Origin of the sequence: Streptomyces griseofuscus (genome assembly GCF_014673495.1) — a bacterium.
Classification (GTDB): Bacteria; Actinomycetota; Actinomycetes; order Streptomycetales; family Streptomycetaceae; genus Streptomyces; species Streptomyces murinus.
In genome coordinates, this window is the sequence record NZ_CP051006.1 from 2,342,793 (window position 1) to 2,399,547 (window position 56,755).

Annotated in this window: 50 protein-coding genes (2 of these 50 only partly in view); 24 read left to right on the top strand and 26 right to left on the bottom strand. The window is 72.0% G+C overall.

Translation table 11 applies throughout. The features are described from left to right. The 4 genes in view from HEP81_RS10280 to HEP81_RS10295 are tightly spaced (at most 34 nt apart) and all read right to left on the bottom strand, a layout consistent with a single transcriptional unit that may run on beyond the window. Positions 1-884 carry the 5' portion of an LLM class flavin-dependent oxidoreductase gene (locus tag HEP81_RS10280; protein WP_387904787.1) on the bottom strand. It extends 157 nt beyond the left edge of the window, so the window shows 884 of its 1,041 coding nt (coding positions 1-884); the start codon lies at positions 882-884; its stop codon lies off the left edge, out of view. After that, positions 881-2,482 (bottom strand): fatty acid--CoA ligase, encoded by a 1,602-nt coding sequence (locus HEP81_RS10285; RefSeq protein ID WP_037654330.1) that lies wholly within the window; start codon positions 2,480-2,482, stop codon positions 881-883. The genes HEP81_RS10280 and HEP81_RS10285 overlap by 4 nt, the downstream gene beginning before the upstream one ends. Positions 2,483-2,516: 34 nt before the next feature. Beyond that, the gene (locus HEP81_RS10290; protein WP_037654328.1) at positions 2,517-8,204 is read right to left on the bottom strand and encodes a type I polyketide synthase; all 5,688 of its coding nucleotides are present in this window, start codon (positions 8,202-8,204) and stop codon (positions 2,517-2,519) included. 11 nt (positions 8,205-8,215) lie between these two features. Next, positions 8,216-8,515 (bottom strand): acyl carrier protein, encoded by a 300-nt coding sequence (locus tag HEP81_RS10295; RefSeq protein ID WP_037654326.1) that lies wholly within the window; start codon positions 8,513-8,515, stop codon positions 8,216-8,218. Between the two features lie 152 nt (positions 8,516-8,667). Between HEP81_RS10295 and HEP81_RS10300 the strand changes: the two genes are divergently transcribed. The 12 genes from HEP81_RS10300 (at position 8,668) to serS (ending at position 20,806) form a co-directional block, all read left to right on the top strand. Beyond that, a complete protein-coding gene (locus HEP81_RS10300; RefSeq protein WP_037654324.1) occupies positions 8,668-10,299 on the top strand; it encodes an aldehyde dehydrogenase family protein in 1,632 nt (543 codons plus the stop codon). 26 nt (positions 10,300-10,325) lie between these two features. Further along, complete coding sequence (locus tag HEP81_RS10305) at positions 10,326-11,468, top strand: acyl-CoA dehydrogenase family protein (RefSeq protein WP_037654320.1); 1,143 nt, start codon at positions 10,326-10,328, stop codon at positions 11,466-11,468. Between the two features lie 133 nt (positions 11,469-11,601). Beyond that, positions 11,602-12,897 carry an aspartate aminotransferase family protein gene (locus tag HEP81_RS10310; RefSeq protein WP_037654318.1) on the top strand — a complete coding sequence of 432 codons (1,296 nt, stop codon included), beginning with the start codon at positions 11,602-11,604 and terminating at the stop codon, positions 12,895-12,897. Between the two features lie 2 nt (positions 12,898-12,899). After that, complete coding sequence (locus HEP81_RS10315; RefSeq protein ID WP_037654316.1) at positions 12,900-13,382, top strand: type II toxin-antitoxin system RatA family toxin; 483 nt, start codon at positions 12,900-12,902, stop codon at positions 13,380-13,382. A 21-nt stretch (positions 13,383-13,403) separates the two neighbouring features. Continuing rightward, positions 13,404-13,937 carry a hypothetical protein gene (locus HEP81_RS10320; protein ID WP_037654315.1) on the top strand — a complete coding sequence of 178 codons (534 nt, stop codon included), beginning with the start codon at positions 13,404-13,406 and terminating at the stop codon, positions 13,935-13,937. Then, positions 13,934-14,482, top strand: a complete 549-nt coding sequence (locus tag HEP81_RS10325; protein WP_037654314.1) for a flavin reductase family protein — start codon at positions 13,934-13,936, stop codon at positions 14,480-14,482. Before HEP81_RS10320 ends, HEP81_RS10325 begins: the two co-directional genes overlap by 4 nt. After that, complete coding sequence (locus tag HEP81_RS10330; RefSeq protein WP_037654313.1) at positions 14,479-15,459, top strand: ferritin family protein; 981 nt, start codon at positions 14,479-14,481, stop codon at positions 15,457-15,459. The genes HEP81_RS10325 and HEP81_RS10330 overlap by 4 nt, the downstream gene beginning before the upstream one ends. After that, complete coding sequence (locus tag HEP81_RS10335; protein WP_037654312.1) at positions 15,456-16,463, top strand: beta-ketoacyl-ACP synthase III; 1,008 nt, start codon at positions 15,456-15,458, stop codon at positions 16,461-16,463. The genes HEP81_RS10330 and HEP81_RS10335 overlap by 4 nt, the downstream gene beginning before the upstream one ends. A gap of 35 nt (positions 16,464-16,498) precedes the next feature. After that, positions 16,499-16,729, top strand: a complete 231-nt coding sequence (locus tag HEP81_RS10340) for a phosphopantetheine-binding protein (RefSeq protein WP_010983730.1) — start codon at positions 16,499-16,501, stop codon at positions 16,727-16,729. Beyond that, on the top strand, positions 16,729-17,949 hold the full coding sequence (locus HEP81_RS10345; protein WP_037654310.1) for a beta-ketoacyl-[acyl-carrier-protein] synthase family protein: 1,221 nt from the start codon (positions 16,729-16,731) through the stop codon (positions 17,947-17,949). The genes HEP81_RS10340 and HEP81_RS10345 overlap by 1 nt, the downstream gene beginning before the upstream one ends. A gap of 111 nt (positions 17,950-18,060) precedes the next feature. Further along, complete coding sequence (locus HEP81_RS10350) at positions 18,061-19,545, top strand: APC family permease (RefSeq protein WP_037654308.1); 1,485 nt, start codon at positions 18,061-18,063, stop codon at positions 19,543-19,545. Beyond that, on the top strand, positions 19,529-20,806 hold the full coding sequence (serS, locus tag HEP81_RS10355; protein WP_037654307.1) for a serine--tRNA ligase: 1,278 nt from the start codon (positions 19,529-19,531) through the stop codon (positions 20,804-20,806). The genes HEP81_RS10350 and serS overlap by 17 nt, the downstream gene beginning before the upstream one ends. A 60-nt stretch (positions 20,807-20,866) precedes the next feature. On the opposite strand, the gene fabI is transcribed toward serS, so the two are convergent. The 6 genes from fabI to HEP81_RS10385 form a co-directional block, all read right to left on the bottom strand. Continuing rightward, complete coding sequence (gene fabI, locus HEP81_RS10360; protein WP_037654306.1) at positions 20,867-21,634, bottom strand: enoyl-ACP reductase FabI; 768 nt, start codon at positions 21,632-21,634, stop codon at positions 20,867-20,869. Then, complete coding sequence (fdxA, locus tag HEP81_RS10365; RefSeq protein ID WP_037654305.1) at positions 21,631-21,957, bottom strand: ferredoxin; 327 nt, start codon at positions 21,955-21,957, stop codon at positions 21,631-21,633. Before fdxA ends, fabI begins: the two co-directional genes overlap by 4 nt. Before the next feature lie 28 nt (positions 21,958-21,985). Then, positions 21,986-23,359, bottom strand: a complete 1,374-nt coding sequence (locus HEP81_RS10370) for an MFS transporter (protein WP_051850082.1) — start codon at positions 23,357-23,359, stop codon at positions 21,986-21,988. A gap of 144 nt (positions 23,360-23,503) precedes the next feature. After that, on the bottom strand, positions 23,504-24,604 hold the full coding sequence (locus HEP81_RS10375; protein WP_051850081.1) for a fatty acid desaturase family protein: 1,101 nt from the start codon (positions 24,602-24,604) through the stop codon (positions 23,504-23,506). A gap of 295 nt (positions 24,605-24,899) precedes the next feature. Continuing rightward, the gene (locus HEP81_RS10380) at positions 24,900-25,049 is read right to left on the bottom strand and encodes a hypothetical protein (RefSeq protein WP_167739849.1); all 150 of its coding nucleotides are present in this window, start codon (positions 25,047-25,049) and stop codon (positions 24,900-24,902) included. 43 nt (positions 25,050-25,092) lie between these two features. Beyond that, positions 25,093-26,100: a DUF2156 domain-containing protein gene (locus HEP81_RS10385; protein ID WP_037654301.1), complete on the bottom strand. Its 1,008-nt coding sequence runs from the start codon at positions 26,098-26,100 to the stop codon at positions 25,093-25,095. A 441-nt stretch (positions 26,101-26,541) separates the two neighbouring features. On the opposite strand from HEP81_RS10385, the gene HEP81_RS10390 reads away from it, so the two are divergent. From HEP81_RS10390 to HEP81_RS10400, 3 genes are all read left to right on the top strand, one after another. Further along, positions 26,542-27,339, top strand: coding sequence for an AfsR/SARP family transcriptional regulator (locus HEP81_RS10390; RefSeq protein WP_037654300.1), 798 nt, complete (start codon positions 26,542-26,544; stop codon positions 27,337-27,339). Between the two features lie 157 nt (positions 27,340-27,496). Continuing rightward, a complete protein-coding gene (locus HEP81_RS10395) occupies positions 27,497-29,041 on the top strand; it encodes an acyl-CoA carboxylase subunit beta (protein WP_051850080.1) in 1,545 nt (514 codons plus the stop codon). Between the two features lie 11 nt (positions 29,042-29,052). Then, positions 29,053-29,253, top strand: coding sequence for an acyl-CoA carboxylase subunit epsilon (locus tag HEP81_RS10400; protein ID WP_037654298.1), 201 nt, complete (start codon positions 29,053-29,055; stop codon positions 29,251-29,253). Between the two features lie 78 nt (positions 29,254-29,331). Here the strand turns inward: HEP81_RS10400 and HEP81_RS10405 are convergent, their stop codons facing one another. From HEP81_RS10405 to HEP81_RS10415, 3 genes are all read right to left on the bottom strand, one after another. Further along, complete coding sequence (locus HEP81_RS10405) at positions 29,332-29,811, bottom strand: DUF6299 family protein (protein ID WP_037654296.1); 480 nt, start codon at positions 29,809-29,811, stop codon at positions 29,332-29,334. 90 nt (positions 29,812-29,901) lie between these two features. Continuing rightward, complete coding sequence (locus HEP81_RS10410; RefSeq protein WP_037654294.1) at positions 29,902-30,300, bottom strand: RidA family protein; 399 nt, start codon at positions 30,298-30,300, stop codon at positions 29,902-29,904. Continuing rightward, positions 30,297-31,430, bottom strand: coding sequence for an acyl-CoA dehydrogenase family protein (locus tag HEP81_RS10415; RefSeq protein ID WP_037654290.1), 1,134 nt, complete (start codon positions 31,428-31,430; stop codon positions 30,297-30,299). Before HEP81_RS10415 ends, HEP81_RS10410 begins: the two co-directional genes overlap by 4 nt. Before the next feature lie 153 nt (positions 31,431-31,583). Between HEP81_RS10415 and HEP81_RS10420 the strand changes: the two genes are divergently transcribed. Together HEP81_RS10420 and HEP81_RS10425 are read left to right on the top strand one after the other, a co-directional pair. Further along, positions 31,584-33,176: an AMP-binding protein gene (locus HEP81_RS10420; protein WP_037654289.1), complete on the top strand. Its 1,593-nt coding sequence runs from the start codon at positions 31,584-31,586 to the stop codon at positions 33,174-33,176. 15 nt (positions 33,177-33,191) lie between these two features. After that, positions 33,192-34,010, top strand: coding sequence for a PaaX family transcriptional regulator (locus HEP81_RS10425; RefSeq protein WP_037654285.1), 819 nt, complete (start codon positions 33,192-33,194; stop codon positions 34,008-34,010). Between the two features lie 22 nt (positions 34,011-34,032). Here HEP81_RS10425 and HEP81_RS10430 read toward each other — a convergent pair whose 3' ends face one another. Together HEP81_RS10430 and HEP81_RS10435 are read right to left on the bottom strand one after the other, a co-directional pair. Further along, positions 34,033-34,443, bottom strand: coding sequence for a hypothetical protein (locus HEP81_RS10430; protein ID WP_037654283.1), 411 nt, complete (start codon positions 34,441-34,443; stop codon positions 34,033-34,035). 952 nt (positions 34,444-35,395) lie between these two features. Beyond that, the gene (locus tag HEP81_RS10435) at positions 35,396-35,617 is read right to left on the bottom strand and encodes a hypothetical protein (RefSeq protein ID WP_037654281.1); all 222 of its coding nucleotides are present in this window, start codon (positions 35,615-35,617) and stop codon (positions 35,396-35,398) included. 178 nt (positions 35,618-35,795) lie between these two features. Here HEP81_RS10435 and HEP81_RS10440 point away from each other — a divergent pair, with 178 nt between their 5' ends. Then, complete coding sequence (locus HEP81_RS10440) at positions 35,796-36,104, top strand: hypothetical protein (protein ID WP_157854415.1); 309 nt, start codon at positions 35,796-35,798, stop codon at positions 36,102-36,104. A gap of 75 nt (positions 36,105-36,179) precedes the next feature. Here HEP81_RS10440 and HEP81_RS10445 read toward each other — a convergent pair whose 3' ends face one another. Together HEP81_RS10445 and HEP81_RS10450 are read right to left on the bottom strand one after the other, a co-directional pair. Next, positions 36,180-38,471: a bifunctional salicylyl-CoA 5-hydroxylase/oxidoreductase gene (locus tag HEP81_RS10445; RefSeq protein WP_037654274.1), complete on the bottom strand. Its 2,292-nt coding sequence runs from the start codon at positions 38,469-38,471 to the stop codon at positions 36,180-36,182. Between the two features lie 6 nt (positions 38,472-38,477). Next, positions 38,478-39,305, bottom strand: a complete 828-nt coding sequence (locus tag HEP81_RS10450) for an enoyl-CoA hydratase family protein (RefSeq protein ID WP_037654273.1) — start codon at positions 39,303-39,305, stop codon at positions 38,478-38,480. A 327-nt stretch (positions 39,306-39,632) separates the two neighbouring features. Here HEP81_RS10450 and HEP81_RS10455 point away from each other — a divergent pair, with 327 nt between their 5' ends. Next, positions 39,633-40,085 (top strand): ATP-binding protein, encoded by a 453-nt coding sequence (locus HEP81_RS10455; protein WP_037654271.1) that lies wholly within the window; start codon positions 39,633-39,635, stop codon positions 40,083-40,085. Here HEP81_RS10455 and HEP81_RS10460 read toward each other — a convergent pair. From HEP81_RS10460 to HEP81_RS10470, 3 genes are all read right to left on the bottom strand, one after another. Further along, the gene (locus tag HEP81_RS10460) at positions 40,045-41,508 is read right to left on the bottom strand and encodes an amino acid permease (RefSeq protein ID WP_037654269.1); all 1,464 of its coding nucleotides are present in this window, start codon (positions 41,506-41,508) and stop codon (positions 40,045-40,047) included. The genes HEP81_RS10455 and HEP81_RS10460 overlap by 41 nt on opposite strands. A gap of 183 nt (positions 41,509-41,691) precedes the next feature. Further along, entirely contained in the window at positions 41,692-42,702 is a 1,011-nt protein-coding gene (gene argF / locus HEP81_RS10465) for an ornithine carbamoyltransferase (protein ID WP_037654267.1), read from the bottom strand. A 94-nt stretch (positions 42,703-42,796) separates the two neighbouring features. Beyond that, a complete protein-coding gene (locus tag HEP81_RS10470) occupies positions 42,797-44,020 on the bottom strand; it encodes an arginine deiminase (protein WP_037654265.1) in 1,224 nt (407 codons plus the stop codon). A 182-nt stretch (positions 44,021-44,202) separates the two neighbouring features. On the opposite strand from HEP81_RS10470, the gene HEP81_RS10475 reads away from it, so the two are divergent. Continuing rightward, positions 44,203-45,249, top strand: coding sequence for an SPFH domain-containing protein (locus HEP81_RS10475; protein WP_037654264.1), 1,047 nt, complete (start codon positions 44,203-44,205; stop codon positions 45,247-45,249). After that, entirely contained in the window at positions 45,246-46,136 is an 891-nt protein-coding gene (locus tag HEP81_RS10480) for an NAD(+)/NADH kinase (protein WP_037654261.1), read from the top strand. The genes HEP81_RS10475 and HEP81_RS10480 overlap by 4 nt, the downstream gene beginning before the upstream one ends. Before the next feature lie 102 nt (positions 46,137-46,238). On the opposite strand, the gene HEP81_RS10485 is transcribed toward HEP81_RS10480, so the two are convergent. Both HEP81_RS10485 and HEP81_RS10490 read right to left on the bottom strand, forming a co-directional pair. Beyond that, positions 46,239-48,779 carry a polynucleotide kinase-phosphatase gene (locus HEP81_RS10485; protein ID WP_037654260.1) on the bottom strand — a complete coding sequence of 847 codons (2,541 nt, stop codon included), beginning with the start codon at positions 48,777-48,779 and terminating at the stop codon, positions 46,239-46,241. Continuing rightward, complete coding sequence (locus tag HEP81_RS10490) at positions 48,776-50,239, bottom strand: 3' terminal RNA ribose 2'-O-methyltransferase Hen1 (protein ID WP_037654258.1); 1,464 nt, start codon at positions 50,237-50,239, stop codon at positions 48,776-48,778. The genes HEP81_RS10485 and HEP81_RS10490 overlap by 4 nt, the downstream gene beginning before the upstream one ends. A gap of 103 nt (positions 50,240-50,342) precedes the next feature. On the opposite strand from HEP81_RS10490, the gene HEP81_RS10495 reads away from it, so the two are divergent. Further along, the gene (locus tag HEP81_RS10495) at positions 50,343-51,266 is read left to right on the top strand and encodes an LLM class F420-dependent oxidoreductase (RefSeq protein ID WP_037654255.1); all 924 of its coding nucleotides are present in this window, start codon (positions 50,343-50,345) and stop codon (positions 51,264-51,266) included. A gap of 97 nt (positions 51,267-51,363) precedes the next feature. On the opposite strand, the gene HEP81_RS10500 is transcribed toward HEP81_RS10495, so the two are convergent. The 4 genes from HEP81_RS10500 to HEP81_RS10515 form a co-directional block, all read right to left on the bottom strand. Further along, positions 51,364-51,864, bottom strand: coding sequence for a DUF6099 family protein (locus HEP81_RS10500; RefSeq protein WP_172624386.1), 501 nt, complete (start codon positions 51,862-51,864; stop codon positions 51,364-51,366). Positions 51,865-52,046: 182 nt separating this feature from the next. Beyond that, a complete protein-coding gene (locus HEP81_RS10505; protein WP_037654253.1) occupies positions 52,047-52,379 on the bottom strand; it encodes a nucleotide pyrophosphohydrolase in 333 nt (110 codons plus the stop codon). Then, complete coding sequence (locus HEP81_RS10510) at positions 52,363-53,565, bottom strand: ATP-binding protein (protein WP_172637085.1); 1,203 nt, start codon at positions 53,563-53,565, stop codon at positions 52,363-52,365. Before HEP81_RS10510 ends, HEP81_RS10505 begins: the two co-directional genes overlap by 17 nt. 151 nt (positions 53,566-53,716) lie before the next feature. Beyond that, complete coding sequence (locus HEP81_RS10515) at positions 53,717-54,124, bottom strand: cell division protein SepF (RefSeq protein ID WP_037654249.1); 408 nt, start codon at positions 54,122-54,124, stop codon at positions 53,717-53,719. Between the two features lie 204 nt (positions 54,125-54,328). Here HEP81_RS10515 and HEP81_RS10520 point away from each other — a divergent pair, with 204 nt between their 5' ends. Together HEP81_RS10520 and HEP81_RS10525 are read left to right on the top strand one after the other, a co-directional pair. Next, positions 54,329-56,092, top strand: coding sequence for a hypothetical protein (locus HEP81_RS10520; RefSeq protein ID WP_421673928.1), 1,764 nt, complete (start codon positions 54,329-54,331; stop codon positions 56,090-56,092). Between the two features lie 165 nt (positions 56,093-56,257). Next, positions 56,258-56,755: the 5' end (the start) of a methylmalonyl-CoA mutase family protein gene (locus tag HEP81_RS10525; RefSeq protein ID WP_037654246.1), read on the top strand. The gene runs 1,302 nt beyond the window's last position; only the first 498 of its 1,800 coding nucleotides appear in the window; the start codon lies at positions 56,258-56,260; the stop codon falls past the right edge of the window.

Below are 56,755 nucleotides of genomic sequence, written 5' to 3' on the forward strand. Positions count from 1 at the left end.
TCGGCGCACTTCTCGGCGCTGCCCCAGGCGTATGCCTGGATGGTGCTCATCTGCTCCAGCGAGCGGCCGTAGTAGTGGCTGATGTAGTGCTCCAACTCGGCCTCGGCGGCGGCCTCGTCGCTGTTCACGGTGACCGTGGCGTACAGCCCGGGGACCACGGTACGGCCCGCCTCGGTGGCGAGTTCGCCGAGCCGGGCGGCGGCGCGGCCGTAGGCGTCGACGTCGGGGAGGAAGGGGAGCCAGCCGTCGTAGCGGGTGGCGGCGCGGGCGAGCACCTTGGGGGTGTCGCTGCCGGCCAGCCACAGCGGCGGGCCGCCGGGCACGGCGGGCGAGGGCAGCCGGTCCAGGTTCTCCGCCTGCCAGAACCTGCCCTCGAACTCGCTGGGTTCGCCGTCCTCGCCGGCCTGCCAGGCGGTGCGCCACAGCGCGGCGATCTCGTCCAGGCGGCCGACGCGGCCCTGGAAGGAGGCGCCGACGGACTCGAACTCCGCCTCGGTCTCGGGCATCGGGAAACCCGAACCCAGGCCCAGGATCAGCCGGTCGGCGGCCACATGGCTGAGGCTCGCGATCATGTTGGCGCCGATGAGGGGGTGGCGCAGGGCGGGGGTGAGGGCGGCGGTGCCGACGGTGATGCGCCGGGTCGCGGCGGCGGCGGCCGACAGCACGACCAGGGGGTCGAGGCGGGGGCGGGCGGTGAGGGAGTCACCGGCCCACAGCGAGTCGAAGCCGAGCGCTTCCGCGTTCCTGGCGAAGTCCAGCAACGGGGCCGCGGCGTAGGTGCCGTTGATGGCCTGCTCGCGGGTGGGCAGGAGGATGCCGATCCGCAGCGGTTCGGTACTCATGGACGTGTCACTCTCCGCGGGGACGTCGGGGAACGTGGTCATACGGCACTCCCGGCGGTGGCCCTGGTCTCCGCCGCCAACTGCTCGCGCACCGCGCGGCGCAGGATCTTGCCCGAGGGGTTGCGGGGCAGGGAGTCGGCGAAGTGGTAGGTGCCGGGGATCTTGTAGTCGGCGATCCGGCCGCGCAGGGACAGCAGGAGTTCGCGGGGGGTCGCCTTGGCGCCGGGGCGCAGGACGACCACCGCGTGCACGCTCTCGCCCCAGCGGTCGTCGTGCAGCCCCACCACGGCCACGTCGGCGACCGCCGGATGCGCGGCGAGGGCCTTCTCGACCTCGGCCGGGTAGATGTTCTGCCCGGCCACGATGATCGTGTCGTTGATGCGGTCGCACAGATGGAGATAGCCGTCCTCGTCGAGGAATCCGGCGTCACCCATGTACAGCCACTCCCCCACCAGGGTGCGGGCGGTGGCGTCGGGGAGGTTCCAGTAGCCGAGCATCCGGGAGGGGGCGCGCACACAGACCTGGCCGATGGCGCCGGGCGGCAGGCTCTCGCCGTCGGGGCCGACCACCTTGATCTCGTTGCCGGGGCAGGGCAGGCCCACCGAGATGAGCCGGGGGCTGCCCGCGTGGTGGTCGCCGGGCGGCAGGCAGACCGCGACGCTGCCGGTCTCGGTGCTGGCGTAGATCTGCGCGAACTCGCAGCGGTAGGTCTCCAGGCACTGCTTGAGCAGCGTCTCGGACATGGGCGCCGCGCCGTAGGCGATCTTGCGCAGGGAGGTGAACGCCTCGGGTCCCGCGCCGCGTTCGGCGGCCATCGCCTGGAGCATCGCGGGTGCGGCGAAGGTGGTGGTGACGCCGTGCTCGCGGATGAGGCGGACCGCTTCCTGCGGGTCGAACTGCGGCATGATCACATTGGTGCCGCCGGCGTTGAAGGTGTGCAGGAACCAGCCGATGCCGGCGACGCCGAAGCCCGGCAGGGAGATCAGGGCGACGTCCTCGGGCAGCCAGTCGATCCAGTCCACGCCCCGCTCACGGCTGGCGTGCGGCAGGGTGAAGAAGCTGCGGTGGGCGAGGATGGCGCCCTTGGGCAGACCGGTGGTGCCGCTGGTGTAGATCTGGATGACGGCGTCGTCGGGTCCGGTGCCGGGCGCCGGGTCTGTCTCGGGCTGGTCCGCGGCCCAGGCGAGCAGCCCGGCGCCGCGGGCGGGTTCGCCGTCGGCGTCGGTGCCGTCGACCCGGATCACCCGGCGCAGTCCGCGCAGTTGGGGCCGTACGGCGGCGACGGTGTCCCAGAACTCGTCGTCCACGAAGATCAGCGTGGCGCCGGAGTCGCGCAGGATGTGGTCGACCTCGTTCGGGGTGAGCCGCCAGTTGACCGGCACCAGGACGGCGCCCGCCTTGGCGCAGGCGATCATCACGAGGTAGTAGTTCGCGGACTCGCGGCCGAGGTAGGCGACCCGGTCGCCGCGCCGTACCCCGCTGGTGTGCAGGGCGTGCGCGGCGCGGTTGCTGTCGCGGTGCAGCTTGTCGTAGGTGGTGACGTGCCCCTCGCAGATGATCGCCGGGTGGTCGGGGCGGGTGCCGGCGTGGGCACGGGCGGAGTGGTGGAGCGTCCAGCGCTCCCTCGGTATGTCGTTCATGGTGATGTGCCGTCTCTGTCGAACTGTCCGACCGTCACGCCGCGGGCGCCGGGGCGAGCTGCCCGTCGACGAACTGGGCGAGCGCGCGGACCGTGGGGTGGTCGTGGGTGAGGGAGGCCGGCAGGGGCAGCCGGAACGACTGCTCCAGTGCGGCCTTGACCTGCTGGGCCATCAGGGAGTCCAGGCCCAGCGACACGAACTCGCTGTTCAGGTCCAGTTCGTCGCCTTCCTCCAGGTGCAGGACGGCGCCGACCTTCTCGCTCACCACCGCGGTGACGGCGGCGAGCCGTTCGGCGGCGGGGAGTGCGGTGAGGGCGGTGAGATCGAGACCGGTGCCCTCCTCGCCGCCCTGGCGGGCGAGCCGGTCGTAGAAGAGGTCGCCGTTGACGCTGCCGGAGACGTAGCGGTCCCAGTCGAACTCGCCGACGATCCGCTGGGTGCGGGGCCGGCCCCAGAGCCGGGCCAGCGTGTCCAGGGCGCGGGTCGGGGAGAAGAAGCGGACGCCGCTGCGTTCGATCTCCTGGCTGAGGTGCTCCTCCAGGCGGGCGGACATGCCGACCCGGGCCCAGGCGCCCCAGTTGACCGACAGGCCCGGCACCCCGCGCCGGCCGCGCCATTCGGCGAGCGCGTCGAGCCCGGCGCTGGCGGCGGCGTAGTGGCCCTGGGTGGCGCCGCCGAGGACGGAGGCGATGGAGGAGTAGGTGACGAAGAACTCCAGCTCGGGGAAGGAGTCCTCGGCTGCCTCGTGCAGCAGCCAGCCGCCGTACGCCTTCGCGGCGAGCTGGGCGTCGATGGACTCCCAGGTCAGCTCTGAGATCAGCTTCTTGTCGTAGGAACCGGCGGCGTGCACGATCCCGCCGAGCGGGCGCGAGCCCGACCGGAGGTGCCGGACCAGCCGCTCGACGTCCCCGGGCCGGGAGATGTCGGCGCGTACGACGTCGATCTCGGTGTCGGCCGCGAGGTCGGCGAGGACCGGTGCGGCCTCCTCGGTGGCCTTGCCGCTGCGGCTGACCAGGGTGAGGTGGCGGGCGCCGAGCGCGGCGAGCTTGCGGGCGGTGACCAGACCGAGGCCGCCGAGTCCGCCGGTGACCAGGTAGGTGCGGTCGGCTCGCAGCCCCGCGGGCACCTCGTCGGCCGGCTCGGGCCGCTCCTGGAGGTCCTCGGGGAGGGTCACCCAGGCGCGTCCGGCCGGGTCGGACAGGGCGGTGCGCAGGGCCTCGCCGGTCTCGTCCAGGCCGAAGCGCAGATCGGAGCCGTCGTCGCCGGTGGCGGGCACGGCGGCGACCGCGGGCACGGTGAGCGTGGCGCGGAAGGTCCCGTCATGGCGTACGAGGACCTCGTCACCCGGCGCGAACCCGGTGCCCTCGGCCGCCGCGAGGACCGATCCCCGCGCCAACTGTCCGAGCAGTGGCGGAAGTTCGACCTCTCCGGACTCCTCGGCACGTTCGGCGCGCCCGGTGTCAAGGGCGGCGCGGGCGTCCTCGGCGGTCAGGCCGACGGCGCTCACCCGGACCTGGATCTCGTCCGGCCCCGGGGCCCGGTCGGCGACCGGCGCGAGCACCAGGTCGGACAGGTCACCGGAGTCGGGGGCGCGCAGCTCGAAGCCGCCGGTCCAGGTGAGGCTGGCGTCACCGGCGAGCAGCCGGCGCACATAGCGGCGCCCTGGACGGTGGGCGACCTGGTACTCACCGGCCGGTTCGGTCCGCCACTCCTCGGCCAGCGGGGCGAGGCCGCTGCCGGGGGCGAGGTCGACCAGGGTGGCACGGTACTGGGCGTACTCGGTGAGCAGCACCCGGCCGAAGCCCCACAGGGTGGCGGCCGCCAGATGGCCGCCGTCACCGGCCGGGTCGCCGGGCAGCCACTGGGCGCCCTCGGTGACCAGCCACAGCCTGGGCGGCCGGTTCGCGGTCTCCAACGCGCCTATGAGGGTGAGGAGTTCGCGGTAGTTGTCCTCGCACTCGGCGCGCAGCCGCTCGGCGGACATCGGTCCGGAGCGCTGGTGCCACAGCCGGCAGATGTCGGTGACGGTGGGGTCCTCGAGGGCGGCCTTGAGATCGGTGAGATCGGGCAGCCAGGTGACCTTGAGGCCGGGCTCGGCGGCCAGGTCGGCGGCGCGGGCGGCCGAGGGGTCGAGAAGGACGACATGCCGGGCGGCGGGGGCGCCGCCACGGGCGGGCAGGGCGCGCCGCACCCACTCGGGGCGGTGCAGGAACTGACGGCGGCCGCCGCGGCCCTCGGGGCGGGCCATGCGTACCCCGAGGAGTTCGGCGACCGGGTCGCCGTTCTCCAGCAGCAGCACATCGGCCAGGCGCCGGTCCTGTTCGCCGCGGACCCGGGCGAGGACGCGGAGCTGCTCGCCGCGCGGCTTGCGGAAGTGCCGTACGGAGGCGATCTCGCGGGGCACGAACACCGGGCCCTCGGGGTCGAGGACGACCAGCGCCTGTACGGCGGCCTCCAGCAGCTCGGCCGGGACGTGCTCGACGGCAGAGGCGTCGCGGCCGGTGAGTTCGCCGGTGACCAGTCCGTCGCCGTGCCGGGCGGCCTTGACCAGCAGACGCATGCGGGGGCCCTGGGGGCGGCCGACGGAGGCGAGGTCGGTGTAGATGTCCTCGTCGTCGATGTGCTGGGCGGCCGGGGCGAGCCCCGCGTCCAGCTCGGCCAACTCCGAGACCGGGACGAGGGGTTCGGGGTCGGCGGCGACCGTGGCGGTGGCGTGCAGGTTCTCCTCGCCGCCGACCAGGGTGTACACCTCGATCTCGGCGCCGCCGCCGGGGCGGGGCCGCCAGCGGGTGGTCAGCGCGGTGACCGTCTCGGCGGACAGCTCAAGGGGGGCGAGCAACTTGAGGTCGCGGACCGCGTGGCGGGCGTGGCCCTGCACCGCGTCCTGCACCGCGAGCAGCAGGTCGACGTAGGCTCCGGCGGGCAGCACCGTGCGGTCGTCGGCGGCCAGGTCGGCGAGCGCGCCCAGCTCCTCGGGCATGAACTCGGCGGTGAACTCCCGTACCCCGCTGGCGAATCGCTCCTCGGTGCCGAGCAGCGGATGGCGGGCGGTGCCGTTCGACGCGGAGCGGCGGGGGGTGACGGAGGGCAGCCAGTAGCGCTTGCGCTGGAAGGCGTACGTCGGCAGGTCCACCCGGGCGGGGGCGGGGTGTCCGGCGTGGTAGCCGTCCCAGGCGACGGTGAGCCCGGCCGCGTAGTAGTCGGCGAGGGCGGTCAGCGTGGTCGCGGTGGTGGTGTCGCGGCGGCGCAGGCTGGCCAGCCAGACATGGTCCTCGACGGTGACCGAGCGGCGGGCGAGCGCGGTGAGCCCGGCCTGCGGGCCGACCTCGATCAGGGCGTGCCGGCCGCGCTTGGCGACGGCGCGGATGCCGTCGAGGAAGCGCACGGGTTCGCCGATGTGCCGCACCCAGTAGCCGGGGTTGCCGATCTCGCGGAAGCGGGCGAGCCGTCCGGTGACGTTGGAGATGAGGCTGATCTTCGGCTCGTGGAACTCGATGCCGTCGAGGGCGGCGCGGAAGTCGTCGTAGACCTCGGCCATCAGCGGGGAGTGGAAGGCGTGCGAGACCTTGAGCCGCTCGACGCGCACGCCCCGCTCGGCGAGGGTGGCGCTCACCTCGTCCAGGGCCGCGGTGGCGCCCGAGATCACCGTCTGGTCGGGGGCGTTGACCCCGGCGACGGCCAGGTCCTCGTGGCCCTCCACGAGCGGGGCGACGTCCTCCAGCGGCGCGGAGACGGCGGCCATGCCGCCCTCGGCGGTGACGGCCTGCATCAGCCGGGCGCGGGCGGCGACCAGCTTGACGGCGTCCGGGAGGCTGAACAGCCCGGCCACGGCGGCGGCGACGACCTCGCCGATGCTGTGCCCGATGAGCACGTTGGGCTTCACGCCCCAGGCCATCCACTGCTGGGCGAGCGCGTACTCCAGCGTGAACAGGGCGGGCTGGGTGTACTCGGTGCGGTCGATGGCCTCGGGGTCGGCGGCGGTGCCGAGCAGCAGCTCGCGCATCGAGCGGCCGAGGTGGGCGGCGAACAGCTCGTCGCAGGCGTCGACCTGGGCGCGGAAGACGGGCAGCGCCTCGTAGAGAGCGGCGCCCATGCCGGCGTACTGGGAGCCCTGGCCGGTGAACATGAACGCGGTCTTGCGGATGCCGGTCGGGCCCTCGTGCTCGTGCGCGGCGGCCTTGTCGAGGAGCTTGACGAGGGCGGCACGGTCGGCGACGGGGGCGGCGACCCGGTACGGGTGGTGGGCGCGGGTGGTGTTGGCGCTGTGGCTGAGCGCGGCGACGGAGATCTCGGGCCGCTCCTCCAGCAACGCCCGGTAGTTCGCGGCGAGTTCGCGCAGGGCGGTCGCGTTCTTCGCGGAGAGGGTGAACAGCGGGCCGGCGCCCGCCTGTTCGGTCTCCTCGACGGGCTGCTCCGGCGCCTCCTCCAGGACCACCGCGCCGATGGTCCCGGCGAAGCCGAAGCTGTTGACGACGGCGCGCTTGACCTCGGCCTTCCAGGGCTCGCACGCGGTCGGCACCCGCAGCGGGTACAGGTCCCAGGGGATGCGCCCGGAGGGGTTGGCGAGGTTGATGTGCGGGTAGATGGTGCCCGCGCGCAGCATGAGCACCGTCTTGATGACGCCGACGATGCCCGAGGCCGGCTCCATGTGCCCCAGGTTCGTCTTCACCGAACCGACCACCACCGGGTGGTCCTTGGTGTGCGAGTCCATGAACACATCGCCGATGGCGCCGAATTCGATGGGGTCGCCGAGCGGGGTGCCGGTGCCGTGCGCCTCGACGTAGCTGATGTCCTCGGGCGCGAGGTGGGCCGCGCTCAGCGCGCTGCGGATGACCTTCTCCTGGGCGGGCCCGTTGGGCACGGTCAGACCGGCGCTGTCGCCGTCCTGGCCGACGGCGGTGCCGCGCACCAGGGCGAGGACGCGGTCACCGTCGCGCTCGGCGTCGGAGAGCCGCTTGAGGACGATGATGCCGCAGCCCTCGGCGCGCGCGTACCCGTCGGCCGACTCGTCGAAGGTCTTGCACTGGCCGTCCGGGGACAGCATCTGGGCGTTGGAGAACATCACCGGGATGCGCGGGTGGTGCAGGGCGTTGACGCCGCCGCACAGCGCGATGTCCGTCTCGCCGCCGCGCAGCGCCTGCACGGCCAGGTGCAGGGCGACCAGCGAGGAGGAGCAGGCGGTGTCCACGCTCATGCTCGGGCCGCGCCAGCCCAGGAAGTAGGAGAGCCGCCCGGACAGCGGGAACATGGTGATGCCGGAGGCGAGATGGCCGTCCAGTTCCTCGTACGGCAGCGAGTCGAGCTCCAGCGCGTAGTCGATGGAGCTGGCGCCGATGTACACACCGCCGTTGCCGCGGCGCAGCGGCGCCGGGTCGATGCCGGCGTGCTCCAGCGCCTGCCAGGCCGTCTCCAGCAGCAGCCGCTGCTGGGGGTCCATGTAACGGGCTTCCTTCGGCGAGATGTTGAAGAAGCCCGCGTCGAACAGGTCGATGCGGTCGAGGAACCCGCCCGCCGAGGCGCGGATCTTGCCCTTGTCGTCGGGCCCCTCGGGGGTGAACGCCTCGACGTCCCAGCGGTCGGTGGGGATGGGGCGGATTCCACTGCGGCCCTCGCGCAGAAAGGCGTCGAACTCGTCTGGCGAGCCGCTGCCGCCGGGGAACCGCAGACCGATTCCGACGATCGCTACCGGCTCGGGCGCCTGCGCTGATTCCGTACGCGGCATGGAACGACTCCTCAAACTTCCTGGACGGCCTGGGTCAGGTGGTCGACGAGGTGGGTGATGGTCGGCTCGTTGAAGAGCACATTGACGTTGATCGACAGATCCAGGAGCTGTTCCAGGCTCTGGCGTATCTCGGTCAGGCGCAGCGAGGTGAGCCCGAGGTCGAAGTAGGAGACGTCGACGGGGAGGTCCTCGGAATCGTCCATGAGAAGAACGACCTTGAATTTCTTGAGGACGATTGTCTCGATTTCCTCGGTCAGTTCACTGCGCGGCAGATCACGTAGCCGCTGGATGGTGCTGTCGACGGGTGACATGCGCCTCATGCAAGCAGCGGCGGCTGACGCCCCACTGACGGCCGGGGTGGGGCGGGTTGGCTGGATCAGTCGGGTGTCAGCGCCGGATCAGATTCCGCTGTCACGCTCGCATTGCTTCAAGAAATCCACACGCCATATCCGAAAGGCTGAAGATGCTTCGCGAAGCCGCGCAGGAGGAGAGTGCTGAGGCACCTTCCGGATTGAAGAGTTACGACCTCTACATCGCGGGCAAGGACGTCGCCGGCGACGGCTGGGTGTACACCGTCAGCGGGCGTTCGCTGCTGGAAGACGTGTTCACCAGCGTGAGCCTTAAGCGCTCCCTCGAACAGGACCCGGAGTCCGAGGCGGCCAAGCACCCCTATGTCGTGGGGCGTTGTGCGATCGCGGACGACGCCTCCATCGACCTCGCCACCCAGGCCGCCGCGGCGGCCGCCGCCGAGTGGCAAGCCGTTCCGCTGGAGCGGCGGATGAAGCTCGGCACCCGGTTCCGCGAGGAACTGATCAAGCACGAGGACGAGTTCCTGCGGATGCTGGTCGCCGAGTCCCACCCCGTCAAGCTCGCTCGCTGGGAGCTGAGCTGCCTGCTCCAGATCTACGCTCCCGGCTCGCTGCGCTGGTACGACAAGCAGATGCGGGTCGAGAAGGAGTACAACGGCCGCCGGCTGATCCTCCACCGCCAGCCCGACGGTGTGGTCGCCTTCAACCCGCCGCAGAACGCCCCGCTGCCCAGTGCCGCGCTGTGCGTGCTGGCGCTGATGGCCGGCAACGCGGTGGTCGTGCGGGCCCCCCGCAGCATCGCGCTCTCCACCATGTGGCTGCTGCGCGACATCGTCGCCCCGCTGCTGGAGGAGTTCGACGCCCCGCCCGGCGTGCTCAACGCGGTCTGCTCCAACCCGAAGCAGACCATGGACCGCTGGATCGCGGATCCGCTGATCAACGACATCTTCTACATCGGCGGCAGCCAGGAGGGCCTGCGCTTCGAGCAGCAGTGCGTCGCCCACGGCAAGAAGCCGATCCTCGAACTCGCCGGCAACGACGGCATCGTGGTGTGGAAGGACGCCGACGTGAAGTGGGCGGCCGAGGCGATCACGGAGGCGTTCTACGGCTCCGGGCAGATCTGCATGGTCCCCAACTACGTGCTGGCCCACCCGGATGTCGCCGAGGCGCTGATCGCCGAGGTCAAGGAGCAGGTCAAGGGCATCAAGCCGGGCCTGCCCGAGGAGGAGGACGTGCTGCTGTCGCCGGTGCGGCGCAGCGAGCGCTTCTTCCGGCTGCTGCGGCAGGCGCTGGACAACGGTGCCGAGCTGGTCACCGGCGGCAACCGCACCGAGGTGGACGGCACGGTCTCGGAGACGGGCGTGTTCCTCCAGCCGACGGTGGTACGGGTGGACGGCCTGGACCGGGCACGGACGTACGACGTGGTCCGCGAGGAGACCTTCTTCCCGCTGATCCCGATCGTGGTCGCCGAGCGCGATCATGACGACGCCCTGCTCGAATCGTTCCTTCAGTTCGTCAACAGCAACGACTACGGGCTGCGCAACTCGCTGTGGTCGCGCTCCGACCACGTGGTCGAGACGTTCGTGCGCCGCACCGTCAACGGCGGTCTGCTGAAGGTCAACGACTCCCATATCGGCTTCCTGCCCTATCTGCCGAGCCACGGCGGCACCGGCCGCACCGGCGGCGCGTTCGGCGAGGCCAACTACCCGATGCTCAAGACCTCCCACGTCCAGGGGGTCAGCATCGCCCGCGACGTCAGCCCGTACGACGCGGTCTTCGGCGCCTGAACCCACCCGTCCTCGGAGGTCTTCCCGTGCGTTCCCTCGATGTCGCCCGGACCGTGTGCGAGCGGTTCCACCCCGGACTGCTCAAGGAACTGGAGCAACTCCCTTACGAACAGCGGGAGAAACCCGGCAGTCCGGTGATCGATCTGTTCCGCATCCACGGCGGTGTGGGCCTGCTGATACCCGAGTCGTACGGCGGCCACGGCGCGGCCCCGCTGGAGGCGCTGCGAGTGCAGCTGGCCCTCGGCGCGGTCTCGCCCTCGCTGGTCGCGGCCGTCTCCATGCACCACTTCACCGCCGCGATGCTGTACTCGCTCGCCGTCAAGTCGGGCCGGCTCACCCCCGCGCAGACCCAGCTGCTGCACCAGATCGTGCCCGACCAGCAGGTGCTGGGCTCCGGCTGGTCGGAGGGCCGTACCGCCGCGAACATCCTCAAGCCGGCCGTGACCGCGCGCCCGGTGGAGGGCGGCTTCCTGCTCTCCGGCTCCAAGAAGCCGTGCAGCCTGTCGCGTTCGATGAGCCTGCTCACGGCGTCCACGGCGATCCACGGCGAGGACGGCGGCGAGCCCGAGCTGGCCCTCGCGCTGGTCCCGGCCGACGCGCCCGGCCTCACCGTGCACCGGTTCTGGGGCAACGACCTGCTGGCCGGCGCCGAGAGCGACGAGGTGCGCCTGGAGGACGTGTTCGTGCCCAGCGAGATGGTGGTGCGGGCCGGCGCGGACGATCCCACCCGCCTGGACGACCTCCAGTCCGCCGGGTTCGTCTGGTTCGAGATGCTGATCTCCGCGGGCTACGCGGGCGCCGCGGCGGCGCTGGTCGAGCAGGTGCTGACCCGTAAGCGGGGCAGCGCGGACGAGCGGGCCGCGCTCGCCGTCGACATGGAGGCCGCGCTGGCCCTCCTCGAAGGCGTGGCCCGGGGCACCGGGCGCGAGCCGGGCGACGAGGAGTCGGTGGCGCGGGTGCTGGTCGCCCGGTACGCGGTGCAGAACGCGTTGCCGGGGATCGTGGCGCGGGCGCTGGAGCTGCTCGGCGGGATGGACTTCATCACGAACTCCGCCTCCGCGCAGGCCGCGGCCGCGACGAGGGCGCTGGCCTTCCATCCGCCGTCCCGGATCGCCGCGTCGGAGCCGCTGCTGACGTACTTCGACGGAGGGCCGCTGGTTCTCGCGTAGTCGGTCGGCTGCGGACCGTATGTGGCTGAGCGCGCCCACGCAGCGGAGCCGCACCTCGAACACAGCCCCGCGCCCCTTCGGGGCGCCCCCGTCAACGGCATTGAAAAGTCCCCTCTCTTGGAGTGAGTGACACGTGACCGTCTTGCACGATTCCCCCCACGCCCCCGTCGTCGACGACGAGGCCGAGATCCTCAACCTCTACCGGGCCCACCTGAGCAAGGGCCGGGCCACGCTCGCCGAGCTGTTCGGCAGTCATATGGAGGTGGCGTCCGAGGGCGCCTGGCTCACCACCAGTGACGGTGAGCGCTTCCTGAACGCGGGTGGCTACGGCGTGTTCATCATGGGCGCCCGGCACCCGATCGTCATGGAGGAGGTGGAGCGCCAGCTGCGCACCCACCCCACCGCGACCCGCATCCTGCTGGAGCCGACGGTGGCCCGCGCCGCCGAGGCGCTGGTGTCGGTGCTGCCCACCGGCCTGGACCGGGTGCACTTCGCGCTGTCCGGCGCCGAGGCGGTGGAGACCGGTCTGAAGCTGGCCCGCGCGGGCGGCTTCAAGCGGACCGTCTCGATGCGCGGCGGCTACCACGGCAAGACGCTGGGCGCCCTGTCGGCGACCGCGAAGGAGGTCTACCAGGCGCCGTTCCGGCCGCTGATCCCCGACTTCCAGCACCTGCCGTTCGGTGACGCGGACGCCCTGGAGGCCGAGCTGAAGGCCCACCCGGGCGAGGTCTGCGTGATCCTGGAGCCGGTCCAGGGCGAGGGCGGCGTGATCATCCCGCCCAAGGGCTACCTCAAGCGGGTCGAGGAACTGGTCCGCGAGTACGAGGGCTTCCTCATCCTCGACGAGGTGCAGTCCGGGTTCGGGCGGCTCGGCGAGTGGTGGGGCGCCGACCTCGAAGGCGTCGTACCGGATGTGCTGCTGGCCGGCAAGGCGCTCGGCGGCGGTGTGATGCCGGTGTCCGCGGCCGTCGCCACCCGCAAGGCGTTCCGCCCCTTCGACAAGGACCCCTACGTCCACACCGCCACCTTCTCCGGGCAGCCGGTGCTGATGGCCGCGGTGATGGGCGCGGTCCGCGCCGTCAAGGAGGAGCGCCTGGTCACCCGCTCCATGGACCTCGGTGCCCGGCTGCTGCCGCGGATCGCGGAGGTCGCCCACCGCAACATCCCCGAGCTGGTCGTGGACGTCCGCGGCCAGGGTCTGCTCATCGGCGTGGAGCTGGTCGAGGCGGGCCTCGCCGGCGAGCTGCTGATCGAGCTGTTCAACCACGGCGTCGTCGCCAACCACTCCATGAACGGCAGCTCGGTGGTCCGGTTCACCCCGCCCGCCGTGCTGAGCGACACCGACCTCGACTACCTCGTCAACTCCTTTGACCTGGCCACCCGGGACCTCATCAAGGGCGCGGCCACTATGCCGGAAGGCGGTAACTGATCGTGCGGCACGTCGAACTCGAATCCCTGATTCCCGCGGAGCAGGCCGAGGAGGTCCTGCACGCCGTACGGCGCTGGGAGAAGTACCCGGACCTCGCGCCGCACGTCAACGCGACCACCGTGCACTCCGCGTACCCCGAGCCCAAGCCCTCCTCCAGCTGGGAGCTGCACTTCCGCAGCGGCCTGCTGCGCTGGACCGAGGACGACACGGTGCTGCCGGAGGCGGGCGAGATCCGCTTCGAGCAGTCCGACGGCGACTTCGACTCCTTCACCGGCGTCTGGTCGGTCAAGCAGAACGGCGCGGATGTCGTCGTCCGCTTCGACGCCGACTTCGACTTCGGCATCCCGAGCCTGGAGGGCATCCTCGACCCGATCGCCGAGCGGGTCATCAAGGAGACGGTCGCCTGGGCCCTGACCGGTCTGTACCCGGCCGTGCGCATCCAGGGCGGCATCGAGCTGAACACGCCCGCCACGGTCGGCGCGTAACACGGGCCGAAGGAGCTGACCATGGACCAGGCGAACCCCTTCGAGACCCCACGCACCTACTCGCTGCACCGCGCCGAGTACCTGGTGGGTCTCGCCGTCACCACCGGGATGATCATCTACCACTTCGGTGACATCCGCTGGCTGCCGGCGCTCGGACTGTTCCTGTACATCGACCTGATCGGCTACATCCCGGGCGCCATCGCCTTCCGCAAGAGCGGCGGGCAGCCGATCCACAAGGCGTACTACGTCCTGTACAACGTCATGCACAGCCTCATCACCCAGGGCGCGGTCGCCGCGCTGTGGTGCCTGCTGGTCAAGCCGGAGTGGGCGCTGCTGGTGCTGCCCTTCCATCTCTTCGGTGACCGGGGCCTGTTCGGCAACTTCATGAAGTCCTTCGCGCTGCCCTTCGAGCCGGTGCGCCAGGAGGGATACCTCCGCCTCCTGGACGATCTGGGGCTGCCGCACCCCAAGCCGGTCGGGCACGAGATGGACCCGGTGCCGGTCGGGCACGTCCCCGCGCGTCCCGTCGTCCGGGAGACGGAGGCCGTACGATGACCACCGCCGCGACCCCGGTGCGCCGGGCGGTGCGCCAGGACCCGGCCGAGCGCCGGCGGGCCCTGTACCACCTGGCCTCCGCGGTGTCCGTGCTCACCACGGGCCCCGAGGAACGGATGCACGGCACCACCGCGAGCACCGTCACCCTGGTCTCGCGCTCGCCCCTGCTGGTCGGGGTGGTGCTGCGGGCGGGCTCGTCCTTCGCCCGGCTCGCCGCCGCCGAGGGCCGGTTCGCGATCAATGTGCTCGGCGGCGAACAGGCCGACGTGGCACGGCGGTTCGCGGACAGCTCGCGGCCCGACGGCAGCGCGTCCTTCGCCGGCCTCGCCTGGACCGCCGACCGCTACGCCCAGGCCCCGCTGATCGCGGGCGCCCTCGCCCACTATGTCTGCCGGTTCCACTCCGCGCACGCCGCGGGCGACAGCGAGCTGCTGCTCGGCCATGTCGTCCGGGCCACCGCGGACGAGGGCCTGCCGCTGCTCAGCTACACCGGCGGGCTGTTCGCCGGTTCCCTGCGTCCGGCGAAGGAGACCGCCGCATCATGACCGCACCCGTTGCCCCCGAGGCCGACTGGGAGAAGGCCCCCGGCCTGCTGGACGGCGCGAAGGAACTCACCCTCGGCCCCGAGGAGTGCGACCTCGCCTACTGGTTCACCTCCGTCGCGCAGGGCACCCTGCGCGACCGGGGTGCCACCGGCCACCACGCGAACGCCCTGACCCCCGACTTCCTGAAGGCCCCCGGCCCGCTGCGCGAGGCGCTGATCCTGGAGTTCGGCTTCCGGGCCCTCTCCGAGGAGCTGGCCACCCGGCTGCTCGGCCACTACGTGACCATCGCGCCCTCCATCCCCGAGATGGAGTTCTACGCCACCCAGCTGATCGACGAGGCACGGCACGCCCGGGTCTTCCGTCAGCACCTGGTGGACCTCGGCATCCCACAGAGCACGCTGCTGCGGGAGATCGAGGAGATGACCCAGGACTACCGCAAGCGGGTCCTGAACCCGGTGGTGGACTTCACCCTGGACATCGTCCGCGACAAGGCCGACTTCCCCGGCGGCGTCGGTGTGTTCGCCATCATCATCGAGGGCGTCCTCGCCCCCGCCGCCGAGCTCAGCGAGCGCAAGTGGACCCCGCTGTCCCCGGCGACCGGCGAGATCTCCCGCGGCACCGCCATCGACGAGATCCGCCACCTCACCGTGGCCAGCACCATCCTGCGCGACCACCTGGTCGAGCACCCCGAGTACACCCCCCGGCTCCTGGAGATCCTGCGCTCGGGCGTCAAGCTGTGGGACGAGCTGCCGGACCGGGAGTTCGTCATCCACCGCGAGGAGCTGTTCCAGGAAGGCATGTTCAAGCACGCCGACCTGATCGGCGACTACGAGGTCTGGCCGGGCGTCCGGCTGCTCGACACCACCGCCGACCAGCGCTACGACATGGCCGAGCAGTGGACCGACGAGATGGCCGAGGTCCGTATGAAGTACATGGGCCTGCCCGTCGAGGTCCTCGCCTCGGAGGCCGGCGCATGAGTACCGGGCGGGCGGCGGTCGTCACCGGGATCGGCTCGTACGTCCCGCCCAACATCGTCACCAACGAGGACCTCTCACGGCGCCTCGACACCTCCGACGAGTGGATCCGCACCCGTACCGGCATCGCCGAGCGGTTCTACATCACCCCCGGCACCTCCACCGGCGACCTCGCGGTGGAGGCGGGCCTGAGGGCCCTGAAGTCGGCGGGCGACGAGCAGGTCGGCGCGGTGGTGCTCGCCACCACCACCCCGGACCAGCCCTGCCCCGCGACCGCCCCCCAGGTGGCCGCGCGGCTCGGGCTCGGCCAGGTGCCCGCCTTCGATGTGGCGGCCGTCTGCTCCGGATTCCTGTACGGCCTCGCGTCCGCCGCCGGGCTGATCGCCTCCGGGATCGCCGACAGCGTTCTCCTGATCGCCGCCGACGCCTTCACCACCATCATCAACCCGGAGGACCGCACCACGGCCGTGATCTTCGCGGACGGCGCGGGCGCGGTGGTGCTGCGGGCCGGCTCACCGGACGAACCCGGCGCGCTCGGGCCGCTGGTGCTCGGCAGCGACGGTGAACTGAGCCATCTGATCGAGGTCCCGGCGGGCGGCTCCAAGCAGCGCTCCGCGGGCCGCCCGGCCGCCCCGGAGGACCACTACTTCCGGATGCTCGGGCGGGAGACCTACCGGCACGCGGTGGAGCGGATGACCAGCGCGTCCACCGAGGCCGTCGAGCGGGCCGGCTGGCGTCTGGACGACGTCGACCGGTTCGCGGCGCACCAGGCCAACGCCCGGATCCTGGAAGCCGTCTCGGGCCGGCTCGACATCCCCGAGGAACGGCAGCTCAGCAATATCGCCCGGGTCGGCAACACCGGGGCCGCCTCGATCCCGCTGCTGCTCGCGGAGGCCACCGCCGACGGGCGGCTGACCGCGGGGAACCGGGTGCTGCTCACCGCGTTCGGCGGCGGGCTCTCCTGGGGCGCGGCCACGGTCGTCTGGCCCGAACTCCAGACCATCTGACCGATCGTCAGAGAAGACCTTCGAAAGGAATCGTCATGCTGGAGCAGCTCAAGGAAATCCTGTCCAACAAGCTCAAGGTGTCGCCCGAGGCCATCACCCCCGAGGCCACCCGGGAGGACATCGAGCTGGACTCGCTGGCCGTCGTGGAGCTGTCGCTGCTGCTGAAGTCCGAGCTGGACCTGGACGTCAGCGACGACGACCTCCTGGAAGCCGAGACCGTGGCCGACATGGTCCGGCTGATGGAGGAGCGGAGCGCGAAGGTCTGATGGCCGCGATGGACATCGCCGTCACCGGGCTCGGTCTGATCACCCCCGGCGGGATCGGGGTCGGACCGAGCTGGGCGGCGGTCTGCGACGGCAGGCCGGCCGCGGCCCTCGATCCGGTGCTGGCCGACAATCCCGTACAACTCTCCTGCCGGGTGCCCGGCTTCGATCCCGAGAGTCTGCTGAGCGCGCGCCGGGCCCACCGGCTCGACAGGTTCGTGCAGTTCGCGCTTGTCGCCGCGCACGAGGCGGTGGCCGACGCGGGCCTGGACCCGCAGACCTGGGACGGCGCCCGGGTGGGCGTGGTCCTCGGCTGCGCGGACGGTGGCCCGGGCACGGTCGAGGAACAGCACCATGTGCTGCGCGAGCAGGGCGCGGACCGGGTGTCACCGCTGCTGCTGCCGATGCAGCTGCCGAACATGCTGGCCGGTCAGACGGCCATCGAGTTCGGGGCGACCGGTCCCAACCTGGTGGTGGCCACCGCGTGCGCGTCCGGCGCGACGGCCATCGGCACCGCCCGGGACCTGCTGGCGCTCGGCCGCTGCGACATCGTGCTGGCCGGCGGCAGCGAGGCCATGATCACCCCCCTGGTCATGGCCGGGTTCGCCCAGATGGGCGCGCTGTCCAAGCGGCACGACGACCCGTCGTCCGCGTCCCGCCCCTTCGACGCCGACCGCGACGGGTTCGTGGCCGGCGAGGGGGCCGGGATCCTGGTGATGGAGCGCGTCGCCGACGCGCGGGCCCGTGGTGCGCACATCCACGGGCGGATCATCGGGTACGGCGCCACGGCCGACGCCCACCACATGACGTCGCCGCATCCCGACGGCGCCGGCATCGAGGCGGCGGTCCGCGCGGCGCTCGCCGACGCGGGGGCCGACCCCGACGACGTCCAGCACGTCAACGCGCACGGTACGTCGACGCCGCTGAACGACCTGTCCGAGGCACGGATGATCCAGCGGACGCTGCGCGGCGATCCGGTGGTGACGTCCACGAAGGGTGTCACCGGGCATCTGCTGGGCGCGGCGGGAGCGGTCGAGGCCGCGTTCACCGTGCTCAGTGTGGAGCATGAACTCATCCCACCCACGGCCAACTTGGTGATGCCGGACGCCCGGATGGAGATCAAGCTGGCACAGACCCTGACCGAGATGCCGATCGATCTGGCGCTGAGCAATTCCCTCGGGTTCGGCGGGCAGAACACCGCTCTGGCGATCGCGCCCGCCTGAGCGTCCGCCCCGAGTCACAACAGCCGTCCGCTGAGCACGTTCCGCGGGCGGCTGTTGGCCTTGACGTCACCCCCCACGTCCCCACCCCACTCCCCGATATCTGGAGCACCCATGTCCACCACCAGTGGTTCGCCGCCCGTCTCCGGGCGGCTCGGTACGGCGCACATCCTGTTTCTCATCGTCGCCGCCGCGGCCCCGCTCTCCGCGATGGTCGGCACCGTCCCGCTCGCGTTCGCGTTCGGCGACGGGGCCGGGGTACCGGCGGCGTTCCTGTTCGCCGGGGTGACGCTGCTCTGCTTCTCGGCCGGGTACGCGGTCAGCGCGCGGCGCACCGGCGGGTCCGGCGGGTTCTACGCCTCCGTCGCCGACGGGCTCGGCCGGCCCCCGGCGGTCGCGGCCGGATACATGGCGCTGCTGGCGTACAACTGCGCGACCATCGGGCTGGCCGGCGCCCTCGGTTACTTCACCCAACTTGTGCTGGCCGCCCATGGGTTGACGGTGTCCTGGGAGTGGTGCGCGGCGGTCGGGCTGGTGCTGACCGCGGTGCTCGGCTACCGGGAGATCGCGCTGAGCGCCCGGGTGCTGGCCCTGCTGATGCTGGGCGAGATCGGGGTGCTGGCGGCGCTGGACGTGGCGATCCTCGTCCGGCACGGGGTGCACGCGCTGCCCGTCGCCTCCTTCTCCCCGCACACCGCCGCGGGCCCCGGCGTCGGTGTCTCGCTGATGTTCGCTTTCGTGTCCTTCATCGGGTTCGAGTCGGCGGCGCTGTACGGCAAGGAGGCGCGCAACCCGGAGCGCAGCGTGCCCCGGGCGACGTACGCGGCCGCCGCGCTGATCGCCGGGTTCTACGCGCTGACCAGCTGGCTTGCGGTGGGCGCGATCGGCCCGGACCAGGTGCGCGAGGTCGCGGGCAAGCAGATGGGCGATCTGTTCTTCGGGCTCGGCGACGACTTCCTGGGCACGGCGGGCAGCACCATCCTACAAGTGCTGCTGTGCACCAGCCTGTTCGCGGCGACACTGGCCCTGCACAGCGCCGCCAACCGCTACGCCCAGGTCCTCGCCCAGGACGGGCTGCTCCCCCGCACGCTGGCCGCCGAGCACCAGCGGCACGGCTCCCCGCACCGGGCGAGCGTCTGGCAGAGCGTGCTGACCGCACTGGTGCTGGGCGGGTTCGCGGTGGCGGGCCTCGACCCGTACGCCGACCTGACCACCAGCATGCTCGGCCTCGGCACCCTCGGCATCGTCACGCTCCAGGCGCTGGCCGCGCTGTCCGTGCTCGGGCTGCGGCTGCGCGCCGGGCACGGGCACTGGTGGAAGGAGACCCTCGCCCCGCTGCTGGGCTTCGCCGGGCTCGCCACCTCCGTGTGGCTGGTGGTCGGCAACTTCGACATGCTCACCGGCTCCCCCTCCAAGGTGATCGCCGCGCTGCCCTGGCTGCTGCCGCTGGTCGCGCTCGGCGGACTGCTCTACGCGGCCCGGCTGCGCAGCGCCCATCCGCTGCGCTACCGGCAGCTCGGCGCCCGGCACACCGCCGCGCCCGCGACCCCCGACCTCTCCCCCGCCCCGTCAGGAGACCGCCATGCACGATCCCAATGAGCTGATCGAGGCCGGCGAGGACGCCAAGCGCCGCCTGGCCCGCCGCCGTTACGACCTCGACCTGGAGGCCGTGGGCGGTGCGCTGCGCGCCCGTTCGGCCGCCAACGCCGAGGTGACCCGGCTGCGTACCGAGCTGAACAGGACGGCCAAGGCGCGCCGTTCGGGCCCGCCCAGCGAGGCCGAGAAGGAGGCCGCGCGGGCGCTGCGCGCCGAGGTGCAGCAGGCTGAGGGCCTCGCCCGGGTGGCCGCGGGGGACCTGACCGAGCTGCTGCTCGGCATCCCCAACCTGCCGCTGGACAGCGTCCCGGACGGCGACTCCGAGAAGGAGGCCGTGGAGGTACGGCGGGGCGGTCCCGCGCCGCGTCCGGCCAAGGGCGCCCGGCACCACGCGGAGATCGGCGAGACCCTCGGCATCCTCGACCCGCCGGCCGCGGCCAAGCTGTCCGGCGCCCGGTTCAGCGTGGCGCACGGCGCCGGGGCCCGCCTGGAGCGCGCCCTCGCCGACTTCTTCCTCGATCTGCACACCCGCGAGCACGGCTACACCGAGCAGTCGGTGCCGTTCCTGGTCTCCCGGGACACCATGACCGGTACCGGGCAGCTCCCCAAGTTCGAGGAGGATCTGTTCCGCACCCAGGTCGGCGAGCGGGAGCTGTTCCTGATCCCGACCGCGGAGGTGCCGCTGACCAATCTGGTCTCCGGCGAGCTGCTGGACGCGCGGGCGCTGCCGTACGCCTTCACCGCCCGCACCCCCTGCTTCCGCGCGGAGGCGGGCGCGTACGGCCGTGACACCCGCGGGGTGCTGCGGCTGCACCAGTTCGAGAAGGTGGAGCTGGTGCGGATCTGCGCGCCGGAAGAGGCCCAGGAGCAGCTGGAGTTGATGGTCGGGCACGCCGAGGAGTGTCTGCGCCGACTCGAACTGTCTTTCCGGACCGTGCTGTTGCCCGCGGGCGACATGGGCTTCTCGGCGCGGATGACGTACGACATCGAGGTGTGGCTGCCGGGCGGTGACGCCTTCCGGGAGATCTCCTCGGTGTCCGACTGCGGCACCTTCCAGGCGCGGCGCGCGGACATCCGGGTCAAGCGGGCCGACGGCCGCAAGACGCCGGCCGCCACCCTGAACGGCTCGGCGCTGCCGATCGGCCGGACGGTGGCCGCGCTTCTGGAGCAGGGTGTGCAGGACGACGGTTCGGTGCTGCTGCCCAAGGCGCTGCGGCCGTACACCGGGTTCCGGCGGATCCTGCCGGGCGGCACGACCGAGTGACACCACGGGAAGGGGGCGGGTGCCGGTTCCGGCACCCGCCCCCTTCCCGTGTGCGCGCCGTCAGGCGCCCATCATGTGCACCCCGCCGTCCACATGGACGATCTCGCCGGTGGTGCGCGGGAAGAAGTCCGACAGCAGGGCGACGACGCCGCGGGCGGCCGGCTCCGGGTCGGTGAGGTCCCAGCCGGCCGGGGCCCGTCCGGTGGTCCAGACGTCGGCCAGTTCACCGAAGCCGGGGATGGACTTGGCGGCCATGGAGCGCAGCGGGCCCGCCGCGACCAGGTTGCTGCGGATGCCGAACTCACCCAGGTCGCGGGCGAGATAGCGGCTGGTGGACTCCAGGGCGGCCTTGGCGACACCCATCCAGTCGTAATGCGGCCAGGCCACGGCCGCGTCGAAGGTGAGCCCGACGACCGAGCCGCCGCGCTGCTTGAGCAGCGGAAGGCAGGCGGTGGTCAGGGACTTGAGGGAGTACGCCGAGACATGCACGGCGGTCGAGACGTCGTCCCAGGTGCCGTCGAGGAAGTTGAAGGCGCCCTGGGGGCCGAAGGCGATGGAGTGCACCACGCCGTCGAGGCCGTCGGTGTGCGCGCCGAGCCGCTCGGCCAGGGTGTCCAGGTGGTCCTGGTCGGTGACGTCCAGCTCGATGACGGGGGCGGGCTTCGGTAGCTTCGCCGCGAACCGCTCGATCAGGGAGAGCCGCCCGAACCCGGTGAGCAGCACCTCGGCGCCCTCCTCCTGGGCGATCCTGGCCACATGGAAGGCGATGGAGGCGTCCGTGACCACACCGGTCACCAGGATGCGCTTGCCCGCGAGGATGCCGCTCATGCCGACACCTTCTTCGGCAGGGCGCTCACCAGCGGGGAGTCATGGTCCTGGGGGCCGACCGCGCTGCCGCCGCCGGGCGAGCCGAGGGCGGTGAAGAAGTCGGCGTTGGAGGCGGCGTGGTCATCGCCCCACTCCTCGGGCAGGTCGTCCGCGAAGTAGATGGCGTCGACCGGGCACACCGGTTCGCAGGCTCCGCAGTCCACGCATTCCTCCGGATGGATGTACAGGGCGCGGCGGCCCTCGTAGATGCAGTCCACGGGGCATTCGTCGATACAGGAGCGGTCCTTGATGTCGACGCAGGGCAGTCCTATGACGTAGGCCATGCTCAACTCCTTGATCAATAGGGGTTGTTCACTTCAGGGACACACCGGTGGTGCGCTCGCCGAGGGACAGCACGGTGACGGCGAGGACGGCCATGGCGGCGGCGATGACGGCGAACAGCGCGCCGGGACCGTGCGCGTCGAGGACCGGCAGCAGCGCGAACGGCAGTGCGCCGGCGCTGAGTTTGGACAGCGAGTACGCGGCGCCCGCGGCGGTGGCCCGGATCTCGGTCGGGTACTGCTCGGAGAGATAGACGTGCGAGACGCTGGAGAAGACGTTGCTGAACAGGGTGTAGGCGAACCCGCACAGCACGATGAGTTCAGCGGACCCGGCGTAGGCGAAGCCGAGTCCCGCGACCACCATCGCGGCGGCCGAGAGGGCGACCAGGGTACGGCGCTCCATGCGGTCCACGATCGGCAGGACGAGGGCGGAGCCCACCGGGTAGCCGAGGAAGGACAGCGCGGTGAAGCCGAGCCCGGCGACGACGCCGTAGCCCTTGGCGGCGACGATCTGCGGGGCGAGGGTGCCGAAGCCGTAGTAGCCGACGACGGACAGGATGCAGAACACCCACAGCACGAGGGTGCGGCGCAGCAGTCCGGGCCGGAAGATGTCGCGCAGCCGGGTGTCCCGCGCGGGCGTGTCGGCGTCCTGCTGCGGGGCGGGCGGCTCCAGGGGCAGGCCCGCTCCGGCCGCCTCGGCCTCCAGGCGGGCGACCAGCCGGTCGGCCTCCTCGGTGCGGCCGGTGGCGGCGAGCCAGCGCGGGGACTCGATCAGCTGCCGGCGCAGCACCCAGACGGCGGCGGAGCCGAGGGCGCCGAGCACGAACAGCCAGCGCCAGCCGGCCACCCCGAGCGGGGACAGCGGCACCAGCCACAGAGCGGCGAAGCCGACCGCGGGCACCCCGCAGAAGGCCAGGGTGTAGGCCCAGGCGATGAACCGGCCGCGCTTGGAGGCGGGCAGCACATCCGCCAGGTAGCAGTCGGACAGGGCCTGTTCGGCGCCGATGCCGAGACCGGCGAGGAAGCGGGTGACGATCAGCCAGGCCGCGTTGGGCGTGAAGGCGCCGAGCAGCGAACAGGCGGAGTAGATCGCCAGGTTCACCAGGAAGGCCCGACGCCGGCCGAACCGGTCCGCGATCCGGCCGAGCGTCAGGGATCCGATGAACTGGCCCACGAACGCGGAGGCCAGGACGAGTTTGAGCGAGGTCGTGCCGAAGCCGAAGTCGCTCTGCAACACCTTGCCGATGGTGCCGGAGAGGTTGTTCTCGAAGGTGTCGAAGAACAGGCCGACACCGATGACCGCGGTGAGTCTTCGATGCAGGGGAGTGATCGGCATGCGGTCCAGGCGGGCGCCGATCGGGACGGGAGCGGTGCGACCGCCGGCCGCGGCGGTGGTCTGGGACATGGGGCTGGCTCCTTGGAAACTGCTGTCGCACGCTTTCGCTGTGCTTCTGGGGAAGGAACCGCCCGGGTCACCGGCGGACCCGGGCGTGCGGCCCGGGGGCCAGGTGTGGGGGTGAGTCGGAGGTGGTCAAGGGGGGTTGGACGATCAGGCCGCTTCCATCGCCTGGCGGCGGATCTGCTCGTCGACGTCACCGCGCCGCACCGGCGCGCTGACCTTGTGGAGGAAGGAGGCGACCTCGCGGTACGAGCGCCAGAAGCCGACCTCGTGGTACGGCACACCGCGTTCGGCGCAGTACTCCATGGTCAGTTCGCGGGCGCGCGGCAGGCTCTTCTGCGGCATGGCCGGGAACAGATGGTGCTCGACCTGGTAGTTGAGGCCGCCGTACAGGAAGTCGATGAACAGGCTGGGGCGGATGTTGCGGGAGGTGAGCACCTGGCGCTGCAGCCAGTCCAGGGTCTCCTCCTCGCCGTCGCGGACCTGCATGCCCTTGTGGTTCGGGGCGAAGATCATGCCGAAGTACACGCCCAGGGCGGCGTGCTGGACGACGATGAAGGCGACCGCGAGGCCCGGGGACAGGAAGGTGAAGGCGCAGGTGAGGTAGACGGCGGCGCGCAGCAGGATGAGGGAGGTCTCCAGCAGGGGGCGCTTGGTCTTGCCACCGGTGATGGACACGACCGCGGTCTTGAGCATCTTGAAGCCCTCAAGGACCAGCAGCACGAAGAACATCACGCTCTGGTAGCGCACCACGAGCTTCTGGGTGCCCTTGCGGGTGGGGTACTGCTTGATGTCGAAGATGGCGGTACGCCGGCCGATGTCCGGGTCCATGTCGAGGTGGTTGGGGTTGGAGTGGTGCCGGTTGTGGTGGTTGACCCACCAGCCGTAGCTGACCCCGTTGACCAGGTTGGCGTGCACGTAACCGACCGCGGAGGCGGCCTTCTTGCTGCGGAACATGGCCTTGTGGCCGGCGTCGTGCCACATGAACGCCGACTGGCCGCCGCACAGGCCCATCCACACCGCGGTGAGCAACTGCCACCAGGTGTTGCCCAGTTCGAAGAACGCGACGAACCCGACGGCCAGCAGGGCGGTGTTGAGGGCGAGCTTGCCCACGTAGTAGCGCGGGTCCAGATCGAGGAGTCCCTCGGCCTTGACCCGTTTGAGCAGTTCGGCGAAGGTGGCCGACGCGCCGGTGCGTTCGCCGCCCGGTGCGGCCGCGGCCACGGCTTCCTGTATGTGCGGACGCTGCATGCGTTGCTCTCCTTGGGAGAAAGTGCCCGATAGCGGGCGGCGGCGCCGCTGCCCCGCGGACCTGCGGACCTGCGGGCGCCGCGAGTCGACTTCAGCTCCCGCGTGGCGTCACCGCCGCGGGCTGTGGCCCGCCCGGCGGACCCGGGCGACGGGAGTACAGTGCGGCACTCCCGGACCCGGACCACCGGGCGAACGTACGTCCAGCGTTCCGTGCGCCACTGATGTGGCACTGATACCGGTCTGATCGGGCCAAGGTCGCCCCGGCGGCCGGTACCCGGGCCGCCCGTGCGGCCGCTCAGGCGGTCGCCTCGGCGCGCAGACGGTCGTCCAGGGCGCGCACCGCGGCGTCCGCGGTCTCGGCGACCTGGGTGTCGTCGGGGGCGCCGATGACGGCCATCAGCTGCTCGACCACGGCGTGCGAGAGGTCCTCGGTGGACTGGCTCATTTCATCGTCTCCTGTCGATGCGGGATGGGGGGCGGGGCGGGTGTCAGAACGCCTTGCAGGCGCGGAAGATGTGCGCGAAGCCGGGCAGCGAGGCCTGCGGTCCGTCGAAGGCGACGTACTCGGGGATCAGCAGGTCGGGGGCCCACTTCTGCTTGTACGACAGCTGGGTCTGCGCCGGGTACAGCGCCGCGCCCTCGGCCCACAGGGCGTGCATCAGCCACTGGAACGCCGGGCTGTGGCCCTCCAGTTCGTGTCCGGCGTCGAGCCCGGTGAACGGCGTGAAGCCGAAGTGCAGCCACTCGACGCCCTCGGCGCGGAAGATCTCGATGGCGTGCGCGTTGATGGCCTCCATCAGGCCGGGCGAGCCCTCGGGGATGCGCCGGCTGAGGTCGTGCATCCAGCCGGCCCGGCTGCCGTAGACCGGCGAGTACGAGATGTAGGCCACCGGCTCGCCGTCGATGGTGCCGCTGAACAGCCGGCGCTGGGCCTGGGCGGGCCCGCCGATCTGGCCGACCAGGAACTCCAGCTGCTGCGCGCCGCCCTTGGAGCCGAGCCACGCCTTGTCGATCACGGCGATGTGGTCGGCGACCTCGGCCGCGTCGACCTCCTGGATCTGGAGGCCGTTGCGCAGCGCGCGGGAGATCTTGTTGCGCAGCTGCATGAACTTGGTGCCGCGCAGCGTGAAGTCCGCCAGGCTGACCGCCCAGGAGGCGCCGATCTGGTTGACGACGCAGCCGCGCGCCGCGTACCGCTCGGCGTCGGCCCGCTGGAGCTGCACCCCGACCAGGCTCAGACCCTCGTCCCGGACGTAGGTCCGGAAGGCGTCCAGCAGCGTGTCGTAGTCGCCCTCGGCGGCGAACGGGCCGCCGAACTGCACGGCCCAGCGGCCGGTGCGGCGGTAGACGACGACGCCGTCCACGCCCGGGACGGTGAAGACACTGTTTCCGCTGTTGAGCGCGAGGAAGGAACTCGGGTTCTCGCTCGTGGTGTGGGCTCGTATCGCGTCGAGAATCAGACTGTCTGTACCGGTCTCGGTGGTGATCGCGGTCATTCTCTTACCCCTTTCGGGAGCGTTTTCCGTCAAAGGGAGTACAGCACCGTAACGTTGCCCTGGAAAAGAGCAGTTGGGCATTCATTTACCTGTGTCAGAACCGCGTCAGCATTCCGTCAGCCCTTGCTGCCAATGTGGTTGACGTGAACGGCACCGGAATCCGGAGCCGCGAGTTCACATCCTGGCCTCTACGCCACGGCCGGAACCATGGCTGGACGCGCTTACCGCCCCGGGCGGCGGGAAATATCTGGCGTCCGTCCATGATTTCGGCACCACCCAGAAGCCGCCGGCCGCCCCCCGTCCCGGCGGAAATAATGCCCCGGCGGGCCGCGGTACAGGTCGAGGCCCGCCGGGGCATGGCGCGTTCGGCCATTCTTTCTTTCACGGCAGCACCACTCCGGAAACACCGTCGGCGAGGAATTGTCATCTAGGGGGAAAGATATGCTGAGGTTCTCCGTACTCGGAGCGCTGGAAATACGCACCGCCGCCGGTGAGGCGGACGTGTGCGGCGATCTCCAGCGCACTCTGGTGCAGACCCTGCTGGTCAGCGAGGGACGGCCGGTGTCCGGGGAGAGCCTGGCGGAGGAGATGTGGGGCGAGACGCTGCCCGACCACCGGGCCAACGCCCTCCAGGCACACATCAGCCGACTGCGGCGCAGGCTGCGCGCGTTGGAGCCGGACCGCCCGACGTCCCGGGTGACCATCCATCCGGCCGGCTACCGACTCAGCGTCGGTGAGGGCGAGCTGGACGCTGCGGAGTTCGTACGGGCCGTACGGCAGGCCGAGTCGGCCGGGCCCAAGGACCCGGAGCGCACCGCCCGGATGCTCGGCGAGGCCCTCGCGCTGTGGCGTGGCCCGGTGTTCGGCGGCTTCCCCGGCGGCACCATGTGCCAGCTCGCGGGGGCGCGGTACGAGGAGTACCGGATGCGTGCGATGGAACTGCGCTTCGACGCCGAACTGCGGCTGGGCAGGCATGCGTCGGTACTCGCGGAGCTGGCCGAGGCGCACACCAACCATTCGCTGCGCGAGCGCTTCTGCGAGCAGCTGATGGTCGCCCTGTACTGCTCGGGCCGGCAGGCCGACGCGCTCGATGTGTTCCGCCGGATGCGCCGCAGGCTGGACGAGGAGCTTGGCATCCAGCCGTCGCCCGCGCTGCGCAAGGTGGAGCTGGCGATCCTCTCGCACGATCCGGCGCTCACCGGCGATCACCTGGCCCCGACGGCGCTCCAGCCGGTGTGACCGCCGGACGTGGTCCGGACGCGGCGGGCCGGACCGTAAGCGGCCCGTCAGCGCCCGGTCAGACCGCGTTGCCACGATCGTGTCCGGATCGCACCGGCGGCGGCCCGGCGCGGGCAGCGTCCGATGTCACGTCACCTCACCGCAGAGGCAGGCAGAGATGAAGTCCCATATCGCGGAACTGGCCGGCATACGCGAGAGCGTGCTCGCCGGCCCGAGCGAGAAGGCGACCGCCGCGCAGCACGCCAAGGGCAAGCTGACGGCACGGGAGCGGATCGAACTGCTCCTGGATCCCGGTTCCTTCCAGGAGGTCGAGCCGCTGCGCCGGCACCGGGCCACCGGTTTCGGCCTGGAGGCGAAGAAGCCGTACACCGACGGTGTGATCACCGGCTGGGGCACGGTCGAGGACCGTACGGTCTTCGTCTACGCGCACGACTTCCGGATCTTCGGCGGCGCGCTGGGCGAGGCCCACGCCACCAAGATCCACAAGATCATGGACATGGCCATCGCGGCCGGCGCGCCGCTCGTGTCGCTGAACGACGGCGCGGGCGCCCGTATCCAGGAGGGCGTGACCGCGCTCGCCGGCTATGGCGGCATCTTCCGCCGGAACACGGCCGCCTCCGGAGTGATCCCGCAGATCTCCGTGATGCTCGGCCCGTGCGCGGGCGGCGCCGCCTACTCCCCCGCGCTGACCGACTTCGTCTTCATGGTCCGCGAGACCTCGCAGATGTTCATCACCGGACCCGACGTGGTCAAGGCGGTGACGGGCGAGGAGATCACCCAGAACGGCCTGGGCGGCGCGGACGTGCACGCCGAGACGAGCGGCGTCTGCCACTTCGCGTACGACGACGAGGAGACCTGCCTGGAGGAGGTCCGCTACCTCCTCTCGCTGCTCCCGGGCAACAACCGGGAGAACCCGCCGCGCACGGAGTGCTCCGACCCGGCCGACCGGCGCTGCGAGGCGCTGGCCGACCTGGTGCCGGAGGACGGCAACCGGCCGTACGACATGACCAAGGTGATCGAGGAGATCGTCGACGACGGCGAGTACCTGGAGGTCCACCAGCGCTGGGCCCGCAACATCATCTGCGCCCTCGCCCGCCTCGACGGCCAGGTCGTCGGCATCATCGCCAACCAGCCGCAGACCCTCGCCGGCGTCCTCGACATCGAGGCGTCGGAAAAGGCCGCGCGCTTCGTGCAGATGTGCGACGCCTTCAGCATCCCGCTGGTCACCCTGCTGGACGTGCCGGGCTTCCTGCCGGGCGTAGGCCAGGAGCACGGCGGCATCATCCGCCGCGGCGCGAAGCTGCTGTACGCCTACTGCAACGCCACCGTGCCGCGCATCTCCCTGATCCTGCGCAAGGCGTACGGCGGCGCGTACATCGTCATGGACTCCCAGTCGATCGGCGCGGACCTGACGTTCGCCTGGCCGACGAACGAGATCGCGGTGATGGGCGCGGAGGGCGCGGCCAACGTCATCTTCCGCCGCCAGATCGCCGAGGCCGAGGACCCCGAGGCCATGCGCGCACGGCTGGTCAAGGAGTACAAGTCCGAGCTGATGCACCCCTATTACGCCGCCGAGCGCGGCCTCGTCGACGACGTCATCGATCCCGCCGAGACCCGCGAGGTCCTGGTGCGGTCGCTGGCGATGCTCCGCACGAAGCACGCGGAGAGCCCCGCCCGCAAGCACGGCAACCCCCCTCAATGACGGAGGTCCCCATGTCCGTGTCCACCCCCTCCCCCACTCCCCCCATCCGGGTCGAGCGGGGCGAAGCCACCGACGAGGAACTGGCCGCCCTGACCGTCCTCCTGCTCAGCCGCAGCGCCCTCCCGGGCCCCGGCACCGACACGTCCTCCCCGGGCACGACGTCCTGGCGCCCGCACTCCTTCCACGCCCCGCACAGCTGGCAGCGGGCCTGAGCCGCCCGGACCGCCCGGGGCGGCGCACCGGTACGGGTGCGCCTGCCCTGGGCCCGGCTCCCGGGCGGCCGCCCCTGATCACCCCTGGACCAGGGTGACGTCCTGGTCGGCGGTGGCGTGGAACACCGGCAGCGGCACCAGCCCCACCGGGCGCAGTTCCATCACCGTGGCCTGGACGTGGGCCGTGCCGGGCGTGAGCGTCTCGCCGCTGACCTGGCCGGAGTTGGACCAGGTGTGCGTCGTACCGTCGCAGCGCGCGACGGTGCCGCCGATGCCGTGCCTCACCCGGGGGTCGCGCTGGCTGAGCGCGGACGTCACGAAGACCGGGCCGGTGTTGCCGGTGCAGCGGTAGGTGCCGGTCAGGGTGACGGTGCCGTCGGCGGCGAGGCGGCCGACCGTGTCGACGGTGACGGACTCGCCGGGCGCGGCGTGGACGGGTACGGCGATGCGGGCCGATCCCGTGGCGAGGGCCGGAGACGACGCGTGAGCCGGTGCCGTGGCGAGGGTCAGCAGGGCGGCGCCGCCGAGGACCGCGGCGAGGGCGGGGCGGACAGACATGGATACCTCCAGGTTTGCACCGTTTCGGGGCCTCCACTGGTACCCGTCGCCCACCCCGGCGGGTGTGACCGTCACCCGGGCGGTGGCGCGTCACGGCAGTACGGCGAACCCGTCCAGCTCCACCAGCGCCGTTTCGTCCCACAGTCGTACGACCTGAACGACGGCCATCGCCGGATAGTCCCGGCCCGCCGCCGCACGCCACAGCCGCCCCAGTTCCCGTGCCTGCGCGCGGTACGCGGCGACGTCCGTGGCGTACACCGTGACCCGGGCCAGATCCGCGGGGGTGCCGCCGGCCGCGCGCAGGGCGGTGAGCAGATTGGCCAGCGCCCGCTCGAACTGCTCGGCCAGTGTGTCACCGGTGATCTTCCCGTCGGCGTCGAGCGCGGTCTGCCCGGCGAGGAACACCACCTTGGAGCCGGTCGCGACGACGGCATGCGAGAACCCCGTGGGCGGGGCCAGCTCGGGCGGGTTGACACGTTCGGCGGTCACCGGGCCTCCTGATCCTGAGCGGCGTACAACTCCTTGGCGATGATGCCCCGTTGGACCTCGCTCGCGCCCTCGTAGATGCGCGGCGCCCGCACCTCGCGGTAGAGGTGTTCCAGCAGATGACCGTGCTCCAGGGCACGCGCTCCGTGCAACTGCACGGCGGTGTCGACGACATACTGCGCGGTCTCCGTCGCGAGCAGCTTGGCCATCGCGGAGCGGCGGGGCACATCGGGCGCGCCCTCGTCGTACGCGCTCGCCGCCGCGTACACCATCAGCCGGGCCGCCTCGGTGCGCAGCGCCATCTCCGCGACCTGGTGCGACACCGCCTGGAGATCCATCAACCGGCCCTTGAACGCCTGCCGCCCACGGGTGTGCGCCACGGTCGCGTCCAGCGCCGCCTGCGCCATGCCCACCGCGAACGCCCCCACGCTGGGCCGGAAGAGATTGAGCGTCCCCATCGCGACCGCGAAGCCCCGGTCGACCTCGCCGAGCACATCGTCCGCGGTGACGGGCACCGCGTCGAAGTCGAGCGCGCCGATGGGGTGCGGGGAGATCATCTCCAGCGCGCGGCCGGTGAGTCCGGGCCGGTCGGCGGGGACCAGGAACGCCGTCACACCCCGGGCGCCGGCGCGGGGCGCGGTGCGCGCGAAGACGGTGTAGAAGTCGGCCTCGGGGGCGTTGGAGATCCAGCACTTCTCCCCCGTGAGCCGCCACCGCCCCGCCCCGCGCTCCTCGGCCGCGAGCGCCAGCGCGGCCGCGTCCGAGCCGGCGCCCGGCTCGCTCAGCGCGAAGGCCGCGACCGCGCCGCCGTCGGCGACCCGGGGCAGCCAGCGCTCCCGCTGGGCCGGACTGCCGTGCGCGTGCACGGGATGGGCGCCGAGCCCCTGGAGGGCGAGCGCGGTCTCCGCCTCCGTACAGCCCTGCGCCAACGACTCCCGCATCAGGCACAGATCGAGCGCGCCGGATGTGAACAGCTTGGCGAGCAGGCCGAGTTGGCCCAGCTCGGCCAGCAGGGGCCGGTTGACGCGGCCGGGGGCGCCCTTGTCGGCGAGCGGGCGCAACCGCTCGGCGGCGAGCGCCCGCAGTTGCGCGCACCAGGCCAGCCGTTCCGGTTCGAGTGAGAATGCGGGCACTGCCGGTCCTCCCTCCGGGACGGACCACGACGACCGTCCACCCGTACGACGTTATCGCGCACAGTTGACTGCCGTCACCAACACGATACGCTCCCCTCACGAGCCCGCCAGGAATGCCCGTCCGGACGTCCGTCTCGGCAAGGGGGCAAAGCCATGCATCTCTCGGCCCATGTGGACACCTTCGCGCGCGACCATCTCCCACCGCCCCACGAATGGCCCGAGCTGCGCTTCGACCTGCCGGAGCTGCGCTATCCCGCCCGGCTGAACTGCGCGGTGGAGCTCCTCGGCCACGCCGACGGCGCCCGCCCGGCCTTTCGCACCCCGGACGGCCCCGTATGGACGTACGAGGAGCTGCGCGCCCGCGTGGACCGGATCGCCCATCTGCTCACCGGCGAGCTGGGCGTCGTACCCGGCAACCGCGTGCTGCTGCGCGGCCCCACCACCCCCTGGCTCGCGGCCTGCTGGCTCGCGGTGCTGAAGGCGGGCGCGGTCGCGGTCACCGTGCTGGCCCAGCAGCGCCCGCACGAACTGGCGACCATCTGCGAGATCGCCCGGGTGGGCCACGCGCTGTGCGACATCCGCGCGGTGGACGACCTGGCGAAGGCCGAGATCCCCGGCCTGCGCATCACGACGTACGGCGGCGACACCCCCGACGACCTGCTCCACCGCTCCGCGCCCACGACCCCCTACCCCGCGGTCGACACCGCCTGTGACGATGTCGCCCTGATCGCCTTCACCTCGGGCACCACGGGACGCCCGAAAGGGTGCATGCACTTCCACCGGGACGTGCTGGCGATCGCCGACACCTTCTCCCGGCATGTCCTGCGGCCCCGCGCCGACGACGTCTTCGCGGGCAGCCCCCCGCTCGGCTTCACCTTCGGCCTCGGCGGGCTGGTGATCTTCCCCCTGCGGGCCGGTGCGAGCGCGCTGCTCCTGGAGCAGTCCGGCCCCCGCCGCCTGCTCCCCGCCATAGCCGAGCACCGCGTCTCGGTCCTGTTCACCGCCCCGACCGCCTACCGCGCCATGCTGGACGAGCTGGACGGCCATGACATCTCCTCGCTACGGCGCTGTGTGTCGGCCGGGGAGAACCTGCCCGCGGCGACCTGGCGGGCGTGGCACGAGCGCACCGGGGTGCGGATCATCAACGGCATCGGCGCGACCGAGCTGCTGCACATCTTCGTCTCCGCCGCGGACGAGGGGATACGGCCGGGCGCCACGGGCATGCCGGTGCCGGGCTGGCAGGCGCGGGTGCAGCGGCCGGACGGCACCCCGCTGCCGGACGGCGAACCCGGGCTGCTGGCCGTGCGCGGCCCGGTCGGCTGCCGATATCTGGCGGATCCCCGGCAGCGCCAGTACGTGCGCGACGGCTGGAACATCACCGGCGACACATACGTCCGTGAACCCGACGGCTACTTCCGCTATGTGGCCCGCGCCGACGACATGATCATCTCGGCCGGGTACAACATCGCGGGGCCCGAGGTGGAGGACGCCCTGCTGCGCCATCCGGACGTGGTGGAGACGGCGGTGGTCGGCCGCCCGGACGAGGTGCGCGGCCAGGTGGCGGTCGCCTACACGGTGCTGCGCGAGGGCGCGCGGCGCGACCCGGAGGCGCTGCGCGCGTTCCTGACCGCCGAACTGGCGCCGTACAAGTGCCCGCGCGAGTTCGTCTTCCTCTCCGCCCTTCCCCGCACCGCCACCGGCAAGTTGCAGCGGTTCCGCCTACGCACCCCAAGTGACCAGCAGTGATGCCGACGACCTAAGATGATCATCGTGTCCGAGCAGCACGCCCCCAGATCACTCATCGTCACGCTCTACGGCGCGTACGGCCGCTCCATGCCCGGCCCGGTGCCCGTCGCCGAGCTGATCCGGCTGCTGGCCGCGGTCGGCGTGGACGCGCCCTCCGTACGCTCCTCGGTGTCCCGCCTCAAGCGCCGCGGCCTGCTCCTGCCCGCGCGCACGGAGACCGGCGCCGCGGGCTACGAACTCTCGCCCGAGGCCCTCCAGTTGATGGAGGACGGCGACCGCCGCATCTACGCCGCCGCGCCGCCCGAGGACGCGGGCTGGGTGCTGGCGGTCTTCTCGGTGCCGGAGACGGAACGCCAGAAGCGCCATGTGCTGCGCTCCCGCCTGTCCGCGCTGGGCTTCGGCACGGCGGCCCCCGGCGTCTGGATCGCCCCGGCCCGTCTCTACGAGGAGACCGAACACACCCTGCGCCGCCTCCACTTGGACCCGTACGTCGACTTCTTCCGCGGCGACCACCTGGGCTTCGCCCCCACCTCCGAGGCGGTCGCCCGCTGGTGGGACCTCGCCTCGATCGCCAAGGAACACCACCGCTTCCTCGACACCCACGCCCCGCTCCTGCGGGCCTGGGAGCACCGCGCGGACACCCCGCCGGAGGACGCCTACCGCGACTACCTCCGCACCCTCGACTCCTGGCGCCACCTCCCCTACACCGACCCCGGCCTCCCCACCGACCTGCTCCCCGCCGACTGGCCGGGCGTCCGCTCCGCGGAGGTCTTCCGGGCACTGCACGAGCGCCTGCGGGAGGCGGGGGCGGAGTTCGCCCGGCCGACACCCTGAACCGGCCTTCGCCGACGCCCCCTCAGATCCGCCCGCCGGTGAGCCGGGTGATCGGCCCGTGCGTCCGCCGCCCCGCCCGCCGGCCGGCGAGATACGACAGCGCCCCCATGGCGGACAGCCCGACTCCCGCCCCGGCGGCGATGGCCTTGCGCCGGGCGACGACGGTCCACGCCGTCCTGGCGGCTCCGACGGCGTGCCCCGACGCGGCGACGACCGCCCGCCGACCGGCCTGCACCCCTCCGGCCGCGCCCCGCACGACGGCGGCACCGGCCCCCGCCGTACGCTCCGCCACCCCCACGGCCTCCGCCGCCACATCATCCGACTTCTCCGCCGCCTTCCCGGCCGCCTTCGCCGCCGGCGCGGTCACCTTGGCGGTCGCCCGCCGGGCCTTGTTCACGGATTCCTGATTGGTCCCACTGTTCGTCTGAGTCATGAACTCCGCGTTGCCGCTGGCGCGAAGGGCAAACACATCGCGGCGAACCGGGCCTCGGCCGGCCCGGGTTGTCAGTGCGGGCGGCTATGGCGCCTCCGCCATAGGGATTGAGGACAGTTCGGAGGGTGGAAGACGGTGTTGCACGCGCGCGAAGTGGTTCTGGACGAACTCGCGCAGGGGACCAAGCCGTTGGCCGAGGGCGTCGGATGGTTCGAAGGGCGCGCGGTCCGGTGTCAACCACTCACACCGTGGCCCTCCTCGGCGTCGCGGACACCCGCAGGAGGGAGCTGTACCGCGCCGGAGGTTGCGCTCACGCGTGGCACAACCTGCCGGACGGCGTGGGGCGGGTTCTTGATCTGAGCTGCGGCGGCCGCCCCCGCCGAGCCCGCTGCTTGGATCAGTTCATGGGTTCTGTCAGCTCGCCGGACGAGGCACACCGCGTGGCGGCGGTCGCCGTCCGGTTCCGTTGCCCGTTCTGGGCGCCGGTCTCCTTCGGCGCGCTGCCGTTCGCCCTCATCGGGCTGGTGCGGGCCTGGATCGAGTACCGGGCGTCGAGAGCAGGGCGGGCGAGCGGGCGCCGCGCCCTGGTGGGCGGGGGTTTGCCTCTGCCGGCGGCGACGGCGGCGATCGCCTACCTGGTGTTCCTGGCCCGCCGCCCGGAGCTTCCCGTCCAGGGCCAGGGGCCGCCGGCGTACGCGGGGCTAGGCCGCGTTGGCGCGTGGTCCGCGGGTGTTCGAGGTGGGCGGCTGGACGTCGTCCGGCGAGAAGGTGTCGGCCTCGCCGAAGTCGGGGGCCTGGAAGGGGTTGGTCGCCGGGGTCGGCGAGGCCGCGGCCGGGCAGCGGGGCTGCCCTTCCGGGGCGGAGAACAGCGAGGAGGAATCGATGGGAGGGCTCTCTTTCGTGACAGGTCCCCGGGTGGGGTCCTGGGGTGCCGTGACCGGGCACCGCGGTACTACAGCTTGGTCATCTTGCTGTACGGGCTCAAGATCCGCATCTGCGAGGAGCCGAAGTCCACGAGGGCCGCGACGCCCTCCTCGATGCCGACGACTCGGCCGAGACCGTACATGTCATGCGTGACCTGATCACCCAGGGCGAAGTGCTTGGGAACCGGTGCGACCGGGGCCTTGAAGGGGCTCGTCGGCAGGTGGCGCTTCGGCGCAGGAGGCTTTGTCATGGCTCATTATGCGCCTTCGCGCAACCCGTTCGCTGTGGCCGTCGGCACAATTCCGGACCACCGCCCCCGATCCACGCCGCTGACCTGGGGTTTCTTCTGGCGGCGAGGCGAAATTGGACCGTAGATCCAAGCTCAGGAGTTACGAGTGGCCGGGCTGTCGGCCGGGGGGGCGTGCGTGATGGTGAGGCAGGGTGCGGCGCGGCGCGGCACGCGGTTCGGAGTGCGGGTCGGGGTGATCCCGGCGGTCTTCTGGGGCATCTTGTTCCTCTTCGTGGCGGAGGCCCCGTTCGGGTCCGGTCCGCTCGCCGTCCTGCGGGCGGGACTGATCGCCGTGGTCGGCAGCCTGGCGGGGGTGCTGTGCCAGGCCGAGGTGACAGTCGTGGCCGTGGTCACCGACGGCGGGTACGGGCCCACCCTGGTGGCCTTCCTGGCGACGCCGGCCGTGGCCGCCCTGGCGGCGGCGCACAGCGGCGACATCGCGAGGTGAAGCCGCCGTCACCCCTGGCGGCTGCTCCGCATGATGTGGTAGCCGGGAGCGGTTCGCCGGCGGGTGCCGGCGCCCTCAATCGCTCAACGACAGCCGGGGTTTGGGAGTGTCCGTGCGGCCCGTCTGCGGGCGGCGGCTGCCCGCGCGGTACGGGGTGGGCCAGTGGACGCCGGGCCCCTCGTAGGACTGCTCGGCCGCGGCGTGCAGGGTCCAGTGGGGGTCATAGAGATGCGGGCGGGCCAGGGCGCACAGGTCCGTACGGCCCGCCAGGATCAGGGAGTTGACGTCATCCCAGGAGGAGATCGCGCCCACGGCGATCACCGGGATGCGCACCTCGTGACGGATCCGGTCGGCGAACGGGGTCTGGTACGAGCGGCCGAAGTCCGGCTGCTCCTCGGAGACGACCTGACCGGTGGAGACATCGATCGCGTCGGCCCCGTGGGCGACGAAGGCGCGGGCGATCTCCACCGCGTCCTCGGCGGTCGTACCGCCCTCGGCCCAGTCGGTGGCGGAGATCCGGACCGTCATGGGGCGTTCGGCGGGCCATACCGAGCGTACGGCGTCGAAGACCTCCAGCGGGAAGCGCAGGCGCTTCTCCAGTGAGCCGCCGTACGCGTCGGTGCGGCGGTTGGTGAGGGGCGAGAGGAAGCCGGAGAGCAGATAGCCGTGGGCGCAGTGGAGTTCGAGGAGATCGAAGCCCGCGCGGGCGGCGCGCCAGGCGGCCGAGGTGAACTGCTCGCGGATGTCGGTGAGTTGGGCGCGGGAGAGTTCCCGGGGGGTCTGGCTGCCCGGGCGGTACGGCAGCGGGGAGGGGGCCACGATCGGCCAGTTGCCGGAGGGCAGCGGCTCGTCGATCCCCTCCCACATCAGCTTGGTCGAGCCCTTGCGGCCCGAGTGGCCGAGCTGGACGCCGATCGCCGTGCCCGGCGCCTGACGGTGCACGAAGTCGGTGACGCGCCGCCACGCCTCCGCCTGACGCCCGGTGTAGAGGCCGGCGCAGCCGGGGGTGATCCGGCCCTGCTCGCTCACACACACCATCTCGGTCATGACCAGGGCCGCGCCGCCGAGCGCGCGGGCGCCGAGGTGCACGAGGTGGAAGTCGCCGGGCACGCCCTCGGTGGCCGAGTACATGTCCATCGGGGAGACGACCACACGGTTGCGCAGGGTCAGGCCGCGCAGCCGGAACGGCGTGAACATCGGGGGCGTGCCGGGCGGACAGCCGAACTCGCGCTCCACGGACTCGGTGAAGCGGGCGTCGCGCAGCCGGAGATTGTCATGGGTGACGCGGCGGCTGCGGGTGAGCAGGTTGAAGGCGAACTGGCGGGACGGCTGGTCCCGGTACCGGTCCAGGTCCTCGAACCATTCCAGGCTCGCCCGCGCGGCCCGCTGGGTGGAGGCGACGACGGGCTTGCGCTCCGCCTCGTACGCCGTCAACGCCGCCGGTACGTCCGGTTGTTCGCGCAGGCACGCGGCCAGGGCGAGCGCGTCCTCGACGGCCAGTTTGGTGCCGGAGCCGATGGAGAAGTGGGCGGTGTGGGCGGCGTCGCCGAGCAGGACCAGGTTGCCGTGCGACCAGCGGTCGTTGACCACCGTACGGAAGGTCGTCCAGGCGGAGTTGTTGGAGCGCAGGGGGCGGCCGCGCAGCGCCTCGGCGAAGATCTTGGCGCAGCGGTCGGTCGATTCGCGCGGGTCCATCTCGTCGAATCCCGCCGCCCGCCAGACCTCTTCGCGCATCTCGATGATGACGGTGGAGGCGTCGGGTGAGAACGGGTAGCCGTGCAGTTGCAGCACGCCGTGCTCGGTCTCGGCGATCTCGAAGCGGAAGGCGTCGAAGGCGAAGTCAGCGGCGAGCCAGATGTAGCGGCAGCGGTGGCCGGTGATCCGGGGGCGGAAGACGTCGGCGCGGCTCTCCCGGGTGGCGCTGTGCACCCCGTCGGCGGCGACGACCAGGTTGTACTCGGCGATGAGCCGGTCGACGGGCGGGGCCTCGGTGCGGAACTCGATCCGGACGCCCAGGTCCTGGCAGCGGGTGTGCAGGATCTCCAGGAGGCGGTGCCGGCCGAGGGCCGCGAAGCCGTGGCCGCCGGAGCTGTGCCGGGTGCCGCGGTGCACGATGTCGATGTCGTCCCAGCGCACGAAGTGCCGTTGCAGGGCCTCGTAGACGACCGGGTCGGCGTGTTCGATGCCGCCCAGGGTCTCGTCGGAGAGGACCACGCCGAAGCCGAAGGTCTCGTCCGGGGCGTTGCGCTCCCAGACGGTCACCTCACGGGTGGGGTCGAGGCGTTTGAGGAGGGCGGCGGCGTAAAGGCCGCCGGGGCCCCCGCCGATGATCGCGATGCGTGGGGGGTTGTTGCTCGCCGCCTGCATGAAAGCTCACCTTCCCTGCCACTTCGGGGGCCGCTTCGCCATGAAGGAGGCGTGGAACTCGCGGTAGTCCTCGCCGTTCATCAGTAGTGCCTGGGTCGCCGCGTCCAGTTCGACCGAGGCGGCCAGTGGCATGTCCAGCTCCGCCGTCAGCAGGGCCTTCGTCTGGGCGTGGGCCAGGGCCGGGCCGTCGGCCAGCCTGCGGGCCAGCGCGCCCGCGGCCTCGTCGGCGTGCCCCTCCTCGGTCAGTTCGCTGATCAGACCGATCCGCTCGGCCTCGGGCGCGCGGACCGGCTCGCCCAGCATCAGCAGGCGGGTGGCGTGGCCGAGGCCGACGACCCGGGGCAGCAGATAGGCCGCGCCCATGTCGCCGCCGGACAGGCCGACCCGGGTGAAGAGGAAGGCGAAGCGGGCGCTCGGGTCGGCGATCCGGAAGTCCGAGGCGAGGGCGAGGACGGCCCCGGCGCCCGCCGCGACCCCGTGGACGGCGGCGATCACCGGGAACGGGCATTCGCGGATCGCCCGTACCACCTGGCCGGTCATCCGGTTGAAGTCGAGCAGCTGGGCGGTGTCCAGGGCGAGGGTGGCGCCGATGATCTCGTCCACATCGCCGCCGGAGCAGAACCCGCGCCCCTCCCCGGCCAGCACCAGGGCGCGCACCGCGCGCTCCCGGGACAGTTCGGCCAGCAGATCGCGCAGGTCGGCGTAGGCGCCGAAGGTGAGGGCGTTGAGCTTGTCGGGGCGGGCGAGGGTGACCGTGGCGACCCCGTCGGCGATCTGGAGGCGCAGATGCTCCCAGTCGGCGGTGCGGCGGGCGGAGCCGGTGAAGGGACTCATGACGTGCGGCCTCCTTGGGCGGCGGTGCCGTACGTTGCGCGGTCCTTTGAAGTTATCACTCGTTTGTGACTGTCGTCACGGGCACGCGACAAGCCGAGGCGTCGAAGGTGCCTTTTCGGCCGGATCACCTCAGCCGTCATGGGGTCGGCCGTCGACTGTCACCGGTCGGCTTCAGCGCCGTAACAGAGGGCCCCGGCGCGCGAGGCGGGGCGCTGGGCGGGGTAGGGCGTCCGGTACCGGGGGGAGGGCCCCGGGCGAAGCCCGCCGACTATTTCGGACGACCGGGCCCGTACCATTCCTACAGTCGAAAGCAGGACAGCCTGCTCCATGAACGGACTCGCCTTGCACGAACGCTTCGCCGAATCGGCCTCCTGGCGCATGGCGCTGCCGCACACCGCCGCCGCGGTGCCGGTGGCGCGCGCCATGGTGCGTACGGCCCTTTCCGAGGTGGAGCACGCGGCCGACCGCGACACGGCGGAGCTGCTCACGGCCGAGCTGGTGGCCAACGCGGTGGAGCACACCGCGGGCCGCGGCCCGATAGAGCTGGTGGTGGAGCTGCTGCCGACCGGCTGCCAGGTCGAGGTGCACGACCCCGACCCCGCGCCGCCCGGCCAGCTGACCCGGCCGGTCATGGAGGAGCCCGATCTGTGGCAGGAGGGCGGACGCGGGCTGCTGCTGATCCGCGCCCTGAGCGCCTCCTGCGGACACCGCCCCACCCCGAGGGGCAAGGCGGTGTGGTTCACGCTTCCTGCGGTTCCCGCTCCGCGCCGGCCGCTGTGACACCGTCCCGGTCCGCGCCGGCGGCCAGGTCGCGGGCGAGCGTGGAGTGCCGGCGCCCGTAGGCGACGTAGACGAGGAAGCCCACCGCGAGGAACAGCGCGAACTGCACCCAGGTCCGCCAGCCGGTCTCGAACATCAGATACAGGCAGAAGGCGATGCCGAGCAGCGGGACCACCGGGTAGAGCGGCACCCGGAAGCTGCGGGTCAGGCCCGGCTCGCGGCGGCGCAGGGTCATCACCGCGAGGTTCACCACGGCCATGATCGCGAGCGTGCCGATGGTGCACAGGTTCATCACCGCGTCGAGCGAGGCGAAGGCCGCCGGGACCGCGAAGACGATCGCGACGATCAGGGTGCCGGCGACCGGCGTCGAGGTCTTCGGGGAGACCTTCTCGAAGACGCGCGGGATCAGGCCGTCCCGGGACATCGACATCAGGATGCGCGTCTGGCCGTACATCACCGCGAGCACCACGGAGGCGATGGCGACGACCGCGCCGAAGGCGATCACGCCGCCGCCGATGGTGGAGCCGGTGACCTCGTTGACGACGTAGGACAGGGCGGCGGGGCGGCCCGCGACCTGCTTGCCGCCGATGGCGCCGATGGCCGCGAGCGCGACGGCGCAGTACAGCAGGGTCACGATGCCCATACAGACCATGATCGCCACGGGGATGTCACGGCGGGGGTTCTTGGCCTCCTCGCCGGCGGTGGTGATCGCGTCGAAGCCGATGTACGAGAAGAACGCGGCGGTGGTGCCCGCGCCGATGCCGCCGAGGCCGGCCGGGGAGAACGGGGTGAGGTTTCCGTGCTTGAACGCGCTGTAGCCGATCGCGCAGAAGGCGATCAGGATCACCAGCTTGACGGCGGCCATGACGGCGGTCGCGCCGGCGCTCTCGCGCACACCGCGCACCAGCAGCACCGAGGCCATGGCGATCACCAGCACCGCCGGGAGGTTGACGATGCCGCCGTCGCCCGGACCCGCCGACAGCACGGCGGGCAGCTGCCAGCCGATGAGGCTGTGCAGCAGCTCGTTGACGTACTGGCTCCAGCCGACCGCGACGGCCGAGATGGAGATGCCGTACTCCAGCAGCAGGCACCAGCCGACCAGGAAGGCGGTGGACTCGCCGAGACCGGCGTAGGCGAAGGAGTACGAGGAGCCGGAGACCGGGATGGCGCCGCCCAGCTCCGCGAAGGAGAAGGCGGTGAAGACGCAGGTGATCGCGGCGAGGACGAAGGAGATGACGACGGCGGGGCCGGCCTGGGCGACGGAGTCGGAGAGGCCGACGAAGATGCCGGTGCCGACGATGGCGCCGACGCCGAAGCAGATGAGCTGGAAGAGCCCCATCGTGCGCTTCAGGCCGTGTCCCTCGCGGTCGGCGCCGGATTCGGCGACGAGCAGGTGGGGGGACTTGATGCGGGGAGCGGGCATTGCGGGTGGTGCTCGTTTCTGGTGGTGCGGGCGGCCGGGTGACGGCCGCCGGTGCGAGCGGCGGGTGCGACGGGTGGCGTCGCGGGTGCGAGCGACGGGATGACGGTCGCGCCGGCGGCCTCGAAATGGGTGGTTCCGAAGCCGCCGATCAGGATAATCCCTGGTCGGGGACGGGAACCAGGCTCAGCGGCCGAGTGTGGCGACCAGCACGGCCTTGATGGTGTGCAGCCGGTTCTCGGCCTCGTCGAAGACGACGGAGTGCGCCGATTCGAACACCTCGTCGGTGACTTCCAGGGAGGTCAGGCCGTACGCCTCGTGGATCTCCTGTCCGACCTTGGTGCCGAGGTCGTGGAAGGCGGGCAGGCAGTGCAGGAACCTGACGTCCGGGTTGCCGGTGGCGCGCAGGACGTCCATGGTCACGGCGTACGGCGCGAGCGCCTTGATCCGCTCGGCCCAGACCTCCTTGGGCTCGCCCATGGAGACCCAGACGTCGGTGGCGACGAAGTCGGCGCCCCGGACGCCCTCGGTGATGTCCTCGGTCAGGGTTACCACCGCGCCGCTGGTCCTCGCCAGCTCGCGGGCGCGGGCCACGATCCCGGGTGCGGGCCAGTACTGCTCGGGCGCGACGATCCGTACGTCCATGCCGAGCAGGGCGCCGGTGACCAGGTAGGAGTTGCCCATGTTGAAGCGGGCGTCACCGAGGTAGGCGAAGGCGATCTCCGGCAGCGGCTTGGCGCTGTGCTCGGTCATGGTGAGCACGTCGGCCAGCATCTGGGTGGGGTGCCAGTCGTCGGTGAGCCCGTTGTAGACGGGCACTCCGGCCCGGGCGGCCAGTTCCTCGACCTTGGCCTGGCTGTCACCGCGGTACTCGATGCCGTCGAACATCCGGCCGAGCACCCGGGCCGTGTCCCCCACGGACTCCTTGTGCCCGATCTGCGAGCCGGACGGGTCGAGGTACGTCGTGTGGGCGCCCTGGTCGGCGGCCGCGACCTCGAACGCGCAGCGGGTGCGCGTCGAGGTCTTCTCGAAGATCAGCGCGATATTGCGACCCCGGAGGTGCTGGACCTCGGCCCCGGCCCGCTTGGCGGCCTTCAGCTCCGCGGCCAGCTCGATCAGGCCGCGGAACTCTTCCTCGGTGAAGTCCAGCTCCTTGAGGAAGTGGCGGCCGGCGAGGGCGGTCGGGACTGTCGCCATGGGGGCGCTCCAGGGATACGGGGTACGGCTCTAGGGACTCCGAAATTCTATACGACCATCGGTAAGTTTATGCAGCCCCCTGACGTGCGGGTTCTCACACAGGATCCCTTTCCACCGGACAGCTCATGCACCGGGGTCCGCCCCTGCCCCGCCCCAGCTCGCTGCCCGGGATCTCGATGACCTCGATGCCCTGCTTGCGCAGATGGGTGTTGGTGGTGGAGTTCCGTTCATAGGCGACGACGACACCGGGTTCGACGGCGAGCACATTGCAGCCGTCGTCCCACTGCTCACGCTCGGCCGCGTGCACGTCCTGGGTGGCGGTCAGCACCCGGATCTCGCCGAGCCCGAGGGCGGCGGCGATCGCGCGGTGCATGTGCTCCGGCGGGTGGTCGGTGACCTTCAGCTCCTTCTCGCTCACGCCCGGTTCGATGGTGTACGAGCGCAGCATGCCGAGCCCGGCGTACTGGGTGAAGGTGTCGCCGTCGACCATCGTCATCACCGTGTCGAGGTGCATGAAGGCGCGCCGCTTGGGCATGTCGAGCGCGACGATCGTCCGGGCGGAGCCGGCCGCGAACAGTTTGTGCGCGAGCATCTCCACGGCCTGCGGGGTGGTGCGCTCGCTCATGCCGACGAGGACCGCGCCGTTGCCGATCACCAGGACGTCGCCGCCCTCGATGGTGGAGGGGTAGTCGGCCTGCCCCTGGGACCAGATGTGGAACGACTCGTCGCGGAAGAGCGGATGGTGCCGGTAGATCGCCTCGAAGTGGACGGTCTCGCGCTGCCGGGCGGGCAGCCGCATGGCGTTGATGGAGACCCCGTCATAGATCCAGGCGGAGGTGTCGCGGGTGAAGAGGTGGTTGGGCAGCGGGGCGAGCAGGAAGTCGTCCAGGTCCATCACATGGAAGCGCACGGAGGTCGGCTCCGCGTGCGCCGCCAGGAACTCCCGCTTGGTCATGCCGCCGACGAGGGCCTCGGCCAGCTCGCGGGCGGGCAGGTTCTCGAACGCGGCGCGCAGATGGGAGGTGGCGAGGGGGCCGTACTCCCGCTCGTCGAAGACGCGGTCCAGGACCAGGGTGCGGGCCTCGGGCAGCTCCAGGGCCTCGACCAGCAGATCGCCGAAGAGGTGGACGGCGACGCCCCGGTCGCGCAGTACGTCGGCGAACCCGTCGTGTTCGGCGCGGGCCCGGCGCACCCACAGGACGTCGTCGAAGAGGAGGGCGTCCTTGTTGCTGGGGGTGAGCCTTTTGAGCTCAAGATCGGGCCGGTGGAGGATGACGCGGCGCAGCCGCCCGGCCTCGGAGTCGACGTGGAATCCCATGTGACCATCCTGACCATCGAGGACCGGATTCACCCGCCTGTCGGCCATTTCGGAGCGCTCTTGTTGCGACTTCAGTTCGATCACCCGGCCTCCGGTCGTACGGCTCGATGGTTTTCGTCTACTTGACGACAATAGGGCCCTCCGCTTATCGTCTCAGCGACGAAAAGAAGCGAGGGGAACCCATGGCCGACATCACCCGGCGTCTCGGCTGGCGCCATCTGCGGGGCACGCCGACGGCGCACATCCGCCACCACCGCTCCGGGCAGTTGGTGCACGACGGCCCCGGACTCAGCTTCTGGTTCCGCTCGTTGACGGCGGCGCTGTCCGAAATACCGGTGGACGACCGCGAGCTGGCGATGACCTTCCACGCCCGTACGGCCGACTTCCAGGACGTGACGGTGCAGGCGACGGTCACCTACCGCATCGGCGACCCGGCGCTCGCCGCCGCCCGGCTCGACTTCTCGGTCGACCCGGACACCGGCGCCTGGCGGGGCACGCCGCTGGAGCAACTGGCCAACCTGCTCACGGAGACGGCGCAGGAGCACGCCCTGGACGTGCTGGCCCGCACCCCGCTGTCGGCCGCGCTGACCGACGGGGTGAGCACGGTGCGCGAGCGGCTCGCGGCCGGGCTCGCCGCGCAGCCCCGGCTGCCGGACACCGGGATCGAGGTGGTCGCGGTGCGCGTGGTGGCGGTGCGTCCGGAGCCCGAGGTCGAACGGGCGCTGCGCACCCCCGCGCGGGAGCAGATCCAGCAGGAGGCGGACCGGGCGACGTACGAGCGGCGGGCGGTGGCCGTCGAACGGGAGCGCGCCATCGCCGAGAACGAGCTGGCCAGCCGCATCGAACTCGCGCGGCGCGAGGAGCAGTTGGTGGAGCAGCGCGGCACCAACGCACGGCGCGAGGCGGAGGAGCAGGCGGCCGCGGACGCGGTACGGGCGGACGCCGAGGCGGCGCGCACGGTACGGCTCGCGCAGGCGGAGGCGGACAAGGTGGTACGGCTGGCGCGCGCGGCGGCGGAGCAGGAGCGCGAGGTGGGCGAGGCGCGGGCGCAGGCGCGGGCGTCCTGGCTGCGGGTGCACGCCGAGGCGGACGTGGCGACACTGCACGCGCTGGCGGCGATGCGGGTGGCGGAGAACCTGCCGGACATCGAGAGCGTGACGATCTCGCCGGATGTGCTGACGGGGCTGCTGGCGAAGCTCGGTGGGGCGGGCTCCGGGGCCGGGGCGTGAGTCTCGCGCCGCGGGCCGTACTGGTCCATCGCACCACGGAGTATGAGGAGTTGGTGGCCCGGTACGGCACCCACGGCCAGGCCGCGTTCGTGCTCGCCTCCCGGGGCCGGGACATCGAGGAGATCGCGGCCCGGCACCAGGGGACGCGGCGGGCGCTGGCTCAGGTGGCGGCGGCCGTGCCGCTGGCCTGGCGGCAGGCCCGGGTGGAACGCGCCGATCTGGAACGGTTCCTGTTCGCGCCCGAGGACGTCGTCGTGGTGGTCGGCCAGGACGGGCTGGTCGCCAATGTGGCCAAGTATCTGACCGGGCAGCCGGTGATCGGCATCGACACCGACCCGGGGCGCAACCCGGGGGTGCTGGTGCGGCACCGCCCGCGGGACGCGGCGAAGCTGCTCGCGGCGCCGGGCGGCGGGTGCGAGGAGCTGACCATGGTGGCGGCGGAGGCCGACGACACGCAGCGGCTGGTCGCGCTCAACGAGATCTATCTCGGCGCCGCGGGCCACCAGACCGCCCGATACCGCCTGGGTCTCGACGGCGACAGGGGTGCCGTCGAGGCCCAGGCATCCTCCGGGGTCCTGGTGGGCACGGGCACGGGTGCCACCGGCTGGCTGCGCTCCCTCTGGCAGGAGCGCGGCGGCCGGCTCCCGCTGCCCTCCCCCACCGAGCCCCACCTCCTCTGGTACGTCCGCGAGGCCTGGCCCTCACCGGCCACCGGCACGACCCTGGTCTCCGGCCGGCTGGACGCGTCCGCCGCCCTGACCCTCACCGTCGAGTCCGACCACCTCGTCGCCTTCGGCGACGGCATCGAGACGGACGCCCTCCACCTGACGTGGGGACAGCGGGTACGGGTCGGGGTGTGGGGGGAGCGGCTGCGGCTGGTGGGGTGAGGACGTGGCGGCGCCCTGTTGCGGCGCCGCCACGTCGTTGGACGCGCTGGACTACGACCGGCCGTGCGGCTTTCGCCCGGTTCGAGACAGCGGTCTGGCCCCCTACAGCCGGGGGTCCACCGGTTCGGATTCCAGGGCCAGGACGCCGAAGACCGCCTCGTGGACGCGCCACAGGGGCTCGCCGTCGGCCAGGCGGGAGAGGGATTCCAGGCCGAGGGCGTACTCGCGCAGGGCGAGGGAGCGCTTGTGGTTGAGGAAGCGGCGGCGCAGGCGGGCGAGGTTGTCGGGGCGGGTGTACTCCGGGCCGTAGATGATCCGGAGGTACTCGCGGCCCCGGCACTTGATGCCGGGCTGGACCAGGCGGCCGTCCGGGCGGTGGGCCAGGGCGGTGAGGGGCTTGACGACCATGCCCTCGCCGCCGCGGCCGGTCATCTCCAGCCACCAGTCGACGCCCGCGGCGACCGACTCCGCATCGCCCGTGTCGACGTAGAGGCGGCGGGTGGTCGACAGGAGACCGGTGCCGTCGTGTTCCACCAGCCGGTCCAGCAGAGCCAGTTGCTCGTCGTGCGGGAGCGCGGCGAGGCTGTGGCCCTCGGTGGCGAGGAGCTGGAAGGGGGCCAGCCGGACACCGGAGAGACCCTCGGTGGTCCAGCAGTAGCGCCGGTACGCGGCGGTGAACGCGGCCGCGTCCGAGGCGCGTGCACGCTGGCGGTCGAGCAGGTCGTCCACCTCCGCGCCCCGGGACGCCGCCGCCTCCAGCGCGGCCAGCGCGCCCGGGAACACCGCCCCGGCCGCCGCGCCGACGGCCGCGTACTGGCTGCGCAGCAGACCTGCGGCCTTCAGCGACCACGGCATCAGCTCGGCGTCCAACAGCAGCCAGTCCGTGTCCAGTTCGGACCAGAGCCCGGCGTCCGACACCGCCGTGCGCAGGCGGTCGAGGATCTCCTCGGTCATCGCCCCGTCGTCGAAGAAGGGGCGCCCGGTCCGGGTGTACAGCGCGCCCGTGGGCCCGTCCACGCCGAACCGCTTCGTCGCCGCCGCCGCGTCCCGGCACACCAGGACCACGGCCCGCGAGCCCATGTGCTTCTCCTCGCACACCACCCGCGCGACCCCGTCCGCCGCGTACTGCGCGAACGCCTCCCGAGGGTGCTCCAGGTACCCGTCCACCTCGGAGGTGGCCGTCGGCGCCATGGTCGGCGGGAGATACGGCAGCAGGCGCGGGTCGATGGCGAAGCGGCTCATGACCTCCAGGGCCGCCGCCGCGTTCTCCTCGCGGACCGCGACCATGCCGGCGTACCGGGTCTCGACCGCGCGGCGCCCCCGTACATCGGCGAGGTCCAGCGGCCGCCCGTCCGACCCGCCCGGCGCCTCGCTGCGCAGCGGGCGCGTCGGCTCGTACCAGACCCGCTCGGCCGGTACGTCGACCAGTTCCCGCTCCGGCCAGCGCAGCGCGGTCAGCTTGCCGCCGAAGACGGCGCCGGTGTCCAGGCAGATGGTGTTGTTGAGCCAGGTGGCGTCCGGTACCGGGGTGTGGCCGTAGACGACCGCCGCCCGGCCCCGGTAGTCCTCCGCCCACGGGTAGCGCACCGGCAGGCCGAACTCGTCGGTCTCGCCGGTGGTGTCGCCGTACAGGGCGTGCGAGCGGACCCGGCCGGAGGTGCGGCCGTGGTACTTCTCGGGCAGTCCGGCGTGGCAGACGACGAGCCTTCCGCCGTCCAGGACGTAGTGGCTGACCAGTCCGTCGAGGAAGGTCCGTACCCGTGCCCGGAACTCCTCGCTCTCGCCCTCCATCTGGGCGATGGTCTCGGCGAGGCCGTGGGTGTGCTGGACATTGCGGCCCTTGAGATAACGGCCGTACTTGTTCTCGTGGTTGCCCGGCACACACAGGGCGTGGCCCGACTCGACCATCGACATCACCCGGCGCAGCACGCCCGGGGAGTCCGGGCCGCGGTCGACCAGGTCGCCGACGAAGACGGCCGTACGGCCCTCGGGGTGGACGCCGTCGACATAGCCCAACTTGCCGAGCAGCGACTCCAGTTCGGCGGAGCAGCCGTGGATGTCGCCGATGATGTCGAAGGGGCCGGTGAGGTGGGTGAGGTCGTTGAACCGCTTCTCGGTGACGACGGTGGCGCTCTCGGCCTCCTCGGCCCCGCGCAGCACATGCACCTTGCGGAAGCCCTCGCGCTCCAGGTGCCGCAGGGAGCGGCGCAGTTCGCGGATGTGCCGCTGGATGACCCGGCGCGGCATGTCGGCGCGGTCGGTGCGGGCCGCGTTGCGCTCGGCGCACACCTCCTCCGGCACGTCCAGGACGATGGCGATGGGCAGCACGTCGTACTTCTTGGCCAGTTCGATCAGCTGGCGGCGGCTGTCCTGCTGCACGCTGGTGGCGTCCACGACGGTGCGGCGCCCGGCGGCGAGCCGCTTGCCCGCGATGTAGTGCAGGACGTCGAAGGCGTCGCGGGTGGCGCCCTGGTCGTTCTCGTCGTCGCAGACCAGGCCCCGGCAGAAGTCGGAGGAGATCACCTCGGTGGGCTTGAAGTGCCGGCGCGCGAAGGTGGACTTGCCGGAGCCGGAGGCGCCGACGAGGACCACGAGGGAGAGGTCGGTGACGGGAAGGGCCCGTCCCTTGCGTGTCTCGGTCATGCCGCCTTCGCCTCCTTCTCGGCGCGGATGGTGAACAGGGCCAGCTGGGTGGGCGGTCCCACCTCGGGGTCGTCGGGGCCGACGGGCGCGAACTCGACGTCGTACCCGTGCCGTTCGGCCACGTCGGTGGCCCAGGCGCGGAACTCGGCGCGGGTCCACTCGAAGCGGTGGTCGCCGTGCCGGACATGGCCCGCGGGCAGGGTCTCCCAGCGGACGTTGTACTCGACGTTCGGGGTGGTCACGACGACGGTGCGGGGGCGGGCATGTCCGAACACGGCGTATTCCAGGGCGGGCAGCCGGGGCAGGTCGAGGTGTTCGATGACCTCGCTGAGCACGGCGGCGTCGTAGCCCTTGAGCCGCTTGTCGGTGTAGGCGAGCGAGCCCTGCGTCAACTGGACGCGGGACGCCTGCCGTTCGCCCATGCGGTCGAGCTTGAGCCGCCGGGCGGCGATGGTGAGCGCCCGCACCGACACATCGACCCCGACGATCTCGGTGAACCGGATGTCCTTGAGGAGTTCCTGCACCAACTGGCCCTGTCCGCACCCGAGGTCGAGCACCCGGGCGGCACCGGCCGCGCGCAGCGCGCCGACGATCGCCGCCCGGCGCCGCACCGCGAGCGGGGTCGGCTTCTCCTCCGCCTCGGTCTCCTCGCCGACCGCGTTGTCGATCTCCTCGACCTCGCTGTCGTCGGCCTCGGCGAGCCGCACCAGCTCCAGCGCCTCGCGCGCCTGCCGGGTCAGCGACCAGCGGCGGGAGAGATAGCGGCTGGTGATCAGCTGCTGCTCCGGGTGGCCGGGCAGCCAGCCCTCGCCGGCCCGCAGCAGCTTGTCGACCTCGTCGGCGGAGACCCAGTAGTGCTTGGCGTCGTCGAGGACCGGCAGCAGGACGTACAGGTGGCGCAGCGCCTCGGCGAGGGTCAGTGTCTCGGATGCGAGCACGAGACGGACGTACCGGGAGTCGCCCCACTGCGGGAACTCCGTGTCCAGCGGCACCGGTTCGGCGTCCACCCGCCAGCCCAGCGGCTCGAACAGCGCTCGTACGAGTGGGACGCCGCCGCGGGCGGGCAGGGCCGGGACCTCGATGCGCAGCGGCAGCGGCGCGGCGGCCCGCTCGGGGCGGGCGGCGCACACCCCGCGCATGGCGCTGGAGAAGACACCGCTCAGCGCGACGGCGAGCAGCGAGGAGGCGGCGTAGGGGCGGTCGTTGACGTACTGCGCGAGCGCCGCGTCGGGGGCGCCGCCGCGGCCCTTTCCCTTGCCGCGCCGCACCAGCGCCGCGGGATCGGTCTCCAGCAGCAGGGCGGCCGTGCACCGCGCGTCGCCCGCCTCCGGGTAGAAGACGTGCGCGGTGCCGTAGGACGTGGAGAAACGCTGTGCCTTGTCCGGGTGCTTGTGCAACAGATACCCGAGGTCGGTGGCCGGGTTGGCGGCGTCGCCGCTGAGAGAGATCGTCAGGAACACATGTCCGAGTCTGACGGCCCGGGCGCCCCGCTGACCACCGGTTTTCACGCCTCCGGACGGCTTTGTGCATGGTTGCGCGCGCAACGGCGGGCATGATGGGCGTATGGATCTTCGAGTCTTCACCGAACCCCAGCAGGGCGCGACCTACGACACGCTGCTGCGTGTCGCCAAGACCGCCGAGGAACTCGGATACGGCGCATTTTTCCGCTCTGACCATTATCTCCACATGGGCAACGTGGACGGTCTGCCCGGCCCCACCGACGCCTGGATCACCCTCGCCGGTATCGCCCGGGAGACCAGCCGCATCCGGCTCGGCACCCTGATGACGGCCGGCACCTTCCGCCTCCCCGGTGTGCTGGCCATCCAGGTGGCGCAGGTCGACCAGATGTCCGGCGGCCGGGTGGAACTGGGCCTGGGCTCGGGGTGGTACGAGCAGGAGCACAAGGCGTACGGCATTCCGTTCCCGAAGGAGAAGTTCGGGCGGCTGGAGGAGCAGCTGGCGATCGTCACGGGGCTGTGGGAGACGCCGGTCGGCGAGCGGTTCAGCTACGACGGCTCGTACTACCGGTTGCAGGACTCCCCCGCGCTGCCGAAGCCGGCGCAGAGCCGGGTGCCGGTGCTCATCGGCGGTCATGGTGCCAAGCGGACGCCGGCGCTGGCGGCGAAGTACGCCACCGAGTTCAACATCCCCTTCGCCTCCGTCGAGGACAGCGAGCGGCAGTTCGGCCGGGTGCGGGCGGCGGCCGAGGAGCGCGGGCGCAAGGGGGACGACCTCGTGTACTCCAACGCGCTGGTGGCCTGTGTCGGCAAGAACGACGCCGAGGTCGAGCGGCGGGCGGCGGCCATCGGCCGCGAGGTGGACGAGCTGAAGGCCAACGGTCTCGCGGGCTCTCCCGCGGAGGTCGTGGAGAGGCTGGGGCGCTATGCCGCGGTGGGTTCGGGGCGGGTCTATCTGCAAATGCTGGACCTGGACGATCTGGACCACCTGGAGCTGATCGCGTCCGAGGTCATGCCGCACGTCGCCTGACGCAGCGGCCGGCACCGGCACCGTCTCCCGCGGGCGGTGCCGCGCGCCGATGCGGGACTCACGGCGCGAACCGTCGTACACGCTCCCTGCGCGGCGGCTACGCGCAGGGGGCGCCCCCGAAGGGGCTTCTCTGATTGTCGTCCGCCGATAACACCTCCTCCCGCGCGGCCAGTTTGCGCAGCATCTCGCGGACCCGGTCACGGGACTCGTCGGCCGCGTCGATGGCCTCCATGCACTGCCAGTACGTCGTCTCGTCCGCCGCGGCGCTGGCCATGCCGACCAGGGCCATGCCTACCTCGCCGAGCAGCCCGCCGAGGCAGAGCAGGGTCTCGCGGGCGTCGTCCAGCCGGGTGAGCTGGGCGGCGCGCAGATCGCCGAGGTCCAGTTCGGGCGGGTCGAGGGCTCCGCAGCCCCGGCCCGCCAGCTCCGTGAGCCCGAGCGCCTCGCCGCGCAGCTCCGGCGGTCCGGAGACCGCGAGCCTGCTGCCGATCGCCTGGGCAAGGGCCTGTGCCTGCCACACCTCCGTCATCAACTCGCGTGCGTCCGCGCCGCTCGCCAGGGCTCGCCTGCTGGTGAGGATGAGTCGTACCGCGTCCATCCGTCGCCCCCGTCCCTCCACGCACTCGCTCGTACGTTCACTGGCTCTCCTGTCCACTACCCAGAGTGAGGGTCGTTGGTGCGAAAAGCCAGAGGAAGCCCGAAATCTGTGGACAACAATTCGGATTCGATAGGTGAATTGACTGCGCAGAGTGATAACGGAACCAGGGAGTCCGCCTGTTGTCAGTCCTTGGGCGCCGGAAAGCGGTGTTCGTTGCGGTCGATCTTCTCGGACAGGGCGGTCAGCGGGTCGATGTCCAGGACCTCACAGAACTGGACGAGATAGGCGAGGACATCGGCGACCTCGTCGCGGACGCGGTGCGCGGTGCTGGGGTCGGACATCACCCGGGCCGACTCCTCGGGAGTCAACCACTGGAAGATCTCGACCAGTTCGGAGCTCTCCACGCTCAGCGCGGAGGCGAGGTTCTTGGGGGTGTGGTACTGCCCCCAGTTACGGGCGGCGGCGAACTCGGCGAGTCTGCGCTGGAGTCGGGGGAGGTCAGGGTGTTCCGTCACGGTTCAGGTGTACCACTGTGACGCCCTCGGCCCCCACGCACCAGGAGGCGTCGTTCACCGCGGCGACGAGCCGGATGTGCCCGAACTCGCCCATGGCGGCCGCGAGGCGCAGCAGCGACCGGCGCTGGCCCGGGTCGAGGGAGCGGTCGAAGCCGTCGGCGAGGACGGTGAGGGAGCGCAGGGCGTCGGGGACCTCGCCCGGCGGGTCCATGGCCAGCACACCGGGGCCGGTCAGCAGCACCAAGGCGTGGGCGAGGTAGCGCAGTTCGCCCTCGCCGAGGCGGGCCAGTTCCGTGCGGTGGCCGTCACCGCGGTCGAGGAGAGCGCGTACGGTGCCGTCGAAGAGGGGCTCGGCGATCAGGTCGTACACCGGTCCCGCGCAGCCCGCGCGCAGCGCCTCTACCAGTCGGCCATGTCTGCGTGCGCACTCGGTGCGGGTGCGCCAGAGAACATCGGCGAGGTTGTCGCAGCCGGGCAACAGCCGGCCGGAGCCGGTGGGCACGGGGGTGCGCATGCAGTCGGGGCGGGGATCGCAGACGAAGACCGAGCGCAGGGCGACGACCATCTGCTCGGCCGCGGCCAGCACCCTGCGCTGCCCGTCGGTCTTGCCGGCCACCCGCAGCGGGAGCAGGGCGGTGCCGAGCCGGTCGTCGGGCAGCGGCGCGCGGGTCACCGGCGCGGTGCCCGCGGTGTGCCAGGCGGCCTGCACGGCGCGGCGCCCCGGGTCCCGTAACGCGGTCTGGAGCAGGACGATTTCGCCCGCGCTCAGCCGCTCGCCGACGATCCGCAGCTGCGGTTCGGCCTGTACGGCGACATCGAGCCGGACCGGGCCCTCGGCACCGTCGGCCGTACAGCCGATCCGGAAGCCGCGCCGCCCCTCGGCGTCGGGCCGGGCCCGGTCGGGCACACACGCGACCGGGTCCGGGAACGCCTCCACGAGCGGGGCGCCGCCGGCGAGCCGGGCCAGCGCCTCGTAGGCGGCCAGCGCGGTCGTCTTCCCCGAACCGCTGGGGCCCGCGAACAGCGTGACCGCGCCCAGCGGGAATCCCGCGCCCCGGTGCCCGGCGAACGCCGACAACCGCAGCTCGGTGATCCGGGGCCGCACATCGAGCGGCTCACGGGACTCCGGCGGGACGGTCCCGCCGAACCCCTCGGCCACCGGTGGCTCAGCGGATGCGAAAGGCATGGCCATGCCCGGAACGTAGGGCTCCGCCGAGGGGGCGAACCGTTTACCCGGCGGAGGTTCCCACGATCGGGGACGTTCACGGCAACAACGGGGAGCGGGCCTCACTCCGGGGAGCTACGAGGAGCTTGGGGAGCCACGGGGAGGCCCTCGCTCACCCCGCCCCCTCCAGCAGCCCGCTGACCTCCGTGCCCGGCGGGGTCAGCAGGAAGACGTTGCGGTCCACCCGGTGCATACCGCTGCCCAGGCCGAAGACCACGCCCGTGCTGAAGTCGAGCACCCGCTTGGCGACATCCCCCTCGGCGCCGGAGAGGTCGAGGAGGACGGGCGCGCCCGCCATCACCGTCTCGGCGACATCCCGGGCGTCGGCGAAGACATTGACGCGGAGGACCACGAAGCGGCGCCGGGTCTCGGTCTCGTCGTCCGGTAGGGAGCGGTGGTCGACCGCCGAGGGCCAGGCGTCGCGGCCCCGTAGTGGCACGACCTGGGCGAGCCCTTCCCACTGTTCATCGGTGACGTCATAACGGCTCACCGGCTCCCCCCGACCTGACTCGCTTTCCATGCCTGCACCAGCCAATTCTTACGCCAAGTCACCCGTTCGGCCCAACAACGACACACAACGACACGGAAGCGATCGGTCCACGGGCGCCAACCCCGCCCCTTCTCTGGGCAGATGTGCGAATATGCCCGCTTCTTACCGCTCTCATACCGGACTCTTCACCGCTGGTCGCGCGCCGGTCACGCACCGCCGCTAGCGTCCCCTCCCGTGCACTTGGCAGAAACACAGCAGGTGACGCCCGGCCGGCGGACGCAGTCGGCGGTGTCCGCCGTACCCGGACCACGCGCGCAGGCGCCCGACGGGCCCGCGCAGTGGCATCGCGTCCTCACGCTCCTGGCCGACGTGAGCCTCTTCATCGGCACCCGGACCATCTGGACCCAGGCGGCCACGCACCGCTTGATCCTCGCCGCGGTCATCTCCCTGTGCTACGCGGCGATCCTGGTGACCGGCGTCCTCGCGCTGACCGTCCGCCGGACCCGCTCGCTGGCCCGCCTGGACCTGGTGGTGCTGGTCACCGCGGTCGTGCTCGCCCTGTGCGCGTGGGCGCTGAACCACGGCGGCGGCGACGAGGCGCTCCTGACCACCCAGGCCGCCAAGGAACTCGTCCACGGGCATCAGCTGTACGACCACCCCTGGCCATGGCTGTTCCACATCAAGGGCGTCGCCCTGACCGCGACGACGACCGGCGGATACGACTACACCTACGGCTACCCCCCGCTCGCGCCGCTGCTCACCGTCCCGTTCCTGTGGCTGGGCCACGGCGGCGCCCCGGCGACGGCGGCGGCCACCCTCGCACTGATCGCGGGCGCGATCGCGCTGTGGCGGCTGGTCCCGGCGCAGTGGCGGTCGGCGGCCACGATGGTCTTCCTCGGCTTCGGACTGCTGCCCAGCTACGCCCGCCAGGGCTACCCGGCGATCGTCGCCCTCGCGCTGCTGATCCCGGTGGTGGTCCGCTGGCCCCGGCTCGGCGCGCGCGGCCGGCTCGGCGCGGTCGGCGTCGCCCGTGCCGCCTGTCTCGGCGCGGCCTGCGCCGCCCAGCAACTCCCGTGGTTCGTCGCGCCGTTCCTGCTCGCCGGTGTCTACGCGGTGCGCCGCGGCGAACTGGGCGGCCGGGCGGCGGCGCGCGTGGTGCTGCGGATCACCGGGATCGCCGTCCTGGCCTTCCTCCTGATCGACGCCTATCTGATCGTGACCGAGCCGGGACCGTGGCTGCGCGGCATCGTGCTGCCGCTGACCCAGGGCGCGGTGCTGCACGGCCAGGGCATCGTCGGCATCTCGCTGTACTTCACCCACGGCAGCGACCGGCTCGACTGGTACGGGCACGCGAGCATGCTGCTGGCCGCCGCCCTGCTGGCCCTGTTCGTGCTGTTCGTACGGCGCCTCGGACCGGCCGCGACCGTGCTGCCGTGGTGCGCGTTCTTCCTGGCGACGCGCTCGCAGGACGGCTACTACCTGATGATGACCCCGCTGTGGCTGGCGGCGGCGGTCACAGCTCCGCTGCCGGAGTTCGCGGGCGCCTGGCAGCCCCGGCCGCGCTTCCTGGCCGGGGCGCGGCGCAGGCCCGTCCGGCTCGCGGCCGTCCCGCTGCTGCTCGCGCCCGCGCTGGTCAGCGCGGTCCTCGCGGCCACCGGGAGCCCGCCGCTGCGGATGGACATCGCGTCGGTACGCCCGCTTACGCCCGGCGCGATCTCCGGGGTGACCCTGCGGGTGGCCAACACCGGCGACGACCCGCTCACCCCGCACTACATGCTCACCACCGGGCAGGGCATGACCCGCTACTGGCCGCTCGCCCACGGCCTGGCCACCATCCCCGCGCACGGCACGGCGACCGTCGAACTCCGCGCCCCCTCCGGCAGCTTCACGCTCCCGAGGAAGCGGAGCACCCGGCTGCGGCTGCGCGCCTTCACCGGCGGCCCCCAGACGCTCTCCACCCGGGACGTACGCCGGTCCGAGCTGCGCGTCAAGGGCTGAACGCCTCCGTGCGCCCCCTGCGGTCCGGCCGTCGTCCCGGCCGGGCCGGGCCGTCGTACCAAGGCGAGCGCCCGCGGAAGCGGCGCCGGTCACAGCCGCAAGGGGAGAAAACTCACAAGCGTTTGCTCTGCACTCCTTTGAGCACCCTGCCCTAGCATCCGAGCCATGACGGTCCTGCCTGACGACGGGCTCCCACTGGCCGCCGAGTTCCCTGACGCGACACACGAGCAGTGGCAACGCCTGGTCGAAGGTGTGCTGCGCAAGTCGGGCAAGGAAGTCTCGGGCGCGGCAGCTGAGGACGCTCTGTCCACGACGCTGGAGGACGGGCTGCGCACCCGTCCCCTGTACACGGCGCGCGACACCGCGCCCGACCCCGGCCTGCCCGGCTTCGCCCCGTTCATACGGGGCGCGCGCCCCGAGGGCGGGGTCGCGGACGGCTGGGGGGTACGCCAGCGGCACACGACACTCGCCGACGGCGCGGTCCTCGCCGATCTGGAGAACGGCGGCACCTCGCTGTGGCTGGTCCTGGGCGAGGGCGGCATCCCGCTCGCCGACCTGGGCCGGGCCCTGGAGGGCGTCTATCTGGACCTCGCGCCCATCGTGCTGGACGCCGGGCGGGACACCGCCGAGGCGGCCGAGGCGCTGCTGGCCCTGTACGCGGAC

Bases quoted from the DNA above. Each gene is read 5' to 3' on its own strand.
- HEP81_RS10440 (WP_157854415.1), top strand. From the start codon at position 35,796: ATGGTGAGGCAGGGTGCGGCGCGGCGCGGCACGCGGTTCGGAGTGCGG.
- HEP81_RS10420 (WP_037654289.1), top strand. From the start codon at position 31,584: ATGCATCTCTCGGCCCATGTGGACACCTTCGCGCGCGACCATCTCCCA.
- HEP81_RS10455 (WP_037654271.1), top strand. From the start codon at position 39,633: ATGAACGGACTCGCCTTGCACGAACGCTTCGCCGAATCGGCCTCCTGG.
- HEP81_RS10430 (WP_037654283.1), bottom strand. From the start codon at position 34,443: ATGACTCAGACGAACAGTGGGACCAATCAGGAATCCGTGAACAAGGCC.
- argF (WP_037654267.1), bottom strand. From the start codon at position 42,702: ATGGCGACAGTCCCGACCGCCCTCGCCGGCCGCCACTTCCTCAAGGAG.
- HEP81_RS10400 (WP_037654298.1), top strand. From the start codon at position 29,053: ATGTCCGTGTCCACCCCCTCCCCCACTCCCCCCATCCGGGTCGAGCGG.
- HEP81_RS10295 (WP_037654326.1), bottom strand. From the start codon at position 8,515: ATGTCACCCGTCGACAGCACCATCCAGCGGCTACGTGATCTGCCGCGC.
- HEP81_RS10515 (WP_037654249.1), bottom strand. From the start codon at position 54,124: ATGGAAAGCGAGTCAGGTCGGGGGGAGCCGGTGAGCCGTTATGACGTC.
- HEP81_RS10345 (WP_037654310.1), top strand. From the start codon at position 16,729: ATGGCCGCGATGGACATCGCCGTCACCGGGCTCGGTCTGATCACCCCC.
- HEP81_RS10500 (WP_172624386.1), bottom strand. From the start codon at position 51,864: ATGGACGCGGTACGACTCATCCTCACCAGCAGGCGAGCCCTGGCGAGC.
- HEP81_RS10385 (WP_037654301.1), bottom strand. From the start codon at position 26,100: ATGACCGCGATCACCACCGAGACCGGTACAGACAGTCTGATTCTCGAC.
- HEP81_RS10330 (WP_037654313.1), top strand. From the start codon at position 14,479: ATGACCGCACCCGTTGCCCCCGAGGCCGACTGGGAGAAGGCCCCCGGC.
- HEP81_RS10335 (WP_037654312.1), top strand. From the start codon at position 15,456: ATGAGTACCGGGCGGGCGGCGGTCGTCACCGGGATCGGCTCGTACGTC.
- HEP81_RS10290 (WP_037654328.1), bottom strand. From the start codon at position 8,204: ATGCCGCGTACGGAATCAGCGCAGGCGCCCGAGCCGGTAGCGATCGTC.
- HEP81_RS10375 (WP_051850081.1), bottom strand. From the start codon at position 24,604: ATGCAGCGTCCGCACATACAGGAAGCCGTGGCCGCGGCCGCACCGGGC.
- HEP81_RS10320 (WP_037654315.1), top strand. From the start codon at position 13,404: ATGGACCAGGCGAACCCCTTCGAGACCCCACGCACCTACTCGCTGCAC.
- HEP81_RS10475 (WP_037654264.1), top strand. From the start codon at position 44,203: ATGGCCGACATCACCCGGCGTCTCGGCTGGCGCCATCTGCGGGGCACG.
- HEP81_RS10380 (WP_167739849.1), bottom strand. From the start codon at position 25,049: ATGAGCCAGTCCACCGAGGACCTCTCGCACGCCGTGGTCGAGCAGCTG.
- HEP81_RS10435 (WP_037654281.1), bottom strand. From the start codon at position 35,617: ATGACAAAGCCTCCTGCGCCGAAGCGCCACCTGCCGACGAGCCCCTTC.
- HEP81_RS10460 (WP_037654269.1), bottom strand. From the start codon at position 41,508: ATGCCCGCTCCCCGCATCAAGTCCCCCCACCTGCTCGTCGCCGAATCC.
- HEP81_RS10300 (WP_037654324.1), top strand. From the start codon at position 8,668: ATGCTTCGCGAAGCCGCGCAGGAGGAGAGTGCTGAGGCACCTTCCGGA.
- HEP81_RS10450 (WP_037654273.1), bottom strand. From the start codon at position 39,305: ATGAGTCCCTTCACCGGCTCCGCCCGCCGCACCGCCGACTGGGAGCAT.
- HEP81_RS10340 (WP_010983730.1), top strand. From the start codon at position 16,499: ATGCTGGAGCAGCTCAAGGAAATCCTGTCCAACAAGCTCAAGGTGTCG.
- HEP81_RS10390 (WP_037654300.1), top strand. From the start codon at position 26,542: ATGCTGAGGTTCTCCGTACTCGGAGCGCTGGAAATACGCACCGCCGCC.
- HEP81_RS10425 (WP_037654285.1), top strand. From the start codon at position 33,192: ATGATCATCGTGTCCGAGCAGCACGCCCCCAGATCACTCATCGTCACG.
- HEP81_RS10350 (WP_037654308.1), top strand. From the start codon at position 18,061: ATGTCCACCACCAGTGGTTCGCCGCCCGTCTCCGGGCGGCTCGGTACG.
- HEP81_RS10405 (WP_037654296.1), bottom strand. From the start codon at position 29,811: ATGTCTGTCCGCCCCGCCCTCGCCGCGGTCCTCGGCGGCGCCGCCCTG.
- HEP81_RS10495 (WP_037654255.1), top strand. From the start codon at position 50,343: ATGGATCTTCGAGTCTTCACCGAACCCCAGCAGGGCGCGACCTACGAC.
- fabI (WP_037654306.1), bottom strand. From the start codon at position 21,634: ATGAGCGGCATCCTCGCGGGCAAGCGCATCCTGGTGACCGGTGTGGTC.
- HEP81_RS10370 (WP_051850082.1), bottom strand. From the start codon at position 23,359: ATGTCCCAGACCACCGCCGCGGCCGGCGGTCGCACCGCTCCCGTCCCG.
- serS (WP_037654307.1), top strand. From the start codon at position 19,529: ATGCACGATCCCAATGAGCTGATCGAGGCCGGCGAGGACGCCAAGCGC.
- HEP81_RS10285 (WP_037654330.1), bottom strand. From the start codon at position 2,482: ATGAACGACATACCGAGGGAGCGCTGGACGCTCCACCACTCCGCCCGT.
- fdxA (WP_037654305.1), bottom strand. From the start codon at position 21,957: ATGGCCTACGTCATAGGACTGCCCTGCGTCGACATCAAGGACCGCTCC.
- HEP81_RS10470 (WP_037654265.1), bottom strand. From the start codon at position 44,020: ATGGGATTCCACGTCGACTCCGAGGCCGGGCGGCTGCGCCGCGTCATC.
- HEP81_RS10325 (WP_037654314.1), top strand. From the start codon at position 13,934: ATGACCACCGCCGCGACCCCGGTGCGCCGGGCGGTGCGCCAGGACCCG.
- HEP81_RS10510 (WP_172637085.1), bottom strand. From the start codon at position 53,565: ATGCCTTTCGCATCCGCTGAGCCACCGGTGGCCGAGGGGTTCGGCGGG.
- HEP81_RS10485 (WP_037654260.1), bottom strand. From the start codon at position 48,779: ATGACCGAGACACGCAAGGGACGGGCCCTTCCCGTCACCGACCTCTCC.
- HEP81_RS10445 (WP_037654274.1), bottom strand. From the start codon at position 38,471: ATGCAGGCGGCGAGCAACAACCCCCCACGCATCGCGATCATCGGCGGG.
- HEP81_RS10395 (WP_051850080.1), top strand. From the start codon at position 27,497: ATGAAGTCCCATATCGCGGAACTGGCCGGCATACGCGAGAGCGTGCTC.